The 57274-nt window shown below is 43.4% G+C and carries 62 protein-coding genes, 2 pseudogenes and 2 riboswitches (1 of these 66 cut by a window edge); of the genes and pseudogenes, 41 read left to right on the top strand and 23 right to left on the bottom strand.

Features of this window, described 5'->3' with window-relative positions:
* Together KP77_RS12975 and KP77_RS12970 are read left to right on the top strand one after the other, a co-directional pair.
* Positions 1-13, top strand: partial view of a hemolysin family protein gene (locus tag KP77_RS12975; protein WP_041123155.1) — the end only. 1382 nt of this gene lie to the left of the window's left edge; 13 of the gene's 1395 nt are visible here — the last part of the coding sequence; its start codon lies beyond the left edge, outside the window; the stop codon is at positions 11-13.
* The gene (locus KP77_RS12970) at positions 6-1022 is read left to right on the top strand and encodes a CNNM domain-containing protein (RefSeq protein WP_041123154.1); all 1017 of its coding nucleotides are present in this window, start codon (positions 6-8) and stop codon (positions 1020-1022) included. The genes KP77_RS12975 and KP77_RS12970 overlap by 8 nt, the downstream gene beginning before the upstream one ends.
* Before the next feature lie 119 nt (positions 1023-1141).
* Here KP77_RS12970 and KP77_RS12965 read toward each other — a convergent pair whose 3' ends face one another.
* Complete coding sequence (locus tag KP77_RS12965) at positions 1142-1633, bottom strand: undecaprenyl-diphosphate phosphatase (protein ID WP_268747473.1); 492 nt, start codon at positions 1631-1633, stop codon at positions 1142-1144.
* A gap of 220 nt (positions 1634-1853) precedes the next feature.
* Here KP77_RS12965 and KP77_RS12960 point away from each other — a divergent pair, with 220 nt between their 5' ends.
* Together KP77_RS12960 and KP77_RS12955 are read left to right on the top strand one after the other, a co-directional pair.
* Complete coding sequence (locus tag KP77_RS12960; protein ID WP_041123153.1) at positions 1854-3149, top strand: diguanylate cyclase domain-containing protein; 1296 nt, start codon at positions 1854-1856, stop codon at positions 3147-3149.
* 240 nt (positions 3150-3389) lie between these two features.
* Positions 3390-3752, top strand: coding sequence for a PilZ domain-containing protein (locus KP77_RS12955; RefSeq protein ID WP_041123152.1), 363 nt, complete (start codon positions 3390-3392; stop codon positions 3750-3752).
* Positions 3753-3779: 27 nt separating this feature from the next.
* Here the strand turns inward: KP77_RS12955 and KP77_RS12950 are convergent, their stop codons facing one another.
* Positions 3780-4673, bottom strand: a complete 894-nt coding sequence (locus KP77_RS12950; protein ID WP_041123151.1) for a DMT family transporter — start codon at positions 4671-4673, stop codon at positions 3780-3782.
* A 9-nt stretch (positions 4674-4682) separates the two neighbouring features.
* Entirely contained in the window at positions 4683-5084 is a 402-nt protein-coding gene (locus KP77_RS12945; RefSeq protein WP_041123150.1) for a secondary thiamine-phosphate synthase enzyme YjbQ, read from the bottom strand.
* A 230-nt stretch (positions 5085-5314) separates the two neighbouring features.
* Between KP77_RS12945 and ilvD the strand changes: the two genes are divergently transcribed.
* The gene (gene ilvD / locus KP77_RS12940; RefSeq protein WP_041123149.1) at positions 5315-7012 is read left to right on the top strand and encodes a dihydroxy-acid dehydratase; all 1698 of its coding nucleotides are present in this window, start codon (positions 5315-5317) and stop codon (positions 7010-7012) included.
* A 227-nt stretch (positions 7013-7239) separates the two neighbouring features.
* Complete coding sequence (locus KP77_RS12935) at positions 7240-7941, top strand: DsbA family oxidoreductase (protein WP_041123148.1); 702 nt, start codon at positions 7240-7242, stop codon at positions 7939-7941.
* A gap of 31 nt (positions 7942-7972) precedes the next feature.
* Here the strand turns inward: KP77_RS12935 and KP77_RS12930 are convergent, their stop codons facing one another.
* The 4 genes from KP77_RS12930 to KP77_RS12915 form a co-directional block, all read right to left on the bottom strand.
* On the bottom strand, positions 7973-9013 hold the full coding sequence (locus KP77_RS12930) for an SDR family NAD(P)-dependent oxidoreductase (protein WP_041123147.1): 1041 nt from the start codon (positions 9011-9013) through the stop codon (positions 7973-7975).
* 115 nt (positions 9014-9128) lie between these two features.
* Positions 9129-12203, bottom strand: coding sequence for an efflux RND transporter permease subunit (locus KP77_RS12925; protein WP_041123146.1), 3075 nt, complete (start codon positions 12201-12203; stop codon positions 9129-9131).
* A gap of 234 nt (positions 12204-12437) precedes the next feature.
* Positions 12438-13190: an HAD family hydrolase gene (locus KP77_RS12920; protein ID WP_052474207.1), complete on the bottom strand. Its 753-nt coding sequence runs from the start codon at positions 13188-13190 to the stop codon at positions 12438-12440.
* Between the two features lie 19 nt (positions 13191-13209).
* Entirely contained in the window at positions 13210-13527 is a 318-nt protein-coding gene (locus KP77_RS12915) for a thioredoxin family protein (protein WP_041123145.1), read from the bottom strand.
* Between the two features lie 167 nt (positions 13528-13694).
* Here KP77_RS12915 and KP77_RS12910 point away from each other — a divergent pair, with 167 nt between their 5' ends.
* Together KP77_RS12910 and KP77_RS12905 are read left to right on the top strand one after the other, a co-directional pair.
* Positions 13695-14516, top strand: a complete 822-nt coding sequence (locus KP77_RS12910; protein ID WP_041123144.1) for an ABC transporter ATP-binding protein — start codon at positions 13695-13697, stop codon at positions 14514-14516.
* A 99-nt stretch (positions 14517-14615) separates the two neighbouring features.
* The gene (locus KP77_RS12905; protein ID WP_041123143.1) at positions 14616-14870 is read left to right on the top strand and encodes a DUF2573 family protein; all 255 of its coding nucleotides are present in this window, start codon (positions 14616-14618) and stop codon (positions 14868-14870) included.
* Positions 14871-14916: 46 nt separating this feature from the next.
* On the opposite strand, the gene KP77_RS12900 is transcribed toward KP77_RS12905, so the two are convergent.
* Both KP77_RS12900 and KP77_RS12895 read right to left on the bottom strand, forming a co-directional pair.
* Complete coding sequence (locus tag KP77_RS12900; RefSeq protein ID WP_041123142.1) at positions 14917-15207, bottom strand: spore coat protein; 291 nt, start codon at positions 15205-15207, stop codon at positions 14917-14919.
* Positions 15208-15226: 19 nt separating this feature from the next.
* Positions 15227-15436, bottom strand: coding sequence for a hypothetical protein (locus tag KP77_RS12895; protein WP_235420717.1), 210 nt, complete (start codon positions 15434-15436; stop codon positions 15227-15229).
* A 177-nt stretch (positions 15437-15613) separates the two neighbouring features.
* Here KP77_RS12895 and KP77_RS12890 point away from each other — a divergent pair, with 177 nt between their 5' ends.
* The 19 genes from KP77_RS12890 to sufB all read left to right on the top strand — a co-directional run bounded on the left by KP77_RS12890 (position 15614) and on the right by sufB (position 34625).
* Positions 15614-16531, top strand: a complete 918-nt coding sequence (locus KP77_RS12890; protein WP_041123140.1) for a proline dehydrogenase family protein — start codon at positions 15614-15616, stop codon at positions 16529-16531.
* A 233-nt stretch (positions 16532-16764) separates the two neighbouring features.
* The gene (locus KP77_RS12885) at positions 16765-19143 is read left to right on the top strand and encodes a 3-hydroxyacyl-CoA dehydrogenase/enoyl-CoA hydratase family protein (RefSeq protein WP_041123139.1); all 2379 of its coding nucleotides are present in this window, start codon (positions 16765-16767) and stop codon (positions 19141-19143) included.
* A 202-nt stretch (positions 19144-19345) separates the two neighbouring features.
* Positions 19346-20524, top strand: a complete 1179-nt coding sequence (locus KP77_RS12880) for an acetyl-CoA C-acetyltransferase (RefSeq protein WP_041123138.1) — start codon at positions 19346-19348, stop codon at positions 20522-20524.
* A gap of 182 nt (positions 20525-20706) precedes the next feature.
* Positions 20707-22491: an acyl-CoA dehydrogenase family protein gene (locus tag KP77_RS12875; RefSeq protein ID WP_041123137.1), complete on the top strand. Its 1785-nt coding sequence runs from the start codon at positions 20707-20709 to the stop codon at positions 22489-22491.
* 250 nt (positions 22492-22741) lie between these two features.
* Positions 22742-23512 (top strand): SDR family NAD(P)-dependent oxidoreductase, encoded by a 771-nt coding sequence (locus KP77_RS12870; RefSeq protein ID WP_041123136.1) that lies wholly within the window; start codon positions 22742-22744, stop codon positions 23510-23512.
* Between the two features lie 25 nt (positions 23513-23537).
* Entirely contained in the window at positions 23538-23840 is a 303-nt protein-coding gene (locus KP77_RS12865) for an ArsR/SmtB family transcription factor (RefSeq protein ID WP_041123135.1), read from the top strand.
* A gap of 15 nt (positions 23841-23855) precedes the next feature.
* Positions 23856-24215, top strand: coding sequence for an arsenate reductase family protein (locus KP77_RS12860; protein ID WP_041123134.1), 360 nt, complete (start codon positions 23856-23858; stop codon positions 24213-24215).
* Positions 24216-24299: 84 nt separating this feature from the next.
* Positions 24300-24683, top strand: a complete 384-nt coding sequence (gene gcvH / locus KP77_RS12855) for a glycine cleavage system protein GcvH (protein WP_041123133.1) — start codon at positions 24300-24302, stop codon at positions 24681-24683.
* A gap of 331 nt (positions 24684-25014) precedes the next feature.
* Positions 25015-25371, top strand: a complete 357-nt coding sequence (locus tag KP77_RS12850) for a toprim domain-containing protein (protein ID WP_041123132.1) — start codon at positions 25015-25017, stop codon at positions 25369-25371.
* Positions 25371-25700 (top strand): thioredoxin family protein, encoded by a 330-nt coding sequence (locus tag KP77_RS12845; RefSeq protein ID WP_327063125.1) that lies wholly within the window; start codon positions 25371-25373, stop codon positions 25698-25700. The genes KP77_RS12850 and KP77_RS12845 overlap by 1 nt, the downstream gene beginning before the upstream one ends.
* Positions 25701-25795: 95 nt before the next feature.
* Positions 25796-25899: riboswitch (SAM riboswitch) on the top strand.
* 194 nt (positions 25900-26093) lie between these two features.
* The gene (locus KP77_RS12840) at positions 26094-27119 is read left to right on the top strand and encodes a methionine ABC transporter ATP-binding protein (RefSeq protein WP_041123131.1); all 1026 of its coding nucleotides are present in this window, start codon (positions 26094-26096) and stop codon (positions 27117-27119) included.
* On the top strand, positions 27112-27780 hold the full coding sequence (locus KP77_RS12835) for a methionine ABC transporter permease (RefSeq protein WP_041123130.1): 669 nt from the start codon (positions 27112-27114) through the stop codon (positions 27778-27780). Before KP77_RS12840 ends, KP77_RS12835 begins: the two co-directional genes overlap by 8 nt.
* Before the next feature lie 44 nt (positions 27781-27824).
* Complete coding sequence (locus tag KP77_RS12830; RefSeq protein ID WP_041123129.1) at positions 27825-28676, top strand: MetQ/NlpA family ABC transporter substrate-binding protein; 852 nt, start codon at positions 27825-27827, stop codon at positions 28674-28676.
* Positions 28677-29124: 448 nt separating this feature from the next.
* Positions 29125-29271: a hypothetical protein gene (locus tag KP77_RS18280; protein ID WP_162483903.1), complete on the top strand. Its 147-nt coding sequence runs from the start codon at positions 29125-29127 to the stop codon at positions 29269-29271.
* 169 nt (positions 29272-29440) lie between these two features.
* A complete protein-coding gene (gene sufC, locus KP77_RS12825) occupies positions 29441-30223 on the top strand; it encodes a Fe-S cluster assembly ATPase SufC (RefSeq protein WP_039810768.1) in 783 nt (260 codons plus the stop codon).
* A gap of 17 nt (positions 30224-30240) precedes the next feature.
* Positions 30241-31551 (top strand): Fe-S cluster assembly protein SufD, encoded by a 1311-nt coding sequence (gene sufD, locus KP77_RS12820; RefSeq protein ID WP_041123128.1) that lies wholly within the window; start codon positions 30241-30243, stop codon positions 31549-31551.
* The gene (locus KP77_RS12815; RefSeq protein WP_041123127.1) at positions 31548-32777 is read left to right on the top strand and encodes a cysteine desulfurase; all 1230 of its coding nucleotides are present in this window, start codon (positions 31548-31550) and stop codon (positions 32775-32777) included. Before sufD ends, KP77_RS12815 begins: the two co-directional genes overlap by 4 nt.
* Positions 32767-33201 carry a Fe-S cluster assembly sulfur transfer protein SufU gene (sufU, locus tag KP77_RS12810; RefSeq protein ID WP_039810760.1) on the top strand — a complete coding sequence of 145 codons (435 nt, stop codon included), beginning with the start codon at positions 32767-32769 and terminating at the stop codon, positions 33199-33201. The genes KP77_RS12815 and sufU overlap by 11 nt, the downstream gene beginning before the upstream one ends.
* A 26-nt stretch (positions 33202-33227) precedes the next feature.
* Entirely contained in the window at positions 33228-34625 is a 1398-nt protein-coding gene (gene sufB, locus KP77_RS12805; RefSeq protein WP_041123126.1) for a Fe-S cluster assembly protein SufB, read from the top strand.
* 144 nt (positions 34626-34769) lie between these two features.
* Here sufB and brnQ read toward each other — a convergent pair whose 3' ends face one another.
* Positions 34770-36134, bottom strand: a complete 1365-nt coding sequence (gene brnQ / locus KP77_RS12800; protein ID WP_041123125.1) for a branched-chain amino acid transport system II carrier protein — start codon at positions 36132-36134, stop codon at positions 34770-34772.
* A 243-nt stretch (positions 36135-36377) separates the two neighbouring features.
* On the opposite strand from brnQ, the gene KP77_RS12795 reads away from it, so the two are divergent.
* From KP77_RS12795 to KP77_RS17995, 8 genes are all read left to right on the top strand, one after another.
* The gene (locus tag KP77_RS12795) at positions 36378-37226 is read left to right on the top strand and encodes a DUF72 domain-containing protein (protein ID WP_041123124.1); all 849 of its coding nucleotides are present in this window, start codon (positions 36378-36380) and stop codon (positions 37224-37226) included.
* Between the two features lie 16 nt (positions 37227-37242).
* Positions 37243-38067 carry a sulfite exporter TauE/SafE family protein gene (locus KP77_RS12790; protein WP_041123123.1) on the top strand — a complete coding sequence of 275 codons (825 nt, stop codon included), beginning with the start codon at positions 37243-37245 and terminating at the stop codon, positions 38065-38067.
* A gap of 14 nt (positions 38068-38081) precedes the next feature.
* Positions 38082-39440 (top strand): bifunctional metallophosphatase/5'-nucleotidase, encoded by a 1359-nt coding sequence (locus KP77_RS12785; protein ID WP_235420716.1) that lies wholly within the window; start codon positions 38082-38084, stop codon positions 39438-39440.
* 33 nt (positions 39441-39473) lie between these two features.
* Positions 39474-40571 (top strand): HD-GYP domain-containing protein, encoded by a 1098-nt coding sequence (locus tag KP77_RS12780; protein ID WP_052474205.1) that lies wholly within the window; start codon positions 39474-39476, stop codon positions 40569-40571.
* A 57-nt stretch (positions 40572-40628) separates the two neighbouring features.
* Positions 40629-41384 (top strand): sporulation protein YunB, encoded by a 756-nt coding sequence (gene yunB, locus KP77_RS12775; protein ID WP_041123122.1) that lies wholly within the window; start codon positions 40629-40631, stop codon positions 41382-41384.
* A gap of 66 nt (positions 41385-41450) precedes the next feature.
* A riboswitch (Lysine riboswitch) is annotated at positions 41451-41637 on the top strand.
* A gap of 123 nt (positions 41638-41760) precedes the next feature.
* Positions 41761-43380: a Na+/H+ antiporter NhaC family protein gene (locus tag KP77_RS12770; RefSeq protein WP_041123121.1), complete on the top strand. Its 1620-nt coding sequence runs from the start codon at positions 41761-41763 to the stop codon at positions 43378-43380.
* A gap of 298 nt (positions 43381-43678) precedes the next feature.
* Positions 43679-45202: a sodium-dependent transporter gene (locus tag KP77_RS12765; protein ID WP_041123120.1), complete on the top strand. Its 1524-nt coding sequence runs from the start codon at positions 43679-43681 to the stop codon at positions 45200-45202.
* Between the two features lie 14 nt (positions 45203-45216).
* The gene (locus KP77_RS17995) at positions 45217-45327 is read left to right on the top strand and encodes a methionine/alanine import family NSS transporter small subunit (protein ID WP_152614733.1); all 111 of its coding nucleotides are present in this window, start codon (positions 45217-45219) and stop codon (positions 45325-45327) included.
* A gap of 17 nt (positions 45328-45344) precedes the next feature.
* Here KP77_RS17995 and KP77_RS18195 read toward each other — a convergent pair whose 3' ends face one another.
* Positions 45345-45506, bottom strand: coding sequence for a hypothetical protein (locus tag KP77_RS18195; RefSeq protein WP_160289530.1), 162 nt, complete (start codon positions 45504-45506; stop codon positions 45345-45347).
* Between the two features lie 111 nt (positions 45507-45617).
* Here KP77_RS18195 and KP77_RS12760 point away from each other — a divergent pair, with 111 nt between their 5' ends.
* Positions 45618-45902 carry a YutD family protein gene (locus KP77_RS12760; protein WP_041123119.1) on the top strand — a complete coding sequence of 95 codons (285 nt, stop codon included), beginning with the start codon at positions 45618-45620 and terminating at the stop codon, positions 45900-45902.
* Positions 45903-46119: 217 nt separating this feature from the next.
* Here KP77_RS12760 and KP77_RS12755 read toward each other — a convergent pair whose 3' ends face one another.
* A complete protein-coding gene (locus tag KP77_RS12755) occupies positions 46120-46347 on the bottom strand; it encodes a hypothetical protein (protein WP_052474203.1) in 228 nt (75 codons plus the stop codon).
* 47 nt (positions 46348-46394) lie between these two features.
* Positions 46395-46664, bottom strand: coding sequence for a DUF3055 domain-containing protein (locus tag KP77_RS12750; protein WP_041123118.1), 270 nt, complete (start codon positions 46662-46664; stop codon positions 46395-46397).
* 119 nt (positions 46665-46783) lie between these two features.
* On the opposite strand from KP77_RS12750, the gene KP77_RS12745 reads away from it, so the two are divergent.
* From KP77_RS12745 to KP77_RS12735, 3 genes are all read left to right on the top strand, one after another.
* Positions 46784-47221, top strand: coding sequence for a DUF86 domain-containing protein (locus KP77_RS12745; RefSeq protein WP_041123117.1), 438 nt, complete (start codon positions 46784-46786; stop codon positions 47219-47221).
* Between the two features lie 21 nt (positions 47222-47242).
* Positions 47243-48007 (top strand): TIGR01457 family HAD-type hydrolase, encoded by a 765-nt coding sequence (locus tag KP77_RS12740; protein WP_041123116.1) that lies wholly within the window; start codon positions 47243-47245, stop codon positions 48005-48007.
* Positions 48008-48095: 88 nt separating this feature from the next.
* On the top strand, positions 48096-49058 hold the full coding sequence (locus tag KP77_RS12735; RefSeq protein WP_041123115.1) for a 2-hydroxyacid dehydrogenase: 963 nt from the start codon (positions 48096-48098) through the stop codon (positions 49056-49058).
* Positions 49059-49130: 72 nt separating this feature from the next.
* Here the strand turns inward: KP77_RS12735 and KP77_RS12730 are convergent.
* Positions 49131-49423, bottom strand: a pseudogene (locus KP77_RS12730) (NifU family protein).
* A gap of 330 nt (positions 49424-49753) precedes the next feature.
* On the opposite strand from KP77_RS12730, the gene KP77_RS12725 reads away from it, so the two are divergent.
* Positions 49754-50083, top strand: coding sequence for a YuzD family protein (locus KP77_RS12725; protein ID WP_041123114.1), 330 nt, complete (start codon positions 49754-49756; stop codon positions 50081-50083).
* A gap of 45 nt (positions 50084-50128) precedes the next feature.
* On the opposite strand, the gene KP77_RS18190 is transcribed toward KP77_RS12725, so the two are convergent.
* Positions 50129-50296, bottom strand: coding sequence for a hypothetical protein (locus tag KP77_RS18190; RefSeq protein ID WP_160289529.1), 168 nt, complete (start codon positions 50294-50296; stop codon positions 50129-50131).
* A 191-nt stretch (positions 50297-50487) separates the two neighbouring features.
* On the opposite strand from KP77_RS18190, the gene KP77_RS12720 reads away from it, so the two are divergent.
* Positions 50488-51765 (top strand): Y-family DNA polymerase, encoded by a 1278-nt coding sequence (locus tag KP77_RS12720; RefSeq protein ID WP_041123113.1) that lies wholly within the window; start codon positions 50488-50490, stop codon positions 51763-51765.
* A gap of 188 nt (positions 51766-51953) precedes the next feature.
* On the opposite strand, the gene KP77_RS12715 is transcribed toward KP77_RS12720, so the two are convergent.
* The 8 genes and pseudogenes from KP77_RS12715 to KP77_RS17615 form a co-directional block, all read right to left on the bottom strand.
* Positions 51954-53138, bottom strand: coding sequence for a tyrosine-type recombinase/integrase (locus tag KP77_RS12715; protein WP_041123112.1), 1185 nt, complete (start codon positions 53136-53138; stop codon positions 51954-51956).
* A 130-nt stretch (positions 53139-53268) separates the two neighbouring features.
* Positions 53269-53466 (bottom strand): hypothetical protein, encoded by a 198-nt coding sequence (locus tag KP77_RS12710; protein WP_041123111.1) that lies wholly within the window; start codon positions 53464-53466, stop codon positions 53269-53271.
* 9 nt (positions 53467-53475) lie between these two features.
* Positions 53476-54003, bottom strand: a complete 528-nt coding sequence (locus tag KP77_RS12705; RefSeq protein WP_052474201.1) for an ImmA/IrrE family metallo-endopeptidase — start codon at positions 54001-54003, stop codon at positions 53476-53478.
* A 74-nt stretch (positions 54004-54077) separates the two neighbouring features.
* Complete coding sequence (locus KP77_RS12700; protein ID WP_041123110.1) at positions 54078-54644, bottom strand: hypothetical protein; 567 nt, start codon at positions 54642-54644, stop codon at positions 54078-54080.
* Positions 54632-55174, bottom strand: a complete 543-nt coding sequence (locus KP77_RS12695; protein WP_041123109.1) for a hypothetical protein — start codon at positions 55172-55174, stop codon at positions 54632-54634. The genes KP77_RS12700 and KP77_RS12695 overlap by 13 nt, the downstream gene beginning before the upstream one ends.
* Positions 55134-56312, bottom strand: coding sequence for a hypothetical protein (locus KP77_RS12690; protein ID WP_041123108.1), 1179 nt, complete (start codon positions 56310-56312; stop codon positions 55134-55136). The genes KP77_RS12695 and KP77_RS12690 overlap by 41 nt, the downstream gene beginning before the upstream one ends.
* Positions 56313-56335: 23 nt before the next feature.
* Positions 56336-56395, bottom strand: a pseudogene (locus tag KP77_RS18425) (excalibur calcium-binding domain-containing protein); the annotation flags it as partial.
* A 63-nt stretch (positions 56396-56458) separates the two neighbouring features.
* Positions 56459-57145 (bottom strand): coiled-coil domain-containing protein, encoded by a 687-nt coding sequence (locus KP77_RS17615; protein ID WP_052474199.1) that lies wholly within the window; start codon positions 57143-57145, stop codon positions 56459-56461.
* Between the last annotated feature and the right edge of the window lie 129 nt (positions 57146-57274).

Raw genomic sequence — 57274 nt, 5'->3', positions numbered from 1 at the left:
TGATGATGAGTAATCCCTTCGTTGTGATAGCCGTAACGATTGCCATTATTGCACTAAGTGCATTTTTCGTGATTATTGAATTTGCACTGCTTGGTGCGAGACGCCATCGACTTGAAGAAGCAGCACGTTCAAGCCGTGGGGCACGGGCTGCTTTAAAATCGGTGAATGAGCTTACAGTTATGCTCGCAGGTGCCCAGCTGGGTATTACAGTATGTACGTTTGCTCTCGGTGCAATTACTAAACCCGCTGTAGATGACTGGTTTTCACCGTTATTTACTGCGACCGGTCTGCCCTATTGGCTAGCAGATGGAGCTGCTTTTTTTCTATCACTAATGATTGTCACATTCCTCCACCTGGTCATTGGGGAGATGGCGCCGAAATCATGGGCAATTGCACACCCTGAAGCTTCTGCAATTATGATTGGTATGCCAGCCCGGATCTTCATCGGGGTTTTCCGTCCCTTATTGGTATGGGTCAATCACATAGCAAACCGGATCGTGAAAGCTTCGGGCGTGGAGCCGGTTGATACCGCAGCAGTAGGTGGACAGGATGCTGATACCATCAGACAGCTGGTGGAATATTCAGCAAATGTCGGAGCTCTTGACGCTTCGATCCGCAGGCCGATTTCAGGTGCACTGGACTTGGAAGCCTTACAAGTTGGAGAAGTGCTGTCGAATGATGCACCTCTGACAACAGTTGATTCCAATGCGACAGCATATGATGTTCAACAGGCGACACAGCGCACAGGTCACAAACGGATTTTAGTTATGGCAGAGGATGGAAAACCTCCACGAGTTCTGCATGTCCGTGAGACATTGCTAGAATCGGAAGACCGTTCTGCCTGGGAGCTTGCACGTCCATCATATGTATTACGCCCGGACACCTTGCTGCATGAAGCACTAACGAATATGCGTCAATCAAGTGAACAGTTAGCAGTCGTGATGACTGGATCTGAGTTTCTCGGCATCATTACGATGAATGATATTTTCCATTACGTGCTGCCTCGTATGAATGAACAATAAAATAAAAAATGTTTATGACGGAGCTGTTTTGAAAAGATAGTAAGAAAATCTTTTTGAACAGCTTCTTTCTATTTATATCAAAGCACTGTTAAGGTTGACTGATGATTCAATAAAGATACTTAAAAAAATATAAGAAGTATTAACCCCATAACAAAACAATAATAAGAAAAGTAATAAAGCTTCCCACTCTTCATCATGCTAATAAACCATTTCATCGCCACATAAGTCATAAGAAGTGTCGAAACAAAGGCCAGCAGATAAGGAATCATCAGCTCTGATTTATCAGGCTCGTTTATAAAATCAGATAAACTAAGCACAACACCGCCAAGGCTGACAGGTATATAGAGCAAAAATGAAAACCTGAGCGCTGTATCGCGGTTCATTCCAACTGCCACAGAAGAAATGATGGTAGCACCTGAACGGCTAATACCAGGCATTAAAGCAAGAGACTGTCCAACACCTACTAAGAATGAATCCTTCGTTGTGATGTCACCTTCATCTTTTGACCCTCTGATATTTTTAATCAGCCATAACGCAATTCCAGTTACAAATAACATAATGGCAATCGTCGTCATACTCGTCTGTTCAGCAATAAAGTCATTAAATAGCAGATCTGATTATATCAACACTTACACTAAAATGCACAAGTACCTTAACATCGCAAAAATTGTTGCGCGTAGCAAAGATTTATCAGTTATAATACTTTATAACTATTAATGATAGAATTTATAAGAAAAAATAGTCTTTTTACTTACTAAATAAATGCTGTTCCTATTAATTTGTCGATGTAAGATATTTTTCATTAAGGAATGATCTAAGGGAGAGGACGTCATGTTTGAATATTCTCACCGTAACGCTGAAAATCTGTTCGAGTTTGTCAGGTTATTTGATTACGTTGAAGATCTTGTTTTTCTGATGGGAGTGCGCGGGGACAAGGTGATTTATGATTATATTAATCAGGCAGCGAAAAATTTGACAGCGCTTTCTGACGATGTGATAGGCAAATCTGTTAGTGAAGTGGTGAAAGATAAAGCGGAGGCCGCAGCTTTAAATGGTCAATACCTGGATGTTGCTTTTACGAAAAAAAGCATACATTTCACCCATACGATTAGCAACGGTACGGATCAGTATACGGGTGATACAACGTTATACCCGCTGATGGATACGGATGGTGAATGCCGGTTTATTCTTGGGATCGTCAGAGATGTGACGGAGAAATATATGCTTGAACAAAAGCTGCGGGAAACGGAAGAGCTGTTTCGTATTATCACTGAAAATACAATGGATGTGATCCGTATCATTGATACTAATGGCATCATTCAGTACTCTTCACCGTCTAGTGAAACGGTATCCGGATATGATGCAGATTACTATAGGGGCAAGCACTTTACTGAAGTGATACACGAAGATGATTGTGACAGAGTGAAAGAACAATTTGAGCTGCTCATTGCTGAGAAGAAAGCTGCAGTCGTTGAGATCAGACATTTACACCGGGACGGCCATTGTATCTGGAAGGAAGTAGTGGCAACCCCAATCATTGAAGACGGCCAGGTGAAAAGTGTGGTTACATCTTCACGGGACATTACTGAGAGGATAGAATACAAAGAAAAACTTTCGAAAATGGCATTTTACGATTATTTATCCGGTCTGCCTAACAGACGGTTGTTGGATGATCGGCTCGAGATGGCGATTCACCTTGCAGAGAGAACAGAAAAAAAGGTCGGCTTGTTATTTCTCGACGGGCGTGATTTTAAATCAATAAATGATCAATTCGGTCATGAGATGGGCGATGGAGTGATCAAAACTGTAGCAAGGGTTCTCGAAGGATGTGTCAGGAAGGTCGATACGGTAGGCCGGCTTGGTGGCGACGAATTTGTTGTGATCTTACCTGATATCAAACACGAAGAAAACGTTTTTGAAGTATCAACCCGGATTGCAAACGCCTTTAATGAACCGATTTCTGTAAAGGGAAATGAGTTGTCATTCACCCTTGATATCGGAGTAGCGATCTATCCGACTCATGCAGATCAGAAAAAACTGTTAATCAACTGTGCAGACCAGGCATTGTATGAAGCCAAGAAGTACAAAGATGCTGTATTCAAAGTTTATGATTTAGAACTGAGTTAGCAATTGAAATATATAAATACGTTATTGAAAATTATAATCAGGCACGCTATGCAAAAAGCATTTCTATTTGTAGCGGTAATCAACTGCCCCCTCAAACAAAGCCATGTTTTGAAATAGGCTGCTGAGATTGCTGGCTGTTTTATTTACAAAAGACACATCCCGGCATATATAATTTTAAAAACGATCCGATATATACAGTACGAAAGTTTTAATCATGACTCTCTGCGTGAGGTGAGGACTTTGCGGTACAATCGGAAAGAAGGTTTCAGGTTTTCATTCAAGAAGCCGATCGAAGCTGTGTTTAAAATTTATGAGTTAAATGGGCGTGAGGTGGAATCCCATCCGGGGAAAGCATTGATGCACGACTTAAGCCCAAGCGGTACAAAAATCAGTTCAATGCTGAATCTGCCGGTCAGTGACACAGACCCGGTGAAAATTCATCTGCAGTTTATGCTGAATGAAGTGGTATATGAGATGAAAGCAGAATTGATCTGGAAGCGGGCCAGTGGGGGAGAATTCCACTACGGCGTACATTTTTACGCTTCTGAAGATGTAAAAGAAGATATTGTAAAACAATTGAAGCAATATGTGAGACGGGTATAAAAAGCGGCTGAGATCAGCCGCTTTTTCCTATGCAGTAGCACGTCTTTCGCTTTTGATAGCGCGTGTTTTCCGGTTTGCATAATAAATCCCTGCAAAAATAATCACCATTCCTGCTATCAGTGAAGTCGTAACCGGTTCATCAAGCAGCACGCTGCCCCATACCATGGCTGAGACCGGTGCAAGATACGTAACTGTTGTCGCAAATTCAGGCGATTTCTGCCTGATCATATAATAAAACAGCAGATAAGCAATTCCAGAACCGAAGCATCCGAGTCCGATCGCAGACAGCCAGAAGGACGTATTATATGTAAAACTCATGACGCTATATCCGTTCACGGTCATCATAACCAGTCCGACAGCAGCTCCTGTCATCAGTGACGTAGCTGACAGCAAAACGACACCTGTGGCCGGCGTGAAGCGTCTGACATAATGGGAGCCGAATCCATAACACATTGCCCCGAGCATCATCGTGCCCACCCCGATAAACTCAGATCCAAAAATCCCGCCAATCTGAAATTCGATTAACACAAGTACACCAATAAACCCAATTAAAATCCCGATCCACTGCTGCAGCTTTAACCGCTGTCTGAACAGAAAGAATCCAATTAGACCAGCAAATACGGGTGTTGTCGCATTCAGAACAGAAGCGGTATTGGAAGCGATTCTCGTTTCACTGAGTGCGATAAGTGCCCATGGCAGCGCCGCATTCATGACGCCAATGATTATCAGGTGTTTCCACGGAATCGGCCGCTCAATTTTCCGCCACTGCGCAATCAGAATCGGCAGCAGGATCAGTGCGCCTGCTGAGCATCTGATAAAAACGGTTCCCCAGACACCGGCTGAATCTGCAAGAATTTTGATAAAAACGAATGACAGGCCCCAGATCAGACTGAGGCCGATAAGTGCTGCATATGCTCTCATGTTGTTCTCCTAACTGGAAATAAGCGTCACAGTATACTGGCGCGAGCGTGGTCCGTCGAATTCACAGAAATAAATGCCCTGCCATGTACCAAGGACAAGCTCACCGTTTTGAACGGGAATCGTTTGTGCGTGACCCACTGTACTGGTTTTCATATGTGAAGCTGTATTGCCTTCCATATGCCGGTCTTTCGGATGTTCCCACGGAAAGACTTCATCCAGCCTTCTGAGAAAATCAGTTTTTACATCCGGATCTGCATTCTCATTCACTGTAATCCCGGCAGTCGTATGCTTTGAAGATACAATGGCGATCCCGTTTTTAAATGACTGACTGCTGATCCAGCGCTGGACTTCACTTGTCACTTCAACCATCTCATCACGACGGTTTGTCTTAACTGAAAATGTTTCAAACATCACGATCACTCCTTCTTTCAAAGTGTAACGCACGAAAGATGAGTTTTCCAGATGTCCACACATTATTTGACAAAATGCTGACTTTTTTAAAATGAAAGCGTTTTAATTGATCGAAATATTGATAAATTCAGAATACTTATTGCAGAACCTCACATCTGTATGTATGATGGTCTTTATATAAAAGTTTCGCTGTAACGGTGTAAAGCGGAACAACATCAGGAGGGTACATGATGGATACGACAAAAAAAGACCTTAGAATCAGAAGTAAAGTGATCAGTGAAGGAGTGAACAGAGTTCCAAACCGTTCAATGCTTCGCGCAGTCGGTTTTACAGATGAAGATTTTAAAAAACCGATGATCGGTGTAGCTAGTACATGGAGTGAAGTCACACCTTGTAACGTACATATTGATAAACTTGCCCAGCGTGCAAAGAGCGGTGCAAAAGCAGGCGGCGGGGCACCAATGATTTTCAATACAATTACTGTATCTGACGGGATCGCAATGGGACACGAGGGCATGTTCTACTCACTGCCAAGCCGTGAAGTCATTGCAGACTCAATCGAAACGGTCACGAACGCAGAGCGCCTTGACGGCGTTGTTGCAATTGGCGGCTGTGATAAAACAACGCCTGCATGTGTAATGGCGATCGCCCGAATGAATATTCCTTCTGTCTATATCTACGGTGGTACGATTCAGCCGGGTAAACTTGACGGTAAAGACATCGATATCGTGTCCTCATTTGAAGCAGTCGGTCAGTACCAGGAAGGGCTGATTAATGATGAACAGCTTTATAAAGTGGAATGCAGTGCCTGTCCGGGCGCCGGCGCTTGCGGCGGTATGTACACAGCGAACACGATGGCTTCAGCAGTTGAAGCACTAGGTATGAGTATTCCCGGATCTTCTTCAACACCTGCCATCAATGATTATAAAGAGCAGGAGTGTGAACAGGCAGGGGAGCTTGTTGTGAAGCTGCTTGAGCAGGATATCTATCCCCGTGACATCATGACAAAGGAAGCATTTGAAAATGCAATCACAGTCGTGATGGCACTTGGCGGCTCAACGAACGCATTCCTTCACCTGCTTGCCATGGCGCACGCTGCAGAAGTGGATCTGACAATGGATGATTTCGAGCGTGTCCGTCAGAACGTTCCGCACATTGCTGACCTGAAGCCAAGCGGTAAATATGTGATGCAGGATCTGTATGAAGCAGGCGGTGTACCTGCAGTGATGAAGCTTCTATTAGAAGAAGGGCTGCTGCACGGCGACTGTATCACAGTCACTGGTAAAACAATCGCAGAAAACCTTGCAGAAGTACCTTCACTGAAAGAAGGACAGCAGGTCATCACACCGATCAGCGAACCACTTAAAAAGACAGGACCTCTTGTTGTATTAAAAGGGAACCTTGCTCCTGAAGGCGCAGTGGCAAAAATGAGCGGACAGAAAATCAGCCGCTTTGAAGGACCTGCCAAAGTATATGACAGCGAGGCTGAATGTACAAAAGCAATTGAAGATAACCAGATCAAAGAAGGCGATGTGGTTGTCATCCGTAACGTTGGACCAAAAGGCGGACCGGGGATGCCAGAAATGCTCTCTATTACCGCGATGATCGTCGGACGTGGACTGAACGGCAAAGTAGCCCTGCTTACAGACGGGCGCTTCTCAGGCGGCTCACACGGTTTTGTGATCGGTCATATCGCACCTGAAGCAGCAGTCGGCGGACCAATCGGCCTTCTGCAAAATGGAGACATCGTCGCAATCGACAGCGACACGCAGGAAATTAACCTGCAGATCTCAGAAGAAGAATTCGAAAAGCGCGCCCGCGAATGGGTGAAGCCTGAGCCTAAGTTCAAGCGCGGCATCCTTGCTAAGTATGCAAATGCTGTGTCCTCATCATCTAAAGGTGCAGTAACAGATTTATTTGAAGAGTAAAACGAAGCCGTCCGGGCGATGTCCGGGCGGTTTTTTTTGGGTGTGTGGATAGGTCTTTTGATACTATTCTACGAACGTTAGCGTTTTTTCTGTGAATTGTGATGGTTTTTCTAAGAACAGCAGCCTTCATTTTCCGAACCACCACACCTCTCCACAAGCAAATCCTTCGATAAACCAAAACAAACATTGTAAGATAACACTATGAACACATCAGGAGGGATTCACCTATGAAAATTGAAGTATGGTCAGATTACGTTTGCCCATTTTGCTATATCGGCAAGAGAAAGCTTGAAAACGCACTGAACAAATTCGAACACAAAGACCAGGTAGAAGTCATCTACCGCAGCTTCCAGCTTGATCCGGACGCGCCAAAAAACGCAAGTGAAGATACCGTTTCAGCACTTGCGAAAAAGTACGGTATGTCTTACGATCAGGCAGTTGAAATGACAAACAATGTAGTCGCACAGGCAAAAGAAGTCGGCTTAGATTACGACTTTTCAAAAATGAAGCGCACGAATACGCAGGATGCGCACAGATTGACGCATTTTGCTGCTGATCACGGAAAAGACGGCGTGCTTACTGAAAAGCTGTTAAGTGCTTATTTCCTTGAATCAAAGCATATTGGCGATCATGATCAGCTTGTTGCTATTGCAGAGGAAGCAGGTCTTAATGGAGAGAAGGCACGTGAAGTACTGGCATCAGATCAGTACGAAGGTGAGATGAACGCGGATATTCAAAAAGCTGCGCAAATTGGCGTATCAGGGGTACCGTTTTTCGTACTTGAAAACAAATACGCAATTTCAGGCGCACAGCCTGATGAGGTATTCACCCAGGCGCTTGAAAAAGTATGGGAAGAAACGAACCAGTCACCGCTTGTTAACGTAGGCGGGCAGGGGAATGCCTGCACAGATGATTCATGTGACATTTAATCAAAAAGCACGCTATCGCGGCGTGCTTTTTTTATGCATGTGTAAAATACGTCTTAATTAAAAACTGATACTGATCATCAGTCAGCTCAAATGCTGGATAGCCGGCATCCCGTAATAATGATTGCGTATTTGCATCTTTAAAAAGAACTGTGCGGGAAAGATACGAGTGGAATACGCTCATTGGCGCATTAATGACAGCATCCTCATCAGATAAATCCATCGCATCTGCTGTAACAGACAGGTTATCTACACCACTCTGTTCCTTAATCCACTTCATCACATCCGCGTTATCCGGAGCCGCATTATTTGAAATGTGATAAATATGATCTCTCTTGGCATGAGTGGCAGCGGCTGTCAGGACGTCCACGACATAATTGACCGGGACAACATTATTTGAAGCTTCCGGATCACATAACAGCTTAATCATTCTGTCTCCGTCAACACGACCGCGTCTGATCAGCTTTTTCAGTAATGCAACAGCCTTCAGCAGACCATAAAGCGCAAATGTTGTGTCAGCTTCGCCGGTATTTGTATCACCGACAATAATCGCAGGCCTGAAAATACTGACGTTCAGCTCATGGCGTTTGTTCCATACGAGGTGTTCAGCGTGATTTTTACTTTCCTCATAGTCATTTACAAATACGCTGTCCTTAGAATGAAGTTCTTCTTCAGCAACGTCTACAATGCCGACAGTATATGCTGTACTGACATGATAAAAGGAAGGAATCTGCAGTTTCTCGGCTAGCTCCAGTGCGTGAACAGTGCCATCCACATTCGCCAAAAATGTCTTCTCACGATCAGCAGGATCAAACGACAAAAAGGCAGCAGTATGATAAAGGATATCAATTTTACCGGTAAGTGAATCTGTTTCACTGATTCCGAAATCAGTCTGCGTAATATCACCTGTGACCGGATGGATTCTGTCAGTCTGATCAGCAGGCATCTGTTTAATCAGCTGATTGATTTTCTGCTCACTGCGCACGACCGGGTAAAGCGTGTGACCTTTATCTAAAAGTGAGCGTACAAGCTTTGAACCAACAAAACCTGTAGCGCCGGTTATCATAATATTCATTGCGATCTCCTTTAGAAAAGCATTAGATTCTTATTATATCAAAAAGGGGGAGGGGATTTGAAATATAAGACTAAAGCATAAAAAAGAGCCGCCCTTAAAGGACGACTCAGCAACATTAAAATTGACCGCTCTTTTTCAATTCTTTCCCTTTACGTCTGAAACGCAGGAATACAAGGTAGAGCATTGGAACAATAATCAATGTCAGCAGTGTGGAGAATGCGATACCTGCAATGATTGTAACCGCAAGTGGTGTGAATAGTGCATCTCCGCTTACTGCAACAGGAATCAGGGCAACAATGGATGTGAGAGCCGTCAGTACAATCGGACGGATTCTGACGCGTCCGGATTCAATCACGGCATCCATCACCTTCATGCCGTTCGCAACACCCTGTTCGATAAAGTCAATGAGCACAACAGAGTTTCTTACTACGATACCTGTCAGTGAGACCATACCCATGACAGCCAGGAAGCTGATTGGTGTCTGCGTCACAAACAGTCCAAGAATCGCACCTGCAATTGCCAGGTACACTGCTGTCAGTACAAGGAATGGCAGTGACAGTGAGTTGAACTGGAATGCAATCAGCAGGTAGACAAGGAAAATAACAATTGTGAATAATAGAATGATTTCTGAGAAGAAGTCATTCTGTGCTTCATTTTCCCCGCCGATCGTCAGTGAATAATCGTCGCCCAGTGAGGAGCGGACGTCTTCAACAATATCAGTTGTCTTTGCTTCAAGATCTTCTACTTCTCCAGGGAATGCGCGGATTGTAATCGCGCGTTCTCCATCTTCATGCTGAATCCGCTGCAGTTGAGACGTTTCTTCAGCTGTGACAAGGTCAGAAAGAGGGATCAGCTGAGGTGGGCCCTGCTGCGACTGGGCAGCGACTTCTATCTCATCAAGCGGAATTTCCTGTCCTTCTTCAACCGGATCGACAAGTACCTTCATATCACGCTGTACAACCCCATCGTCAAAAGAAGCCATTGGAATACCTTCAGTGACAAGGCGGATCTGCTGGCTGATAGCCTGAATACTAATATCATTTTCTTCAAGCGCAGTTCTGTCAGGCACATAAGAGATCACAGGTTCTTCCTCGCCAATATTATCAAGCACAAGGTCAACGCCAAGATCTTCAATTTGTGTCATGACATCATCACGAATGGATGTAAGCTCTTCAAGGTCAGGACCTTTTACAGTCACTGTAACTGGAGCACCTGAAGGAGGCCCCTGTTCAATTGTATTCATAAATATGATTGCATCCGGGTACTGCTCTCTCAGTTCATCTGTCCAGTCTTCGATCAACCCCTGGGCTGTCTGATTTTCGCGGTCAACCCTTGCAACGATCTGTCCTGTATATTCACCCGTCGTATCGAGTGAGCTGTTAAAAAGATTCGGCAATCCTGTTCCAGCAAAGACGCTCGTTTCATATACGCCTTCATCCTGCGCAAGTACATCTGCCATTTCAAGCAGTGTGCTTTCAGTCTCTTCAAGCGGCGTACCGATTGGAAGCGTCACATCAACAGTTACTTCTTCACGGTCAGCTGCCGGGAAAAACTCAAACGGAGTCAGTACGACAAGTCCGAATAGCAGCGTTGTAACGATCAAACCGATTGCACCTGTTAATAAAGGCTTTTTAGCCGTTTTTCTCAAAATACGGTCTGCATAGAAATCAGCAATTGCATTCAGCGGTTTGCCAAGCAGTCCCGGTGAATCTGACATTTTTTTAGAGGTGTTGCGGTAAAAACTGTAGCGAAGCATTGGTACCAGTAATAAAGCAACGATTGTTGAAGCAATAATCGTTGTGATCAATACAGTAGGCAACGCTCTGATAAAGTCACCATTTCCTCCAGAAAGGAAAACAAGTGGTAGGAAGGTAAACACAATTGCAAGTGAAGATGTCACAATTGATATCCATACTTCTTTAACACCAGTGACAACACCCGGCAATGCTTTATCGCCAAGCTTGAATCTGCGCTGGATATTATCATTGACTACAATGGAGTCATCAACAAGAATACCGAGTGCAATGATGACACCGATCACAGAGATCTGGTTCAGGTCAACACCAGCGCCAGGCAGCGGGATAATCCCCATCAGAACGGACATCGGCACGGCAATCGCAACGACGATCGCACCACCGGCAGTAAGACCGAGTGAACTTGTCACAATAACCGCAAGTACGGCAATGGCAAGGGAGAAAAACAGTCCCTGGAATATGTCATTCACCAGATTTGCCTGTGAATAATAAGGTTCGAGTGTAATATTGTCAGGCAGCAATTCTTCAAGTTCAGCAACTTTTTCCTCAGCTGCTTCACTGACTGAAGGAATATCTTCGCCTGATTCTAAGTATGTTGTAACAGAAACTGCAGGCTGACCGTTGAAAGTGATCAGGTCTTCAGTTTCTTTCGGTTGTATGTCAATCGTTCCCACATCACCAAGCAGCACAGCTTCACCTGCAGAGTTCTGTCCGATTACAACCTGCTCCATTTCATCCACAGATGAATAGGATTCAATAGATAGTTGATAAATGGTATCTTCCTGTTCCTGTTTGCCAAGCGGGACAGGGTTGAATTCTTCTTCAATCGCTGTCAGTACCTGAGAGAAGGCAAGCCCGTTTCCCCAGAGATCCTCACTGTTTAATGTAAGGATAATTTCTTCTTCCTGAACACCTTTAACTGTCACACCTGAAATGCCGGGTACAGCCGTCAGCTCTTCTTCCCATGTATTCATCACTGATCGTAAGCCTTCGAAATCCCCGCGGCTGTCAGCAGTCAGCATGTAAGAGGAGACAGGGAAGTTAGCAGCGGCTTCACTGACAGTAGACTCAAGTACTTCTTCAGGGAATCCGGAAGATGCATCAGACACTTCCTGTCTGATTGCTGAAAGTGTTTCCTGCTTATCAACGCTATCCGTCAGCTCCACGATAATCTGTGAGAATCCTGCGGCTGATGAAGACGATACGCTCTCGACACCATCTAAGCCATCAAGATTCCGTTCAATCGGGTTCGTGACGGTTCGTTCCACCGTTTCAGGTGTTGCCCCGGGGTACGGAGTGGAAATCGTCGAAATGTTAATCGACGTTTCAGGAATTTCTCGCTGTGGCAGCTGCAGAAACGTAAGCACCCCTACAATAAGGAATAATACAAATAAAATCATAAATATTTTTGATCGTTTCAGCACCCATTCAAACATGGTTGCACCTCCAATTGTTCTGTTGATAGACTTACTTTTTCACAAAACCGACAGTTGTGTCAAGAATGAAGGTGCCGGGGTGTGTTTTTTGTTTTGCAGCAGAGAAGAGAGGCAGCGTAGACCCGTGTCAGAGCGTATACCCGTGTCAGACCCGCTTATACGCTAACCCCGCGCCAGCCCAAAACAAAAACCCGGAAAGGTTCAATTTGAACGCTTTCCGGGTCTGCATATACATTATGATTCCCAACTGACACATATGTCATTCACGCTATTCAGCGTAAAGTCCGATATCTCATCAAGCTCCTGTCTGATATCGTCATTTTCATTTACGCCAATACTCTTACATCCCGCAGCTTTAGCCATCATGCAATCAACTGTACTGTCTCCGATCATTAACACTTCGTCATGCGGAACGGTAAAGTCGCGGCATATTTTTTCGAGCATATCAGGTGACGGCTTGCCATGCTTAACGTCTTCGGGTGTAACGATAAAGTCTGCGTCGTGAAACCCGAGTAGATTGAGACAGGCAAGTGTCCGTTTCCGGTTATCTGAAGTGGCGATACCAATAATATATCCTGCGTGTTTCAGATCATTTAACAGCCCCGCTGCGCCACGGACAGGTGTGAAAGCTTCTTCGATATTTAAAGAATCATTGCTGTCTGTAAGTAATTTCTCAGCGAGTGCGAGCGATTCAATCCAGGGCTTTTGTGTATGCCTGTACAGGAGTGCGGCAATGACTGTTTTTTCTTCCGTTTCACTTGCGACAGCTAAAAGACCAGCCGGGTCGACTCCTGTTTCATTGACGCCCATGATCCTGTCCCATTCCTCGCCGTGGTGAAGGCCTGTCAATGAGACGAAACGCTTTTTCCGCTCTTTATTCAAAGCTTTCCAAAAGGGCTCTGCCTGAAACAGCGTACCGTCTTTATCAAATGCAACGATTGAAGCTGAGACAGGAACTTCATTGACGTGAATCATTCTGGCTGTCATGGCGGACCTCTCCTCTGACTTATTTTTGAGCGTCTAAGAACTCTTTTACCTGTTCAGGGCTTTTGGCATTTGCTGAATGAAGGTGAGCTTTCTTTTCACCGTTTTGGAAAATAAGAAGACTCGGAATCCCCATTACTTCCTGCTCATCAGCAATTTCTGGCAGCTCGTCACGGTTAAGTTCGTACCAGCCGTATTCATTGTAAGTATCCATGATGTCGTCAATAAACATATCCATTCTGCGGCAATCAGGACACCAGTCTGCAGTAAACTTTACAATTACCGGCTCATCTTTATTTACTGTTTCTTTGAATTGATCATTATTTTTAATTCCTTGCATGTTCATCCCTCCATAAAGAGATGATAAGAGTTTTTATCACAAAACGCAAAATATAAAATTTGATGATAATGATTCTCAAACTCATTGACTCATAGGGAAAAAGAAGCTAGACTGAAGATAACTCAATTACTCAAGTCTGCGAAGGAAGCTAAAGGAGATCGGATTAGATGTTAAAAACTCAATCATTAACGCTTGGATATGGAGATTCCATTATAATAGAAGAGCTTGATCTGACAATTCCAAAAGGTGAAATTTCTGTTCTGATCGGCGGGAACGGCTGCGGAAAGTCAACACTGCTGCGCTCGATGGCCCGTCTGCTGAAACCGCATGACGGAGATGTACTGCTGAACGGAAAAGAAATTAATAAATATTCTTCGCGGAAAGTAGCACAGGAAATGGCGATTTTACCACAGTCACCTGTAGCGCCTGAAGGCCTTACAGTTCTTCAGCTTGTTAAACAGGGAAGATATCCTTATCAGGGTTTCTTAAAACAGTGGTCTAAAAAAGATGAGGAAGCCGTTGAAAAAGCACTCGCATCAACTGGTATGACAGAGCTTCAGGACAGATTCGTTGATGAACTCTCCGGCGGACAGCGCCAGCGCGCATGGATCGCTATGACACTTGCACAGGATACAGACCTGATCCTGCTTGATGAACCGACAACTTACCTTGATATGACACACCAGATTGAAATTCTGGATCTGTTATTTGAATTAAACGAACGTGAAAACCGCACAATTGTGATGGTCCTTCACGATTTAAATCTTGCGTGCAGATATGCACATAATCTAATTGCTGTAAAAGACCGCAAAGTATTTAAGCAGGGGAAGCCTGAAGAAGTGATCAGCTGTGATATGGTCAGACACGTATTTGATATGAACTGCCAGGTCACAACGGATCCTCTATTCGGTACACCGCTGTGTATCCCGCATGGCAGAGGCCGCTGCATTGTACAGCAAACGAAAAAAACTGCAGATGCAGTCTCATAACTACAAAACCGTCTGTTGAAGGCGGTTTTTATATTGAATGATCGATATTTGTGAATAATACGATTATCTACATAAAAACAGGGAAGGGGTATAATTACAATGATAAATGAAAAGATGGACGCAATGGTTGAAAAGTATGCAGAACTCCTTACAGGAGATACATCTGAACAATCAATTGAAGAAATTAAAATGTATGTGCTATATAATCACATCGCTAAAACAATGCCGGCACTTGCCCGTCACTGGAACAGTCTCTATCCTGAAGGCAAAGAAGAAATGAAGCGCATTGTACGGGATATCCAGCAGAAAAATAAAGCAGTAAGAGAAGAAAATAAAGAAGACGATAACATCTGAATAACAAAAGCCGAAAAGTCACTGGACTTTTCGGCTTTTATCTCCATTAATGGACCGGAAGCTGGCTTTTATCTGTCTGAGCCTGGCTGGCAGCTTGCTGTATGTTGGCAGGTGTTTCCTGCGCGGGTGAGTACCAGTTCTGCTGCTCCATGAATGAATAGAGGCTGTGCTGCTGTCTGCCTGTCTCATCATGGAGCGATTGCAGGAATTGAAACAGCTGGTTTGTACTCGCTTCGTTAGCTGCAACGCTGTAGCTGAGCGTCATATGTTTTTCCAGTATAAGAAGATCAGTTGCCCAATCTTTGTCTGACATCGTGGTTTGCTGAATGTTCTGCATGTGAATGCCTCCTTACTGATTATTGGACCTGCTGCTGCCCTGATAGAAATGCTGATGTTTTTTCATAATGATTCTTGTGTGTCGTACAGCATGTTTCAAGAATTGATTTCAGCTGAGGGTTGGTGCACTGGGAAGCCGCAAAATGAGCTTTCTTTGAAGCAATCAGATTCCATTCAAGCACATCCTTCAGATAAAGAAGATCTTTTGTCGACAGTTGTTGCTGCATCATAACTTTCGCCTCCTTTTTCATCCTGATTACTATGTGCAGGAACTGGAAAGATTATGCGTCGATTTTTGTATTCAAATGAAACTTGTCATGATAAGATTATGCTAGTCCGCTAAAGGATTTCTTATTTTAGAAAAATAGAAAGCGGTTACAAATTTTTGATTCAGGGGGTTTGTCATCATGGAAAAAGTGATGCGTGATTTCTTTTTATTTTTATCTTCTAACAAGCCAATGACGAAAGCAGCCAAACAGTATGGTCTGAAGTTTGGTGCAAACAGGTTTGTAGCAGGTGAAACAGTTGAACAGGCAGTGGAGACGATCAAAGAACTGAATGACGAAGGACTTTGTGTCACACTTGATTGCCTTGGTGAGTTTGTGGATAACGAGCAGGAGGCAGGAGAAATCACTGACCTATGCATTGATGCAGTCCGCGCGATCGGACTCAATAACCTTGATTCAGAGCTTTCATTAAAGTTAACCTCACTCGGACTCGATCTATCTGAAGAGATCGTTCTTGAGAATATGAGAAGAATCCTGGATGCGGCGACTGAACATAACGTATTTGTCACAATTGATATGGAAGATTACGAGCGCTGCGGCAAGACACTTGCAGTCTTTACACAGCTCAAATCTGAATATAATAATATCGGAACAGTTATTCAGGCTTACCTTTACCGGACTGAAGAGGATATCAAGATGCTCAATGAGTATTCTCCAAACCTCCGTCTTGTAAAAGGTGCTTATAAAGAATCACCGGAAGTTGCATTCCCTGAAAAAAGAGATGTGGATGAAAACTTCAAGAAAATCATTAAGATGCACCTGCTGAACGGGAACTATACGGCAGTTGCCACACACGATGACGCAATCATCGACTATACATTAAATCTGGTTGAAGAACACGGAATCTCAAAGGATCAATTTGAATTCCAGATGCTTTATGGAATCCGTGAAGAACGCCAAAGAGAGCTTCACAAGCAGGGCTATAAAATGCGTGTATATACACCGTTTGGTACTGACTGGTACGGCTATTTCATGCGCCGCCTGGCAGAACGCCCTCAGAATGTGGCTTTTGTAGCGAAAGGGATTATCAGTAAATAACGTGATAAAGGCTGGGACAAATTTGTCTCAGTCTTTACTTATGAAGCAGGTTCTTTGAGATGCGATCAGACTTTCAAAAATTCATATGAAAGCGCTTATAATTTTCTGTTGCTTTATTCTGAAAACTTTATTAAGATAGAAATGTAGAGAATTTTCTTATATTTTTTTGCCGTAAAATGAATGAGGATTCATTCAAAAAAACGGATTCAGTTTAAAAGGGGGATCTTTAACAGATGAGACATATTCAAAAAGCAGCAGTGATCGGCTCTGGTGTTATGGGCTCGGGAATTGCAGCCCACCTTGCAAATATCGGTATCCCATCGCTTCTACTTGACATCGTGCCAAGTGAATTGACAGAAGCAGAGCAGGCGAAAGGGCTGACACTTGAAAGCCCACAGGTGAGAAATCGCCTGAGCCAGGGAGCTGTACAGAAATTATTCAAACAAAAACCTGCACCACTTTCCTCAAAATCGAATGCAGCACTCATTACAGCCGGTAACCTTGACGACCATATGGAACAGCTGGCAGAAGCTGACTGGATTATTGAAGTGGTAGTTGAGAACCTTGAAGTGAAAAAGAAGGTATTTGAAAAAGTAGATCAATATAGAAAGCCTGGCAGTATTGTCAGCTCAAATACATCTGGTATCTCAATAGAAGCAATGACTGAAGGAAGATCTGAGGATTTTCAAAAGCACTTCCTTGGCACACACTTCTTCAACCCGCCGCGTTACCTGAAGTTACTTGAAGTGATTCCGGCACAGTCAACGGATCCGGAAGTTGTTCAGTTCATGAAAACATTCGGAGAAGATACGCTTGGTAAAGGGGTAGTATTCGCGAAGGATACACCGAACTTTATCGCCAACAGAATCGGGACTTACGGTCTGTTAGTCACAGTGAAAGAAATGCTGAAGGGCGGTTACAGCGTAGGTGAGGTTGATTCTGTTACAGGTCCGCTGATCGGACGCCCGAAAAGTGCAACGTTCAGAACACTGGATGTTGTTGGACTTGATACATTTATCCACGTGGCGAAAAACGTATATGACCAGGTTGACGGTCAGGAAAAAGAAGTATTCGAAGTACCTGACTTCATGCTGAAAATGCGTGATAAAGGCTGGCTAGGAAGTAAGTCAGGCCAGGGCTTCTTCAAAAAAGAAGGAAAAGCAATTCTCCAGTTAAATCCTGAAACACTTGAATATGAAGAGCGCGGCAAATTAAAAGCAGCATCTGTTGAAATGGCGAAGCAGGAAAAAGGCTTCTCAGGAAAAATGAAGACGCTTGTATATGGAAAAGATCGTGCTTCTGAGCTGCTTTGGTCAATTCTTGCACCGGTACTTGTTTATTCAGCTGAGCTGACAGGTGAAATCGCAGACAATATTACAGATATTGATCAGGCGATGAAATGGGGCTTCGGCTGGGATAAAGGACCATTTGAAACATGGGATGCAATCGGCGTAGCAAAATCAGTTGAACGCCTGAAGGCTGAAGGATATACCGTACCTGAATGGGTTGAAAAAATGATTGCAGACGGTCATGACTCATTTTATAAAGAGGAAAACGGTGATCTGTTCTTCTATCACAATGGCGAATATCAGCCTGTTGAAGTGAATGAGAAAGTGATCGATCTGAAGCGTTTGAAGAAAAAGAAAGGCGTGATTAAGAAGAACGCTGGTGCAAGCCTGATCGATCTGGGTGACGGTGTCGCACTTCTTGAATTTACTTCACCGAACAATGCGATCGGTATGGATATTACTCAGATGATCAATTTTGCAGTAGATGAAGTTTCTAAAAACTATAAAGGGCTTGTGATCGGTAACCAGGGTAAAAACTTCTGTGTCGGTGCAAACCTTGCGATGATTTTAATGGAAGCGCAGGATGACAATATTTTTGAAATTGATATGGTCGTCAAACATTTCCAGCAGGCGATGATGAAGCTGAAATACAGCTCATTCCCGGTTGTTGCAGCACCGTTTGGCATGACGCTTGGCGGCGGAACAGAAGTTTGTCTGCCGGCTGATCATATCCAGGCTTCAGCTGAAACATATATGGGTCTTGTTGAAGTTGGTGTCGGGCTGATTCCTGGCGGCGGCGGAAACAAGGAGCTTTATCTGAATTACTATAACAGCCTGCCAAAAGGTGTAGATTTCGACCTTCAGAAGGTAGCGAACAAAGTGTTTGAAACAATCGCGATGGCAAAAGTGTCAACGTCAGCTGCTGAAGCAAGAGATAACAACTTCCTTAGCGCGTCAGACGGTATCAGCGTCAACGGTGATCACCTGATCTATGACGCGAAACAGGCAGTTCTTCATCTGGCTGAAAACTATACAGCTCCTGTAAAAAGAAAAGTACCTGTTACAGGTGAACCGGGCTATGCAACACTGCTGCTCGGAGCACAATCGATGTATCAGTCAGGCTTTATTTCTGAACATGACTTGAAAATTGCGAAGAAACTCGCTTATGTCATTGCAGGCGGAAAAGTTCCATACGGCACAGAAGTAGACGAAGAATACCTGCTTCAGCTGGAAAGAGAAGCATTCCTCAGCCTGATCGAACAGCCAAAATCACAACAGCGCATGCAGCACATGCTCGTAAAGGGTAAGCCGCTGCGTAATTAATATTAAAACAGCAAACGTTTAATTAAAATATCATCTAGTCGGACGGAGTGTAGGGCGGTGACTCCACCGGGAGCAGCCGGACAGGTAAGACCCCGCAGGCGCACAGCGGCGAGGAGGCTTACCGCCGGCCCCGGGGAAAGCATCCGCCCGGAGCGCAGTTCGACGGTCTGCTAAGAAGAATTAGCATTAAAGGGGGAGCACAATGCGTGAAGCAGTAATTGTTGCCGGAGCAAGAACTCCGGTCGGTAAAGCAAAAAAAGGATCACTAGCTCATGTACGCCCGGATGACCTCGGCGCACTGGCAGTTAGAGAAACATTAAAGCGTGCAGGAAATTATGACGGTGAAATTGATGACCTGATCTTCGGATGTGCAATGCCTGAAGCAGAGCAGGGCATGAACATGGCCCGTAATATCGGTGCACTTGCAGGACTGAATTACACGGTACCGGCTATCACAATCAACCGCTACTGTTCATCAGGACTGCAGTCAATCGCTTACGGTGCGGAGCGTATTATGCTCGGTCATGCTGACACAATCATTGCAGGTGGAGCGGAATCAATGAGTCTTGTCCCGATGATGGGTCACACAGTCCGTCCAAATTCAACTATTGCTGAAGACATGCCTGAATACTATATGAGCATGGGTCACACAGCAGAAGAAGTAGCGAAGAAATACGGCATCTCACGTGAAGATCAGGATGCATTCGCAGTCAGAAGTCACCAGAAGGCTGCAAAAGCAGTAAATGGCGGTGTCTTTGATGAAGAAATCGTTCCGGTTGAAGTAACGCGTCGTACAATTGGAAAAGATCACAAGATGAAAGAAGAAACATTCACATTCTCAAGAGACGAAGGAGTACGCCCTGATTCGTCAGTAGAGTCTCTTGCTAAGCTTCGTCCAGCATTCTCAACTACTGGTTCAGTAACAGCAGGTAACGCTTCACAGACAAGTGACGGTGCTGCAGCAGTGATGGTGATGGAGCGCGAAAAAGCAGAAGCTCTAGGACTGAAGCCAATCGCAAAATTCCGTTCATTCGCTGTTGGCGGTGTCCCACCAGAGATTATGGGTGTCGGACCTGTAGAAGCGATTCCAAAAGCACTGAAGCTTGCAGGACTTTCACTTTCTGATATTGATCTGTTTGAGCTGAATGAAGCCTTTGCTTCACAGTCAATTCAGGTTATCAGACAGCTTGGACTGAATGAAGAGATCGTAAATGTAAATGGCGGTGCGATTGCACTTGGCCACCCGCTTGGCTGTACTGGTGCAAAGCTGACGCTGTCACTACTGCATGAACTTAAGCGCAGACAGCAGCAATTCGGCGTTGTCACAATGTGTATCGGCGGCGGAATGGGCGCAGCCGGCGTCTTCGAAATGATTAACTAAGTAGCTTTCCATAGACCGGCTGCTCATTCCGCTTCAGGCGGATGCTTTCCGGACGGTGGTTGCTGAGCCTCCTCGCGCTTCGCGCTGCGGGGTCTCAGCTTCCCACTTATCGTCCAGGAGTCACCGCCTGGAGCGAAAGGAACAGCGTTCATAAAGCACAACAAACAAAGGAGGAATTTTTCATGTCAAACGAAACAAAAGCATTGGTAAAAGGCGGCAGCTTTCTAATTGAGGATGTTGAAGCAGCAAACGTATTCACACCGGAGGATTACACAGACGAACAGAAAATGATCGCCAAAACAACTGAGGACTACGTGATCAATGAAGTTGTTCCTGAAGTAGAGCACATTGAAAATCATGAATTCGACCGTTCAGTTAAGCTTCTTAAAAAAGCAGGGGATCTTGGTCTTCTTGGAGCAGACGTACCTGAAGAGTACGGCGGCCTTGGACTTGATAAGGTCAGCTCAGCGCTGATCGCTGAAAAAATGTCACGCGCGGGCGGTTTCTCAATCACTCACGGTGCACACGTTGGAATCGGGTCTCTGCCAATCGTTCTTTTCGGTAACGAAGATCAGAAGCAGAAGTATCTGCCACTACTTGCAACAGGTGAGAAAATTGCTGCATACGCTCTGACTGAGCCAGGTTCGGGTTCTGATGCACTTGGTGCGAAAACGACTGCTAAGTTAAATGAAGCAGGCACTCACTATGTACTAAACGGTGAAAAACAGTGGATCACAAATGCCGGATTTGCTGATGTATTTGTTGTCTATGCAAAAATCGACGGCGAGCATTTCTCTACATTTATCGTAGAGCGCGATTTCAATGGCGTTTCTGTCGGTGCTGAAGAGAAGAAGATGGGGATTAAGAGTTCTTCAACTCGTACGCTGATCCTTGAAGATGCTGAAGTTCCGGTTGAAAACCTTCTTGGTGAAGCTGGCAAAGGCCACGTGATTGCATTTAACATCCTGAACATTGGCCGTTACAAGCTTGGAGTAGGTACAGTAGGAGCTTCTAAGCGTGCGCTTGAGCTTGCTGTAAAATATACGAACGAGCGTAAGCAATTCAACACGCCGATCTCAAGCTTTAACCTAACTAAAGAAAAGCTTGCTACAATGGGTGCAAAGCTATATGCAACAGAAAGTTCAGTATACCGTACAGTTGGTCTGTTCGAAGACCGTATGAGCCAGCTGTCTGATGAAGAAATCAAAGACGGTAAAGAAGTGGCGAAATCAATTGCTGAATACGCAATCGAGTGTTCACTGAACAAAGTATTCGGTACAGAGTCACTTGATTATATTGCTGATGAGGCAGTACAGCTTCACGGCGGTTACGGATTCATGCAGGAATATGAAGTAGAGCGTATCTACCGCGATTCACGTATCAACCGTATCTTTGAAGGAACAAATGAAATTAACCGTCTGTTAGTGCCTGGCACTTACCTGCGTAAAGCAATGAAAGGTGAACTGCCACTTCTTCAGAAAGCACAGGCGCTTCAGGAAGAATTAATGTCAATGATGCCTGAAGAGATCAGTGATGAGCCATTGAAGCAGGAAGAATATCTTGTGAAAAACGCAAAGAAAATCGGTTTGCTTGCTGCCGGTCTTGCTGCACAGAAATACGGTAAAGCACTTGAAGCAGAACAGGAAGTGCTAGTGAATATTGCTGATATCGTTTCACTTGCCTATGCGATGGAATCTTCACTGCTTCGTACACAAAAGGCAGTTGAAAAGTCAGGCCTTGAGAAGAACCAGCAGAAGGTTCTTTATACACAGATCTTCTGTCAGGAAGCTTTCAATGAGATTGAACAGCATGCAAAAGAAACACTGATTGCTGCTGAAAGCGGAGATTCACTTCGCATGATGCTTTCTGCACTGCGCAAGTTCACACGTTTCACACCGGTTAACCTGATTCCGGTTAAGCGTGAAGCAGCTGCCAAGCTGATCGACGCTGAAAAATTTGTCGTTTAATTTTACCTTTAAAAGCCGTTAATGGTTTCCGTGGGGGACTGCGCTTTCCTGCCCCCGGGGCGGGAGTCTCCGTCCCCCACTACAACCATTAGCTGTTTTAGTTAAAAGTTTTCCAATATGTAAAACAGAAACCGTCTGTGAACCAGGCGGTTTCTTAGTATGCAGAAAGCATCATTAATTGACTTTAGCGGAACAAGCCTTTACTATATGTTTAAATGTTTAAACATATAAACAGAAAGGGTGTTTTATCATGAGTGTATTGATTACAGGTGCATCCGGCGGGATTGGGAAAGAGTTTGCAAAGCTTTATGCTGAAAATGGTTATAACCTGATCCTTGCAGCAAGAAGTGAGGATAAGCTGAAGGATTTAGCAGCAGAGCTGGCTGATAAATACACGATTCAGGTGCATGTTTTTAAAAGCGATCTATCTGAATCAGGTTCTGCTCAAAAACTTTATGACGAGATAACAGCGCAGGATCTGTCTGTAGACATCCTGATCAACAATGCAGGGGTTGGCCTGTTCGGCGAATTTCACAAGACTGATCTGCAAAAAGAGCAGGAAATGATTCAACTGAACATCACATCTCTGACTGAACTGACGAAGTTATTTGGCATCAAAATGGTTGATGCAGGTCAGGGGAAAATCTTGAATGTCGCTTCAACAGCAGCTTTTTTCCCTGGGCCACTGATGGCTGTATATTATGCTTCAAAGGCATATGTAAAATCACTGACAGAAGCGCTTGATAATGAATGGGCAGACTTTGGCGTGCAGGTGTCAGGCCTCTATCCCGGACCTACCAGCACAGGATTTAAAGATCAGGCTGAGCTGAATGAGTCAAAACTGTTTAAAGGTGGAACAATGAAACCGCAGGCAGTTGCTAAAATTGCGTATATCGAATTCATGAATGGTAAAAAACAGATTATCCCAGGTGGCATGAACAAGCTTCAGTCACGCGCGAGCCGTCTGATTCCAAGGTCTGCTGCAGCAGGGATTGTGAGAAAAACGCAGGAGCGGGTATAATAGTTGCAGAATCGAGGTGACACCAATGGGGGAGCAGGCAGAAAAGGCGTTCCGGGATTGCATTCCATTATTCCAGGCATTAAGTGATCCGTATCGGCAGGATATTGTGCTGATGCTTTCAGATACAGACTCCATGACAGTGAATGAACTGACGGAAAAACTTCCATTATCACGCCCGGCTGTGTCACACCATTTGAAAATCCTGAGAGAACAGGGTATTTTGAAAATGGAGCAGTTTGGCACGCAGCGGAACTACTCGCTTGCGCTTGAAGGAGCGCTGGCGCAATTAAAGCATTTAATTATCACAGTTGAAGATCGCTGTTATTAAAAGGAGGAAATCAACATGGCAATTACTTTTTACTCATACCCAAAATGCGGCACATGCCGTAAAGCGAAAAAGTGGCTTGATCAGCAGGAGGTTTCTTACGAGGAAATTCACCTGATTGACTCACCACCTTCAAAAGAAGAGCTGGAGACGCTACATAAAAAAAGCGGTCTTGAGCTGAAAAAGTTCTTTAATACAAGCGGCGTCAAGTACCGCGAGCTTGGACTGAAAGACAAACTGCCGGAAATGTCAGATGATGAAAAGCTTGAACTACTGGCTTCAGATGGTAAGCTGATCAAGCGTCCGCTGACGACTGACGGTGAAAATGTAACAGTTGGATTTAAGGAACCTGAATTTGAAGAAAAATGGCTGGGCTAATTCGTAAACAATTCTTGTTTTCGGGCACCTGTTATGCCAATATGAAGTAGTATAGTAATCAATTCGTATGCGGAGGGAAAGTACATGAGTTCACCAAAAGAATTGCGTTATTCAGAAGAGCACGAATGGGTAAAAGTTGAAGATGGTAAAGCACGAATCGGAATCACTGAGTTCGCACAATCTGAACTTGGCGATATCGTATTCGTTGAGCTTCCGGAAGTTGGAGACGAGCTTACATCAGACGAGCCATTTGGCAGCGTTGAGTCTGTAAAAACGGTATCAGAGCTTTATGCACCAGTCAGCGGTAAAGTTGTAGAGGTGAATGAAGACCTTGAAGACAGCCCTGAGTACGTAAACGAATCACCATATGAAAAAGCATGGATGGTAGTCGTTGAACTTTCTGATGAGTCAGAGGTTGATGAACTGATGGATGCTGAAGCATATGACAAAATGACTGACGAAGACTGATTCTTGAGCCGTTCACCTTTTTGGTGGGCGGCTTTTTGTTAGGGAATTGTGATGAGCCAGTTGCAGTGTTTTTCGTTTTGGTTGTTGTGTGTTCTGTTCTGGTTGTAGTATTTTGCCTGCTGACTGTAGGATACACCTGGGTTGACTGCAGTAAAACCTGCGCTTACTGCAGTGAGAGCCGAACCGACTGCAGTCATCACCCAACCGGCCGCATCCAGAGCAGCAATTTAGAATCTCATTTACTTGCATTTCTCAGGAGTACAGGCGACAATTAAATCAGCAGCATACCATGTTAGAAAGCCGTGAGATCCTTAGGTGAGGGTGTGATGGAATGGAGTGCAAAAAAGTAATTATTGTTGAAGGGAAATCTGATAAACGGAAAGTACAGCCGATCATCAGAGAACCCGTAGATATCATTTGTACAAACGGCACAATCAGTCTGACTAAGATGGATGAACTGATTGATGAACTGTACGAAAAAGATGTATATGTCCTTGTAGATGCTGATGATGCAGGAGAAAAACTCCGCAAGCAGTTCAAAAGAGAAATGCCTGAAGCGGATCATCTTTATATTGACAGAGCATACAGGGAAGTAGCAACAGCGCCTGAGCAGCATCTTGCTGTTATACTTGCAGGTGCAAATATAGATATTTACACAGAGTTTCTTGAAAAAAGGATGAATCTTTAATGATAAATGAATGGACGATCAAAGACCTTGATCAAAGACTTGAATCAGGTAAACAATCAGCGATGTATCTGTACACGCCAATGTGCGGTACATGTAAGCTGGCCGGTAAAATGCTTGAAGTCACAGCAGCGGCTGTAACGGATACGGATATCGGGAAGGCGGATCTGAATTATGTTGAGCCGCTGGCAGAGAAATATAAAATTGAAAGCGTACCATGTCTGCTTCTCTTCAAGGATGGGCAAATGGTAGAAAAAATCTATAAATTCGAATCAGTGCCAACGATCTTTGAAGCATTCGGCCAACTGTCACAGGAGCCTGCACGAAAGTAAATGTGCAATTTTGAAAAAAATTCGTTGACAGTAAATTTAAGATCATGATACGATTTGTCTCGTACTCTTAATGACTACTAACTTAATACGCAAAACTCTTATCAAGAGCGGCGGAGGGAAGTGCCCTATGAAGCCCGGCAACCGACAGTTTACTGGAAAGGTGCCAAGTCACCCAGGTTAATTATCTGGAAGATGAGAGAAAGCCGTTTAATTTTGGACGCCTTTCTGCTCATCACGCAGAAAGGCGTTTTTGTTTTTTATAAGCTAAGCTGGAGGGGAAATCACCAGTCAGATTCTCCAGAGATAAAAGGTATCCCTCTTCAAAACAGCTGTACTTTTCTATTCTGCTGCTTTAACGGGATAATAAGTTAATAAACGAAAGTAGGTGATGGCATGATAACCATCTCAGATGTAAAAAAAGTATTTAAAACAAAAACCGGCTCGCTGACAGCAGTCGATAAAGTTAATTTGAAAATAAAAGAAGGCGAGATCTTCGGTGTGATCGGATACAGCGGCGCCGGTAAAAGTACGCTGATCCGGATGCTGAACGGTCTTGAACAGCCATCAGAAGGAAAAGTAGATATTAACGGTAAGCTGATCTCGTCTATCAAAGGCGGAGACTTAAGAAAAGCAAGACAGAAAATCAGCATGATTTTCCAGCATTTTAATCTGCTCTGGTCACGGACTGTGAGCGAAAATATTTCCTTCCCTCTAGAAATTGCCGGTGTGCCAAAACAGGAGAGGCAAAAGAGAGTGAATGAATTGATTGAGCTGGTTGGTCTTGAAGGACGCGGCGATGCTTATCCGGCTCAGCTCAGCGGTGGGCAGAAGCAGAGAGTAGGGATTGCAAGAGCACTGGCAAATGACCCTGAAGTGCTGCTTTGTGACGAGGCAACGTCAGCGCTTGACCCTCAGACAACAGACTCGATCCTTGAACTGCTTGTAGATATTAACAAGCGCCTGGGACTGACAATCGTCCTGATCACGCATGAAATGCACGTCATCAGAAAGATCTGTCACCGCGTTGCAGTAATGGAAGGCGGTAAAGTCGTCGAACTTGGCGATGTACTTGAAGTGTTCAAGCAGCCGAAAGAGCAAATCACGAAACGGTTTGTTCAGCAGGTAACTGAACCGGAGGAAACGAGAGAAACGATCGAACAGCTGATTAATGAATACCAGGATGGCAGAGTGATCAAGCTTTCCTTTGTCGGGGAGTCAGCTGAGCAGCCTGTCATTACAAATCTGATTCGCTCATTCGACCTTCAGGTGAATATTTTACAGGGGAAGATTTCACAGACTCAAAACGGTGCGTACGGTTCACTTTTTATTCATTTACATGGTAAGCAGGATGAACTGGATCGGGCGATTGACTTTCTGGAAGCAGCAAGTGTTGGAGTGGAGGTGATCACACATGATTGAGCAGATTTTTCCGAATGTTGAATGGCCGGTGATGTGGGAAGCCACATACGAAACCATTTATATGACACTCATTTCAGTTGTGATCACATTTATTTTAGGTATCGCTCTTGGCCTTCTATTATTTCTTACTTCTAAAGGAAACCTTTGGGAAAATAAAATTGTCTATGCGGTGACCACAGCAGTCGTGAATATCTTCAGGTCGATTCCATTTATCATCCTGATCGTCCTGCTGATCCCATTTACAAGAGCTCTCCTTGGTACAATCCGGGGAGCAGATGCCGCGTTACCTGCATTGATCATTGGAGCAGCACCGTTTTATGCAAGAATGGTTGAGATTGCACTGCGTGAAATTGATAAAGGTGTCATTGAAGCCGCACGTTCAATGGGTGCAAAAGTAAGTACGATCGTATTTAAGGTATTGATACCTGAATCAATGCCGGCCCTTATTTCAGGTATTACAGTGACAGCGATCGCGCTGGTGGGTTACACAGCAATGGCCGGGGTAATCGGAGCAGGCGGACTCGGCAACCTGGCATTCCTTGACGGCTTCCAGCGGAGCAGAGATGACGTGACGCTCGCAGCAACAATTATTATCCTGATTATTGTATTCATCATTCAATTTATCGGAGATTTCTTTACGAACAGACTGGATAAACGCTAATTTTAGCTCACTATATCAAACACATTTAAAGGAGAGAATGACACATGAAAAAATTCGTAGCAGGAACATTCGCAGTAACAAGTATTTTCGCATTAGCCGCTTGCGGTTCAGATAGTGCAGATGAAGGAATCGGATCAGGAGAAGACGGCGAACCGGTTGAACTGACTGTTGGTGCTTCTAACGTACCTCACGCTGAAATTCTTGAACAGGCGCAGCCGCTTCTTGAAGAAGAAGGTGTGGATCTTCAGATTGAGACGTACCAAGATTATATTCTTCCAAATATGGACCTCGATGCAGGTGAAATTGATGCGAACTATTTCCAGCACATTCCTTACCTTGAGTCTCAAATTGCAGATCCTGAAACTGACTTTGACTTTGTCAATGCAGGCGGTATCCACATCGAACCGATCGGTGTATACTCTCAGGAGCATGAATCACTTGAGGATCTGCCGGACGGCGCTGAGATCCTGATGAGTAATTCAGTTGCTGACCACGGCCGTATCCTGACAATGCTAGAAGCACAGGGCCTGATCACACTTGATCCTGACGTTGAAAAAACAGCTGCAGAAGTATCAGATATCGTAGAAAATCCGAAGAACCTTCAGTTTGAAGCAGATTATGAAGCAGCACTGCTTGTTCAGCTTTATGAGAACGGAGAAGGCGATGCTGTTCTGATCAACTCTAACTATGCAATTGATGCAGGAATCAACCCGCTTGAAGATTCAATTGCACTTGAGGATTCAGATTCACCATATGTGAATGTCATTGCGGTGAACAGCGGTGACGAAGAGAATGAAGCTGTTCAGAAGCTAGTTGAAGTATTAACGTCTGAAGAAATCCAGGACTTCATCCTTGAAGAATGGGGCGGCGCAGTCGTACCTGTAGATGCTGAATAATATGATAGGAAGCTGCTCAGTCTATGACTGGGCAGTTTTTTAGTGTGCGGGCCTGGTTGCAGTATGTTGGCTTGCAGCTGTTGTGTTTTCGCGCGCAGCTGTAAGATACGCCCGGGTTGGTCGCAGTAAGAAGGCCGGCAGCTGCAGTGAAACACCACTTAGATGTAATGAATGCTCCACCAAAATGTAGTAGCCTCATAAAAATTATTTTAAAAATTTTCATCCCTTGATACTAAAACAATGTAAACCCTTACACACCTCAGATGAATATTTGTAATAGTGAAAAAATTATGATAGGGTGTTTATTAAGTTTTCTAGCGGGTAATACACCAACTAGCAAACAGTTTTAGAAAAAATATGGAAACTAAGTCACGGACAAAAAAACGAAAAGGAATGATTCATTATCCATCCGATTAAAGTTGATTTTACAACTGACATGGAGAAGCAGATGCTTAGTTCGCACGGAGTTGGTTACGAAACGTATATGAGAGATCATGATGTGCGTATGAATGTGGAAATGAAACGTGAAGAAGATTATAAAAAGTCACAGGACTTAGTCCAGGAACTTGAAGGTAAAGTCATCAATCATTTATAATAGTAGAGAAGTGAAAAAGTCAGTGTATCTTACACTGACTTTTTTGATTGTAAAGGCAAGGGTCAACGTCATTTGATTCTAGTTTTAATTTGTTATAAGATTAGAATGAGAATAAATTGAGAATGGTTCTTCCATTTCAAATTCATATACAAACGGAGGTAATTAGACAATGGCTTCAACTTTAGTGATTAAAGATCTGCACGTTGAGATCGAAGGCAAAGAAATTTTAAAAGGTGTAAACCTTGAATTAGATAGCGGTAAGATTCACGTTATTATGGGACCTAACGGAACAGGTAAATCAACGCTTGCTTCTGCAATTATGGGACACCCTAAGTTTGAAGTAACAAAAGGTGAAGTATTACTGAACGGTGAGAACGTGCTTGAGATGGAAGTTGACGAGCGCGCACTTGCAGGACTATTCCTTGCAATGCAGTACCCAAGTGAGATCACTGGTGTGACAAACGCAGACTTCCTTCGTTCTGCAATCAATGCACGCCGTGAAGAAGGCCAGGAGATTTCTCTGATGAAATTCATCAAAGAACTTGATAAAAACATGGACTTCCTTGAGATGGATCAGAATATGGCACAGCGTTACCTGAACGAAGGTTTCTCAGGCGGGGAGAAGAAGCGTAATGAAATTCTTCAGCTGATGATGATCAAGCCTGAATTCGGTATTCTTGATGAGATTGACTCTGGTCTTGATATTGATGCACTTAAAGTTGTATCAAAAGGGATCAATCAGATGCGCAGCGAAGATTTCGGCTGCCTGATTATTACTCACTATCAGCGTCTTCTTAACTACATCGAGCCTGATTTCGTACACGTTATGATGCAGGGCCGCGTTGTTAAGTCTGGCGGACCTGAGCTTGCACAGCGCCTTGAAAGTGAAGGGTATGACTGGATCAAGCAGGAGCTTGGTATTGAAGACGAAACTGTAGGACAAGAAGCGTAACTGATAGGAGGATGAATATGACGACACAAATGAAATTGCCGGTTGATCAGCAAGCGGTGCAGGCTTTCTCAGAAAAGAACGGCGAGCCTGGCTGGCTGTCGTCCCTTCGATTGGACGCACTTGCGAAAGCAGAAGAGCTGCCATTGCCGAAGCCGGATAAAACGAAAATTGATAAATGGAATTTCACACAGTTTGCAAGCCATACTGTAGATAGCGAAGTGTATGCTTCATTAGAAGAGCTTCCTGAATCAGTGAAGTCTCTTGTAGATACTGAAAAGCAGGAAAACCTTTATATCCAACGCAATAACACACCAGCTTATCTGAAGCTGTCTGACAGCCTGAAGAGTAAAGGTGTTATTTTCACAGATATTTTAACTGCAGCAAAGGAACACCCTGAGCTTGTAGAAAAGTATTTCATGAAAGATGCAGTTCAGATGGACGAGCATAAGCTGACTTCACTTCATGCAGCACTTGTGAACGGCGGGGCATTCCTTTATATTCCAAAGAATGTAGAACTTGAAGAGCCGATTCAGGCAGTTTACGTTCACGACAATGCTGATGCAGCACTTTTCAACCACGTACTTGTTGTGGCTGAAGAAAATTCTGCAGTGACTTATGTAGAATCTTACCTGGCTACTGAAGGTGCCGGTGAGTCACTTGCTAATATCATTACAGAAGTTGTGGCAAAAGATAACGCGCGCGTTGTATACGGTGCGGTTGATAACCTGTCAGAAGGTACAACTACTTACGTAAACCGCCGCGGTACAGCTGCTCGCGATGCTAAAATCGAGTGGGCGCTTGGTATGATGAATGATGGAGATACAATCTCTGAAAACATCACACACCTGATCGGTGACAATTCTCACGGTGATACAAAGATGGTTGTTGTAGGCCGCGGGAAGCAAAAACAGAACTTTACAACGAATATCAGACACTGGGGTAAAAACTCAGAAGGTTATATTTTAAAGCATGGTGTAATGAAAGACGCTGCATCATCAATCTTTAACGGAATCGGTAAGATTGAACACGGTGCAACTAAAGCAAACGCTGAGCAGGAATCACGCGTACTCATGCTAAGTGAGAAAGCACGTGGAGATGCTAACCCGATTCTTCTGATTGATGAAGATGATGTAACAGCAGGTCACGCTGCTTCAGTTGGACGTGTAGACCCGATGCAGCTGTTCTATCTGATGAGCCGCGGTATCTCCCAGCAGGAAGCAGAGCGTCTTGTGATCCACGGATTCCTTGCACCTGTTGTAACCAAACTTCCAATTGAAGGGGTTAAGCAGCAGCTTACAGAGGTTATCGAAAGGAAAGTGAATGTATGAATATTCAAGAGATCCGCAGACAGTTTCCAATATTGGACCAGGAAGTAAATGGTCAGCCGCTCGTCTATCTGGACAGCGCAGCTACTTCTCAAAAACCGCTGTCTGTGATCCGGGCGCTTGACGAGTACTATAAAGGGTACAACTCAAACGTGCACCGCGGTGTACACACGCTTGGAACCCGTGCGACAGACGGGTATGAAGGAGCTCGAGAAAAAGTTCGTAAATTCATTAACGCCGCGTCAAATGAAGAAGTGATCTTCATGCGCGGTACGACAACAGCCATTAATACAGTGGCACAAAGCTATGGTGCAGACAATGTGAAAGAAGGCGATGAAATCGTCATCACACATATGGAGCACCACAGCAACATTATCCCATGGCAGCAGCTGGCGAAAATAACCGGTGCAACACTTAAGTATGTACCGCTTCAGGAAGACGGCACACTGTCACTTGATGATGTGCGCGAGACGATTACAGATAATACAAAAATCGTCTCAATCATGATGGTGTCAAATGTTCTTGGTACAATGAACCCGATTAAAGAAATCACTCAGATCGCCCATGAACATGGTGCCGTGATGATGGTGGATGGTGCACAGGCTGCGCCGCATATGAAGGTTGACGTACAGGACCTTGACTGTGACTTCTTTGCATTCTCAGGTCACAAAATGGCCGGACCGACCGGTATTGGTGTGCTTTATGGTAAGAAAAAGCATCTGAATGCAATGGAGCCGGTTGAATTCGGCGGTGAGATGATTGACTTTGTCGGTCTTCAGGACTCCACGTGGAAAGAGCTTCCGTGGAAATTTGAAGGCGGGACACCGATTATTGCAGGCGCGATCGGTCTTGGTGCCGCAATTGATTTTCTGAATGAAATCGGACTCGATGAAATTGAAAAGTATGAGCATCACCTTGCTGCGTATGCGATGGAGAAAATGTCTGAGATCGACGGTTTAACGATTTACGGACCTAAAGATCCGGGCCAGCGCGCAGGACTTGTGACATTCAATCTTGACGATGTTCACCCACATGATCTCGCTACAGTGCTTGATGCGGACGGTATTGCGATCCGTGCAGGTCATCACTGTGCACAGCCTCTGATGAAATGGCTGGACGTATCTTCAACTGCACGTGCGAGCTTCTACCTGTACAACACAGAAGAAGATATCGACCGTTTAGTGAATGGACTCGTTAAAACAAAGGAGTATTTCAGCGATGTCTTTTAATAACTTAGATCAGCTGTATCGTCAGGTGATTATGGATCACTATAAAAACCCGCGTAACAAAGGTGAGATTGAAGACAGCGTAACTGTCGATATGAACAATCCTACATGCGGTGACAGAATCCATTTAACACTTGACGTGCAGGATGGAATTGTAAAAGAAGCAAAGTTCGATGGTGAAGGGTGCTCAATTTCAATGGCGTCTGCCTCTATGATGACTCAGGTGATCAAAGGTAAACCAATTGATGAAGCACTGAAATATTCTCAAATCTTTTCAGATATGATGCTTGGCAAAGAATACGATGATTCAGTTGACCTTGGTGATATTGAAGCACTGCAGGGAGTGGCAAAATTCCCTGCCCGTATTAAATGTGCAACACTTTCCTGGAAAGCAATGGAGAAGGGGATTGACCAGCAGTCTGAGTAACTGCAAACAAAGAAGGAGGAATCATCATGGCTAAGAAAATGCCCGAAGTTGGCGATTATAAGTATGGCTTCCATGATAAAGACGTATCAATTTTCCGTTCAAAGCGTGGTCTGACGCGTGAAATCGTGGAAGAAATCTCACGTATGAAAGAAGAGCCTGAATGGATGCTGAACTACCGTCTGAAGGCGCTTGAGCAATTCTACAACATGCCAATGCCTCAATGGGGCGGTGACTTAAGCGGATTGAACTTTGATGAAATTACGTACTACGTAAAGCCATCAGAGAAAAGCGAGCGCAGCTGGGACGAGGTTCCAGAGGAAATCAAGCGTACATTCGATAAGCTTGGTATTCCTGAAGCTGAGCAGAAGTACCTTGCAGGTGTATCTGCACAGTACGAATCAGAGGTTGTATACCACAACATGAAAGAAGATCTTGAAGAAATGGGTATCGTCTTCAAGGACACTGATTCAGCACTTAAAGAAAACGAAGAACTATTCAAAAAGCACTGGGGAACGGTTATTCCTTCAGGAGATAACAAGTTCTCAGCACTTAACTCAGCAGTATGGTCAGGTGGATCATTCATCTACGTTCCTAAGGGCGTAAAAGTTGATACTCCACTACAGGCGTACTTCCGAATCAACTCTGAAAACATGGGTCAGTTCGAGCGTACACTGATCATTGCTGATGAAGGCTCAAGCGTACACTACGTTGAGGGTTGTACAGCACCAGTTTACACAACGAACTCTCTTCACAGTGCCGTTGTTGAAATCATTATCAAAAAAGACGCGTACTGCCGTTACACAACAATTCAGAACTGGGCGAATAACGTATTCAACCTGGTAACGAAGCGTGCAGTCTGTGATGCAAATGCAACAATGGAATGGGTGGATGGAAACATCGGCTCTAAGCTGACAATGAAGTACCCTGCAGTCATCCTTCGCGGTGAAGGTGCACGTGGTATGACACTGTCAATCGCACTTGCAGGTAAAGGTCAGCACCAGGATGCAGGCGCTAAAATGCATCACTTAGCACCAAACACGTCATCAACAATCGTATCGAAATCAATCTCAAAACAGGGCGGTAAAGTAACATACCGCGGAATCGTACACTTTGGACGTAAAGCCCACGGTGCACGCTCTAACATTGAGTGCGATACGCTGATTATGGATAACGAATCAACATCTGATACAATTCCATACAACGAAATTCTGAACGATAACATTTCACTTGAGCACGAAGCGAAAGTGTCGAAGGTTTCTGAAGAGCAGTTATTCTATCTGATGAGCCGCGGAATTTCTGAAGAGGAAGCAACTGAAATGATCGTAATGGGCTTCATTGAGCCATTCACGAAAGAGCTTCCGATGGAATATGCAGTAGAGATGAACCGCCTGATTAAGTTTGAAATGGAAGGTTCTATCGGTTAATATGACAAAAACCCGTACTTTGAAAGTGCGGGTTTTTTTATGCTTTTATTTTTCACCGAACCGCTGGACCTTTCCGTGCAGGACTGCGCCTTCCTGCACCCGGGCGGGAGTCTTCGTCCAGCACTCCAAGGTCCAGCTAATATATTAATAAGACAAATCCTCCGTAACCTTCTCAGCAGGTGTAGATCTCCATATAAAACCAATTGCTGCACCAACTAAAGCAGGCAACATCCACCCAAGTCCAATTTCATATAGAGGAAGGTAACTGACATAAAACTCAGTCACAGCGTCAAGCGCACCATTTGATACTGCAGGAAGTGTACCTGTTAAAGCGTTATAACCGTCGATCAGGCTGACGAAGAATGTCAGGAACATGGCGCCAGCATAGATGCTTCTTTTATGACCGAACAGATTTGACGTCAGGCCAAGCAGAATCAGTACAATCGCGAGCGGGTATAGGAACATGAGTACAGGTACTGCGTACTGAATAATATTTGTTAAGCCGAAGTTTGCGATAATTAATGACATCAGCGATAGCATCAATACAAATGTTTTATAGCTGACTTTTGGGTAAAGCTGATGGAAGAATTCACTGCAGGCAATGATTAGTCCAATACTTGTTTTCACGCAGGCAAGGACAATGATCAGTGCGAGCAGAATCGCGCCAAATGGGCCGAAATAATGCTGTGCAACCGCAGCGAATGTCAGTCCGCCATTTTCAAATGTACCGACCGCGTCAGTGCTCGTTGCACCCATATAAGTGATCAGTCCATAGATTAGCATCATCAATCCTGTTGCAATCAGCCCGGACTTTAACGTCGTGCTTGCGATGACTTTTTTATCAGTGATGCCAAGGTTTTTGATTGCGTGGATCACAATAATTCCAAACGCCAGTGCCCCGAGCGCGTCCATTGTATTATAGCCTTCACGAAAGCCGCTCATAAACGGCAGTGACTGATAATCAGCAGCAGGGGCCCCGAAACTGCCCATCGGCTGAATAATAGCTGTGATAATTAAAATAGACAGGAAAAATAAGAAGACCGGCGTCAGGTATTTACCGACAATATCCATGACTTTTTCAGCCTTCAATGAACATACATAAACAATTGCAAAGAAGATGAAGCTGAACACTGCAAGCCATAACCCGCTGTTCTCAGCACTGACAAAAGGTTCAAATCCCACAGTATAAGGAACTGTAGCTGTTCGCGGGATCGCAAAGAACGGTCCGATTGTTAAATAAAGAATGAGTGCAAATACTGTCCCGAATAAAGGATGTACACGGCTCGCTAAGTCATGAAGCCCTTTACTGCCTGATAGCCCGATTGCGAGAATACCAAGCAGCGGAAGTCCGATTGCTGTGACAAGAAAACCTGCCAGAGCGGGCCAGAAGGAGGTACCTGCAAGCTGTCCAAGCTGAATCGGGAAGATCAGATTACCTGCCCCGAAGAACAAGCCAAATAACATCGTGCCAATGATTAAATAAGTGGAAAAAGGTATTTTCTGTTGCATAAGGTAGTCCTTTCTTTGCATAAACGCTTCGCTGTAATAAAGGTAATCCTAACAAGAATGTCACACGCACACAATAGTATTTTTACGATTTTCAGAAGCGAAATTCATGTCAGCGCTTTCTTCTTACATTTAATGTGTGACAGCAGTTAAGCTTTGAAGAAAAAGACCAATCCCCCTCACTACGACTGCCGTTCAACTGTGATACAATAACCATATTAAATTGGTCAAAAAGCAGGTGGTCATGTGATTTATATCGGACTCACCGGATGGGGAGACCATCCGGATGTATATGATGAAAATTCATCAAAGCAGGATAAGCTGAAAGACTACTCCGCACACTTTCCGATTGTTGAACTCGATGCATCGTTTTATGCAGTTCAGCCTGAACGGAATATGAAGAAATGGGTGGCAGAAACGCCTTCTTCATTTAAGTTCATCGTGAAAGCCTATCAGGGAATGACTGGTCATCAGCGCGGTGATAACCCGTTTGAATCAAGGGAGGATATGTTCCGGGCATTCCGGTTGTCACTTACTTCACTCATTGAAGCAGATAAGCTCGGTGTTGTACTGCTGCAGTTTCCACCGTGGTTTGACTGCCAGAAACAGAACGTGGATTACATAAGGTATTGTAAGCAGCAGCTGGAAGGCCTGCCGCTTGCGATTGAATTCAGAAATCAGACGTGGTACGCAGATGAATTCCGTGAGCGCACGCTGCAGTTTTTAAAGGATGAAGAATTGATTCACAGTGTCTGTGATGAACCGCAGGCAGGAGAGGGATCTATTCCGCTGGTGGCAGAAACGACACATAAAGGGGCTACTGTATTCAGGCTTCATGGCAGAAACACTGCCGGCTGGACAAAGAAAGGAAATGAAAACAGCTGGCGTGAAGTGCGCTATTTATATGATTATACAGAAGCAGAACTGAAAGATCTGGTGCCTGTCCTTCAAAAACTGGACCGGACATCCGATCACATATATGTACTGTTTAATAATAATTCAGGTGGTCATGCTGCTTCTAATGCGAAGACCATGATTGATCTGCTGGGACTTGATTATGGAGGGCTCGCACCGCGGCAGCTTGACTTATTTTAGATTGGGATGAATGGGAATGGAATGGATTTTACTGCCCTTAATTGGGCTATTAGCAGGGGCTGTCGGTTCGCTGATTGGTCTTGGCGGCGGTGTCATTGTCGTGCCTGCCCTGTTGTTTTTTGGTCCGGCACTGATGTGGATAGAAGGGATTACACCTCAGACAGCAGTCGGTATTTCACTGGTTGTGATGATTTTCACAGGACTTTCATCAACACTCGCTTATTTGAAAACGAAAACAGTGGATATGAAAAGCGGCCTGCTGTTCTTTGCAGGGAGCGGTCCGGGAGCTGTCATCGGTTCATATACTAATCAATATCTGGCGCTTGATTCTTTTCATTTATATTTTGGCATATTTATGATTTTTCTATCCTTAATTCTGCTTATCAGAAATAAGATAAAACCGATTGAAAAGTTCAAACAGGCTTCTTATCAGCGGCATTTTACTGATCCTCAGGGCGTAAAATGGTCTTATGGGTTTCCCCCTGTTGCAGGCGTACTTGCAGCATTTGCAGTCGGTTTTGCTTCAGGGCTGTTCGGAATTGGCGGAGGTTCTGTCATGGTGCCGGTTATGATCATTGCTTTTTTATTCCCGCCGCACGTTGCAGTCGGCACTTCGATGCTGATGGTCTTTCTCTCAGCACTGCTTGGATCCGGCTCGCATATTCTGCTTGGAAATGTAGACTGGCTATACGCCGCATTGCTGGCACCTGGTGCCTGGTTCGGCGCAAAGCTTGGTGCGTGGATGAATCAGCGTCTCCAGTCAGACAAGCTTGTGATTGTCCTCAGACTGATTCTGGTCCTGATCGGTATCAGGTCGATTATTGAAGGATTATACGGTTAGCCTGGAGGTGAAAGATGATGAAAGAAAGAATTACGATTTTTCATACTAATGATCTGCACAGCCACTTTGAGAACTGGTCACAGATCCATCAGTTTCTTACTCAAGAGAGACAGCAGCTCGAACAGGCCGGTGAAGAAGTGCTGCTGTTTGATATTGGAGACCACGCTGACCGTTCGCATCCTTTAACAGAAGGATCTGCCGGAAAAAGAAACGTGGATCTACTGAATAATGCAGGCTATGATGCGGTCACGATCGGTAATAATGAAGGAATTACTTTTTCTTATGAAGAATTAAATGACTTGTATCGCGATGCAAACTTCGAAGTTATACTTGCAAATCTGTTTACTGCAGAAGGCCAGAGACCTGACTGGGCACGTCCTTATCTGATCAAAACGACGAAAAGCGGCGTGAAGGTCGGTATTACTGCAGTGACAGCGGAATATCCTGTCTTTTATGAGAAGCTCGGCTGGCGTATATCATCAGCAAAGGACGAGCTGAAAGCACAGGTCAGGGCAATGAAGGAAAAAGTGGATATTATTATTCTGCTATCACATCTGGGCATTAGAGAAGATGAGTGGGTGGCTGAGGAGTGTCCTGAAATTGATGTCATTATGGGTGGGCATACCCACCACGTGCTTGAAAATGGCAGACTGCATCATAACGTCCTGCTGGCTGCAGCAGGAAAGTTTGGCATGTATACAGGAAAAGTTGAGATCGAGTATGATCATGTCAGCGGAACGGTTTCAGGTAAAACAGCGACACTGTATGAAACAGGTGAATTACCTGAAGCTGAAGATCACACAGAGCGCTGGTTTGAAGAAGGGAAGCAGCTGCTTTCCAATGAAATCACTGTACTTAATCAGCCGATCCATCACAATCCGTTAGAAGCATCTTCACCTTTGTCACATCTGCTTGCTGAAGCAGTGCTTGACTGGTGTGATGCCGACCTGTCGATTGTTACAGGCGGCCTGCTGCTGCATCCGCTTGAAGCTGGTCCCGTTACTGAATATGATCTGCACAGGATTTTACCGCACCCGATCAATCCCTGTCTTGTAGAGCTTTCAGGGAGTGAGTTAAAAGAAGTAATCAGACAGTCACGTCATCAGAACTGGCCGACAACGGTGATCAGAGGGCTTGGCTTCAGAGGAACGATTTTGGGTGAGTTTGTCTTTAAGGAACTGGTTGAAAAAGATCATCAGTTTTACGTCGGGAATGAACCTGTACTTGCAGAAAAAACGTACCGGGTAGCGACAGTTGATATGTTTACATTCGGCTTTTTCTTTCCTGAGATGCACAGGGCAAGGAAGCAATATTTCATGCCGGAGTTCCTGCGTGACATTTTAAAAGAAAAATTAAAAGGATATGCCCGTTAATCATTAAAATAGATAGAGAAGGGTGATCGAGGGATGAGGTTAATTTCTGTAAAAGTATTGAGAGCGGGCATGGTCCTGGGACATACAATTTATAACGTGAATGATAAGCCTTTGCTGCAGGCGGGCGTGACATTAACACAGGCGATGGTGGACCGTCTGCGTCTGCTGAGAGTCCAGTATGTGTATATTGCTGATGGGAAATCTGAAGGGATCGATGTAAAAGAAAGCGTACCTGTCCACGTCAGACAGGAGACGATCCGTGAAATTAAAGACTCATTTTCTTCGATACAGACAAGCAGTAAAAAGGATATGACAGCCATGCTTGCTGATAAAGCAGGCAAAATCCAGAACGTATTGAAAAATATTATGAGTGAAATGGATGCCAATCAGGATCTGATGATGATTCTGTCTGATGCTTATTTATATGATTCATACATTTTCCATCATTCCTATAATGTGACGCTATATACGCTTGCAATCGGAAAGCAGTTAAAGCTGCCTGTGAAACAGCTTGAACAGCTGGGTCTAGGTGCAATGCTTCATGATATCGGTAAGACGATGATTAATGAAGAGATTCTGATGAAAGAGGGACCGCTGACAGATGAAGAGTTTGAGGAGATCAAAAAGCATACAGTTCATGGCTTTGAGCTGCTCAAAAACCTTCATAATGTATCTCTGCTGACAGCACATTGTGCCTTTCAGCATCACGAAAGACTTGACGGGTCTGGATATCCAAGAGGATTAAAGGCTGCAGACATTCATCCTTATGCAAAAATACTGGCTGTCGCAGATGTCTTTGATGCCTGTACGTCAAACCGCGTATACAGGGGAAAAATGCTGCCCGCAGACGCGCTTGAGATTTTACTTGCCGGATCAGGTACTCTTTTTGATCCTGTTGTCATCAAAGCTTTTCAAATGGGCATCGCAATCTATCCAAACGGATTGACTGTACAGTTAAGTGACGGCAGAAAGGGAATTGTGGCACAGCAGAATAAGGGGATGTCCACACGCCCGGTCATCAGGATTGTAGAAGAAAATGAAAAAATCGTGGATGCAACCTATGAATTGGATTTATCCAAACACCTCGACTGTACAATTTGCAAGACCGGTATCATGTTCACAACAGAATAATAAACAGTGAAGTCACCCTCCTTTCCGGCATAGACTACTTTGTAGGAGGGCTTTTTTATGCGCAAAAGAAGGTTTGTGATAAAACCGCTGACTGCACGTTCCGTGTGGCTGATATCAATCTTGTTATTTTGTCTGATGACTGTTACTGGCCTTGTTGTGATTAATACAGGGATCAAACCTACACTGATGATTTATGCTGAATCGCAGACAAAGAAAATCGGTGCACTAGTGATCAGTAAGGCAGTCAATAAAGAAATCGCCAATGTGATGGACATTAATGAGATTATTGAAAATGTCCCGACAGATTCAGCTGAAATGGTGACGACAAAGTTTAATACTGAAATTATTAACCGTGTGATGTCTGAAACGACTGAGCTTGTGCAGGAACATTTGAGAGCGATTGAAAAAGGAGATACAACTATTTTGAAATCTCTTACAGAATTAGATCTTGAAGTTGAAGATGCAGGTGATTTAGAAGGCATTGTCTATACAGTACCACTTGGGCAGGCTACCGGAAATGCACTTCTGGGAAATCTTGGTCCGAAGGTGCCGATCCGCTTTCATGCAGTAGGGAATGTAACCTCTAATATCAAATCCAATATTAAGGAATTCGGCATTAATAATGCTTTAGTGGAAGTCAATATTCATCTGGTAGTCAAAGTGCAGATCATTGTTCCTTTTGCGACAGAAGAAACGACCATTGAACAGGACATTCCCGTTGCAATGGGAATGATCCAGGGGCAGGTGCCTGAGATCTATAATATGGGAGAAGGAATGTCGCCTTCACTCGAAGTACCGATTCCTACAGATTAGTCTTGAATTGAAGAGAACAGCTTGTTATAATAGTTCAGTAAAATGAATAATCACCACATCATAATCCGATGGGGTAGAGGAGCAGGATTTAAGAGTAATCTGTGTGAGGATGACAACTGCGATCACAGGTGAAAGGGGATCACTGCCGAAATGGTAACAATCAGTCAGGGTTTTATCATTGGGGTTATCTTTAACAGGGATAACACTCTCTTGCTGCAGAATTTTTTCTGCGGGATGAGGAGCTACAGATCGTGATGGAGCATAACATTACTGACGACAAGGGTAATGGTAGAGTCCTCTATCATTGCCCTTTTTTGCGTTTTTTTGCGATTATGCCTCATACCTTGCCCTATCAAAAAATAAAGGAGGGAATATCATGGAAGGAACATGGTTATCACTTTTACCACCAGTTATTGCAATTGTAATGGTTTTACTTACCAGACGTGTCCTGCTGTCACTAGGAGCAGGAATTGTCGCAGCGGCACTATTAATCACGAGCTTTGGTCTGCTTGAAACACTTGAAACTCTCTGGCTGTCATTCAGCGGGGTATTTTGGGAGCATGGGTCAGATGGAGAGCCCGGCGCACTGAATTTATGGAATATATTCATTATGCTATTCCTGATTATTCTTGGAGTGATTACTGCATTTATTAATGTATCAGGCGGCGCAAGAGCATTTGGGGAGTGGGCAATGAAGCGTGTTAAAACACGTGCAGGCGCTCAGCTCGTTACTGCCTGCCTCGGTGTCATTATCTTTATCGATGACTACTTTAACAGCCTTGCAGTTGGACAGGTGGCACGTCCGCTGACAGACCGTCACCGCGTATCGCGTGCAAAGCTTGCGTATCTGATTGATTCAACGGCTGCACCTGTTTGTGTCGTATCACCAGTATCGAGCTGGGGTGCATATATTATTGCGGTGATTGGGGGGATTCTTGCCACTCACTCGATTACTGAATACACGGCATTCTCTGCTTTCATTCAGATGGTACCAATGAACCTGTACGTGTGGTCAGCACTTGGAATCGTCTTTATTGTTGCACTTCGCGGTGTGGACTTTGGTCAGATGAAAGTACATGAAAACCGTGCGATTGAAACAGGAGAAGTCTATGATCCGAACAAAGATATCCCGGGAGAACTGAAAAATGATCTTCCGACTTCAAAACACGGAACAGTAGGAGATTTAATCTGGCCAATTATTGCCCTTGTAGTAGGAACAGTTGCAGCAATGATGTGGACAGGATCTCAGGCTTATACAGCTGATACTGGAGAATCTGCATCCATTCTTCAGATGTTTGAATATACCGATGTGGCAAAATCACTTGTATATGGTGCACTTGTGGGTCTTGCAGTGGCCATTGCCTTCTTTATCAGACAGATCGGCCGCTCTGAAAAAATCGGAGGGGCTGAATTCTTCCTGGCACTGAAAGAAGGCGTTAAGTCTATGCTTCCTGCCATTTATATTCTTGTATTCGCATGGATGATCGTCGGATTAATCGGTGACCTTGGTACAGGAGAATTCCTTGCCGGTGTTGTTGAAGCTTCCAACCTGCCAATCGGCTGGCTGCCTGTACTGTTATTCCTTGTAGCAGGTATTATGGCATTTTCTACAGGGACATCATGGGGCTCATTCGGTATTCTGCTGCCGATCGCAGGAGAGATTGCAGCGAGTACTGATATTTCACTGCTTCTGCCGTCACTTGCAGCAGTTCTTGCAGGAGCGGTATTCGGGGATCACTGTTCGCCGATCTCTGATACAACGATTCTTTCTTCTACCGGAGCGGGAAGTAATCATATTGATCACGTATCAACACAGATCCCTTATGCAGTAACTGGAGCTGCAATTGCTTCAGCAGGTTACATTCTGCTTGGCTTCTCAGGCAGCACACTCCTTTCTCTTGGGCTTGTCATTATCCTGCTGGTTCTATTCGCAGTGATTATGGGACGCAACCCCGAAAAAGCGAGAACCGTTTCTGCTGAAGAAGGTCTGGAATAAATAATCCAACGCCTGAATGGGACATGCCATTCAGGCGTTTTTTAAAAAGGACTATCGTATGATTGGAAAAATGTATGAATTATATAAAGTGTGAAAAATCTTGCACAGTACTTCTGTAAACCTTGATATAACAAGGTTTTTTTATTTTTATAGATTATATCAATATAATTTCAGAATTTTTCAAAATAGTACTTTTACATTTAGGAAGCAAGTGCTATACTGTTTTTAGATTATGAGAAATAATCTGAATATATAAAAACTTCCAAATTCATCGGAAGTATTTCAGGGGGGAAATAAGATGAATCGTCAACAGTGGGGATCGCGTGCCGGATTTATTCTAGCAGCAGTCGGTTCAGCGGTCGGTCTAGGAAACATTTGGCGTTTTCCGTACGTCGCTTATGAGAACGGTGGAGGAGCATTTTTTATTCCATATTTATTTGCACTCTTAACTGCCGGTATTCCAATTCTTATCATGGAGTTCACCATCGGACATAAGTACAGAGGATCTGCGCCGCTATCATTTTTCCGCATGAGCGGTAAAAAAGCTGAATGGCTTGGCTGGTGGGCTGTATTTGTCGCCTTTGTCATTTCGACCTACTATGCCGTCATTATCGCCTGGGCCATGAGATATACAATATTCTCGTTTGGTCAGGCATGGGGAGAAGATACAGAAGGATTTTTATTCACAGAATTCTTACAGCTTGATGTAGCACCTGGTGAAACGGGTGGCATCGTATGGGGAGTATTCATTCCTCTCGTACTCGTGTGGGTCATTACACTTGGTATCCTGCTTGCAGGTGTCAAGAAAGGGATTGAATATGCAAACCGTGTTTTCATCCCGACGCTTGTTATTCTGTTTTTGATCATTGTCATCAGAGCAGTAACACTTGAAGGAGCAGCTCAGGGTCTGAATGCATTCTTCGAGCCAAACTTTGAGAACATTATGGATCCGTCAGTCTGGGTAGCAGCTTACGGTCATATTTTCTTCAGTTTATCTATTGCGTTTGCAATCATGATTACTTATTCAAGTTATCTTCCGAAGAAATCGGATATTACAAATAACGCGTTTATCACGGGATTTGCGAACTCAGGGTTCGAGCTTTTAGCTGGTATCGGGGTATTCGCAGCACTTGGTTATATGGCTTCACAGCTTGATGTACCGGTTTCTGAAGTGGCGACAGCTGGTGTCGGGCTTGCCTTTGTGGTATTCCCGCAGATCATTAATCAGCTTCCTGGCCTGAACGATATTTTCGGGGCGTTATTCTTCCTGTCACTTACGCTTGCAGGACTGACTTCATTGATGTCAATCACTGAAACGTATGTAGCAGGTCTAACTGAAAAGCTTGGTATCTCACGTAACAAAGCCGTTCTTTTCGGAGGCGGAATCGCAGCATTAATTTCAATCCTATTTGCAACGCAGGGCGGACTATTCTTCCTTGACGCAGCAGATTACTACATTAACCAGTTTGGTGTAGCAGCAGTTGGTCTTGTTGAAGTTGTTATGATCGCCTGGATTCTTCGTAAAACAGGTGTGCTTCAAAACCACGCGAACCTTACATCAGATATTCATCTTGGCGGATGGTGGAAAGTATGCCTTGGCGTAGTCACACCAATCGTTCTTGGTTATATGATGTTCGGTCTGATTACACAGAACGTTCTTCAGCAGTTTGATTTTGATTCAGGTAACTATGAAGGATATTCAAATGAATTTGCACTGACCATGTTCCTTGCTTCAGCTGGTGCAGCTTTCGTTATCGGTATTATCATATCACTGATCAAATGGAGCCGTTCAACACCGGTTGAACTTCCGGATAAAGAGTAAAGGAGGGATTCACAATGACAGTTGGTGCAATCGTAATGATGGTGATTGGGATCGTTCTTTTATGGGGCGGACTTGCTGCGAGTATCACAAATGCAGTAAGGAAATCTAAAAACAAAACAGTATAAGTATAAGGCTGCCTGTGCTATAGTACAGGCAGCTTTTTTGATTCGTGATCCGGTGCCAGGTGATATTGATGCATAGCGGCCGGCATTAAGCCTGAATCAGGCGACACTTCCGGAGGATCAGGTTCTTTTGAACATCCGGCAAGAAATAGAATGCTCAAAAACGCACAAATCAGCTTCAACAGGGTCACACTCCTTTTGCTGATTTTGTCCTGAATGCGGGGAATTCATACATAGAAAAAATTGTGTGGTCATGTATAATAGGAAGTAGTTCACAGGCAGGAGTGAGAATAATGATTACTATGCATAATCAACAATACGAAATCATTGAAGAATATAGAGAAGGTTATGATGAAGAAGCTTTTGAAGCGCGTTACAGTGAGATTCTGCACAAGTATGATTATATTGTGGGGGACTGGGGTTACGGCCAGCTGAGACTGAAAGGTTTTTTTGAGGATACGAATCAGAAGTCGTCTTTTGATACGAAGATTTCGACTGTGAAGGATTATTTGTATGAGCACTGTAATTTCGGCTGTCCTTATTTTATTGTGAAGAAGGTTGGGGGAGGTAAGAAATAACCGGTTCATTTCCGCTCCAGGCGGGAGGCTTTCCGGACGGCGGTCGCCAAGCCTCCTCAGCTTCGCTTGCGGGGTCTCAGCTATCCCGCTAATCGTCCCGGAGTCCCCGCCTTCCGCTGCAATGAACCTATACTTTAATAACTGTTTTAAAACGAAAAGAAGTATGTCTCCATTTCAAATGAGACATACTTCTTTTCGTTTATCATCATCTGGTAACTTAAGGTATATGAGCACCCGGATCTTGTCTTGGGACGTCTTCGTGGGCGCCTTTATTCTCGTAGTTGAATGCGCTGTAGTAGCGCTGGCCGCTTTTCCAGGGGCCGGATTTGTTTCTTACGAGTGAATATTTGCCCCTCGGGGATCCATATGGCCCTTCAGGAAATGATTCAGGGATCAGGTATTCCTTTTGTACTTCCACGTTTGAAAAGTCACTGTACCGCTCCATTACACTGCTCCTTTTTTGGTTAGTATGAGCAGTTCATGATGATTAATTCACAAAACAACCTCGTTCAGAAATTCGCGCAGTTCTGCTGCATCCTGTTCGGAGAGTTTGAATGCATGTTCAATATAGCCTTCTTCATCAAGGTCGTCCTGGCCGATAATCGCAAAGCGGCTGCCCTGAATGTCCATGACCATCGCTTTTCCGTAGTAGCGGTCTGAGTACAGGATTGCCAGATCAAAGCGCTGATGCTCACCCATAAAGCTGACAAACCTCGTTTTTGTTTCTTCAGTATCATCATATAAAAAGAATCGTTCAGTCATCGGTAAAAATCCTCCTTCATGTGTACTCACAATTATAACGATTAACGCACGTGATGCCAAAAAATCTGAAGGCTTGTGGTACACTTGAAACAGACATTTTGATGGAGAGTGAAGAGAATATGTACTTCGTTGACAGAGAAACGATTGAGCAGACGCTTGTGTTTATGGAAGAGCAGCTGGCGTTTTTACAACAGCATACAACTTGGGATACAAAAATCGGACAGCTTGCGCTTGAACGCAGCCTGCATACCGTTATAGAATCAATTATTGATGTCGGGAATTCAATGATCGACGGTTTTATTATGCGCGATCCAGGCAGCTATGAAGATATTGTTGATATTCTTGAGGATGAAAAGGTCATTGGTAAAGATATGCACGGTGATCTTGTCAATGCGGTCAAACTCAGAAAGCATCTGGTTCAGGAGTTCACACAGGTGGATCACCAGATGTGTATCGACACGTTTAGCTCTTCTGAAAAAGCGCTGCTGGCATTTGCGCCTGCAGTGAGAAATTATCTTGAAAATGAACTTGGACCAGTCTCTGCATTCAGACGGTAAGGAATAGAAAGGAAGTAAGTAATGAAAGCTTATAAAGGTTATTTAATTGATTTAGACGGAACGATGTACAGAGGAACTGAACCGATCCCGGAGGCAGTGGACTTTGTAAAAAAGCTTAAAGATAATGGGATTCCTTATCTTTTTGTGACAAATAATTCGTCAAAAACACAGGAACAGGTGGCAGCACACCTTCAGAATTTTGATGTGCCGGCTGAACCTGAGCAGGTATTTACGACATCTCTTGCAACAGCATCAGTCATTTCCCGGGAAATGCCGGGTGGATCTGCCTATGTGATTGGCGGAGACGGCATACGACAGGCGCTGACTGAAAAAGGGATCACGATCAGAGAAGAAAACCCTGACTACGTTGTGGTAGGTCTTGACCGGGAAATTACGTATGAAAAATTGGCACTCGGCTGTCTTGCTGTCAGAAACGGTGCGAAATTTATCTCAACGAACGGTGACATTGCGATTCCTACAGAACGTGGCCTATTGCCTGGAAACGGCTCACTGACATCAGTGATTACAGTTTCTACACAGACAGAGCCTCTGTTTATCGGGAAGCCTGAAGCAGTCATAATGGAACAGGCACTTGAAGTGCTGGGTCTGGCAAAAGAAGAAGTTGTCATGGTAGGGGATAACTATGACACAGACATTAAAGCTGGTTTTAATACCGGCATGGACACACTGATGGTTCATACAGGCGTCTCACCAAAAAGTCTGCTTGCTGAAAAGGAAGAGCAGCCGACTTATTCAATTAACTCCCTGTCAGAGTGGGAAATTTAATAATTATTTAAAACAGCTGTCCCTCTTAGGAAGGACAGCTGAGTCATACATAAAATGAAATTCACTTTTATAAAAGGGGATGCAGCTGATGGCTAAGGTTTTCATTACACGTAAAATTGATGAAACAGTAATTCGGGAGCTTAAAAAGAATTTTGACGTTGAGGTGTGGGATTCTGAGGATGAGGCTGTGCCCAGAGATGTATTGTTAAAACAGGCTGGTGAGTGCCATGCGCTGCTTACCATGCTTTCTGATCAGGTGGATGAAGAGCTTTTAACAGCTGCTCCCCATTTAAAAGTAGTAGCAAATATGGCAGTCGGGTATGACAATATTGATGTGGAAGCAGCAGAAAAAGCGGGTGTGATTGTGACGAATACGCCGGACGTCTTAACCGATACCACAGCTGACCTTGCATTTGCACTCATGCTTGCCGCTGCAAGACGGATTTCTGAAGCGGCGTACTATATCAAAAATGGAGACTGGACGTCGTGGTCACCTTATCTGCTCGCAGGGCGTGATGTTCACCATAAAACGCTCGGGATTATTGGAATGGGGAAGATCGGACAGGCTGTGGCAAAACGGGCAGCAGGGTTTGATATGAATATCCTTTACCATACAAGAAGCCGGAAGCTTGAAGCAGAAGAAGCGTACGGAGCGCAATATAAAAGCCTGTCAGACTTACTTGAAAAAGCAGATTTCGTTCTCGTACTCGCGCCGCTAACTGAAGAAACACGCGGTATGATCGGAGCGGAACAGTTCAGACAGATGAAGAACTCTGCGATCTTTTTAAATGTAGGGAGAGGACCTGTGACAGATGAAGCTGCGCTGATTGAAGCACTGCAATCAGGTGAGATTGCCGGAGCAGGACTTGATGTATTTGAACAGGAACCGATTTCCGCTGATCACCCGCTGCTTTCAATGAAGAACGTGGTGGCTGTGCCTCATATTGGCAGTGCTTCAACTGAGACGCGATTTGCGATGATGAAGCTTGCTGCTGATAATATTAAAGCTGTGCTGACTGATGAAAGACCATTAACCAGGGTTTCGCTTTAACGCACATTCTCATTTGTTTTTAACATTTCTCAATAAAAAAATCCTCCTGTCTCTACAGGAGGATGGTATTCATTAAAATACCTGTTCAACTTCCACAACGCCAGGTACTTCTTCAAGCAGTGCACGCTCGATACCTGCTTTAAGGGTAATAGTTGAACTTGGGCATGTACCGCATGCGCCAAGAAGTCTTAATTTAACGATTCCATCTTCAACGTCAACCAATTCACAGTCTCCGCCGTCACGAAGAAGGAATGGACGAAGTTTATCAAGTACTTCCTGAACTGAATCTTTCATTTCTACTTCTGTCATTCGAATCGACTCCCTTCCTGTGTTCTATTATAATGAGTATAACGAAAAAAATCCATCCATGTTATTTGAAATTATTATTGTTTAGTTATCCTTTTGACCTGGACTGTAAAACCGCTGTCACTTTCCGTAGAAGACTGCGCTTTCCTGCCCCCGGGCGGTGAGCCTCCTCGAGCTTCGCTCTGTGGGGTCTCACCTGTCCCTTCCTGGGGCGGGAGTCTCCGTCTTCCACTCCAAGTGACAGCTGAATGTTTCTTTTTATACTTTTAAGCCAGTTGATACTTCATAAGCAATGCAGTGAAAATCAACAGAAATGTAAGTAAATCTAATGACTATAGTATGAATCAACATGTATGATCATGAGCGATTAAAAAAGGGAGTTGTTTGATATGGCGAATGAGGCTGTGACGATTACGGTGTATGGGGCAGAGACGATTTGTGCGAGTTGTGTGGGGGCGCCTTCTTCTAAAGAGACTTATGAGTGGCTGGAGGCGGCGATTGGCCGGAAGTTTCCTGACCGCAAGTTTGTGATGGACTACGTGGACATTAACACTGAGCAGGAAGATCCCAAAAAGGCTGCTTTTGTGGAACGGGTGTGGGAAGAGGATTTATTTTATCCGGTTGTTTTGGTTGAGGATGAAATCGTCGGTGAAGGGAATCCAAGATTGAAGGCCGTGTATAAAGAGCTTGAAAAGTACGGGTTCCAGACGGCTGAATAATATTGAAAAGCGTCCAAGAGTGTTGATCACTTTTGGACGCTTTTTTCATACTTCTGTAAAGTTCAGACCCCTCAATACCTCAGCGTCTGATTTGTCACAGAGGTAGCATTTATCATGTTCATCTCTCATCACAACAAAATCAGGATTTTCATTTTGATAATCTTCCGGTACTTCCACGAGGTTGTAACGTTCATGAAATGGAAGGAGTGACATTTACATTCACCACCTTATCAGCAATTTTCTTTATTATACCGCTCTTGTAAAAAAATCATATTTTGAAACGGTTTTAGATATGTTCCTTAATTGGAAAAATGATTTTGTTTACAAACAGAACGCTTGTTCGTATAATTTTAAGAAAACAGGGTATAGATATAGAAAATGATAAAACCGGGAGTGTGAGAGCGATGGAGGTTGACTATTCGCTTGAGAAAAAAAGAGAAATCCTGTGTGTGGATATGAGAAGCTTTTATGCAAGCTGTACAGCAGTCGAACTCGGGCAGGATCCATTGAAATGTAAAATTGCGATTATTGGAAATCAGGAGCAGAAGGGAAGTGTGGTTCTTGCGGCTTCCCCGCGCGCTAAAAAAGAGCATGGGATCAGAACGGGTACGCGCCGTCACGAAATTCCTGATATTACAGACCTTCAATTAATTGAACCGGACATGGGACAGTACCTCAGACTGTCAACTGAAATCACCAAGATCTTCACACGGTTCGTTCCAAAAGAAAATATTCACGTTTACAGTGTAGATGAAAGTTTTATTCAGATCGACGGGACTTCTGCTTTGTGGGGAGGACCGCATGCAGTTGCACAGATGATCTCTGATGATATGATGCGCGAGTTCGGGCTTCCGTGTGCGATCGGGATTGGACCGAATATGCTGATCGCCAAACTCTGTCTTGATCTTGAAGCAAAGAAAAAGGGGATATGTGAATGGACTTTTGAGGATATCCCAAAGAAATTGTGGCCGCTCAAGCCATTGTCAGCGATGTGGGGGATCGGCCGCCAGCTTGAAAAACGTCTGAATCGTATGGGAATGTATTCAATCGGTGATTTAGCTGCCTATGACCTGAAAAGACTAGAGGCAGTTTTCGGTGTCATGGGAAACCAGCTTTATTACCACGCACATGGCATCGACCGCTCCGAAATTGGCGCACCGATTATTCAGGGACAGGTCAGCTACGGAAAGAGTCAGATCCTTTTGAGGGATTACCATAAGCTGGAGGAAATTGAAGCGGTATTACTGGAAATGTGTGAGGAAGTCGCAAGAAGAGCCAGAAATAAGCATCTGGGGGGCCGTACGATTCATCTTGGCATCGGCTACAGTAAGCGCACGCCGATCAAATCATTTCACCGCTCAAAGTCTCTCCATAAGCCAACCTCTATTACGATGGAGATCTATGACATATGTCTGCAGATTCTGCATGAAAACCTGCAGCCGTTTCCGGTGCGGAAAATCTCTATCTCACTGACCAATTTAGCAGATGATTCAGCACTGCAGCTCGACCTGTTTAACCCACGAAGAGAGAAAGTGCATCACCTTGGTTATGTGATGGATGATGTAAGACGCAGATTTGGGTCCACGTCACTTCTGAGAGCTGTTTCCTATACAGAAGGTGGCACGACAAGAAGGAGGGCAAGGCTGGTGGGCGGTCATATATCGAAGCAGCCTGCTGAATAAAGGAATAAAAAACACGCTCAGGTAACTGAGCGTGAAGTCATGAAGAAAAGATAAATAGATCCTTATCCATTATGATATTTATACATCTATATAAGTTTTATGAATACCTTTATATCAAAGTTCAGGGGAGGTCAATAAAGTAATTTGATGATTTTCCCTGACAAAACCCTGACATAATCTCAGATTTTTTAAAAATCCAGCATGTTTTTGTATTTCTCTTCAACAGTAAGAGGTGCATTTTCTTTTGCGGATTTTGTAACGTGCAAATAGATTTTTTTCGTAGTGGCCGAATCTGCATGTCCCATACGGCTCATTATGACATGAAGCTGCACGCCAGCCTCAGCAAGCAGAGAAGTATGTGTATGTCTGAATTTATGCGGGTGGACTTTACCCTTATAACTCAATTTAGCTTTTAGTCTTGATACACGATAGTGAATGAAGCGGGGAGTCCTTGGATTCCCTTTTTCATTGACGGATAAAAATCGTTGTTGATTAAAGTCAGGACCATTAGCGAGAATTTCTTCTTTCATTTGATTGATTTGTTTTTTTAATACAAAACTTAACTTGGGACCGAACGATACATACCTTGCGGAAGTGGTCGTTTTTGGTACTGTGATCTCATATTTTGAGGTGTCTCCGCTGATGTTATATAGCGTTTTACTCACTCGAATTTCATTCGTATCAAAGTTAATATCTTGCTCAGTGAGCGCTGATATTTCTCCGATCCGCATACCAGTAAAGGATAAGGTGTAAATGAAAAACGCATCATCTTTGAGTCCAACATCAATACTTGCTTTTAAAAACCTTTCAAGATCAGCAGGGTTAAAATACATTTCTTCAACTTCATTCGTTTCAATTTCTTCTACCGTTTTCAGCTTTTTAGGAACTCTTGCATACTCAGCGGGAGAATCTTTTAGAATGTCCCAGATAACAGCCTGGTGAAATATTTTCTTAGCAGTTGAATGTGCATTAATGATCGTATTCTCGGCATATTCGTCCCGGGACATCTCATTTAAAACGTTTTGATACATCTTTCTAGTAAACGATCTCACATCGATCTTAGAGACATACTTGTTAAACCTTTTGATATGGTAAGCGTAAGAATACTTGGTAGAACTCTTTGAACCTGTAGTAACCTCTTTAAGCCAAAGATTGGCCAACTGTTCAAATGTAATGTTAGCTTTTGATCCAGCTACTAATAAACCATGTTCAGTCAGCTGCTCAATTTTCTTTTCAACTTTTGATTTGCAAACACCTCTGTTTTTATCTCTCGCAGAAACACGTCTTCTTTTACCTGTAACAGGGTGAGGGGGAGCATCATCCATGCACTCCCACACTTCACCTTTTTTCGTTTTTACTTTTCTGCAGTGCATCTTATCACCACCTTATACATCCATTATCAAGCAAAAACATATTAGTCAGTGACGAAATTGAAGTGAGTTCACCGAACGTCGGCAGCTTAGAGTTCGGCAAACAAAAATAACATTTGTGAAACTTTCGTCATCAGTTAATTAACAGTTCATTTTCTGATCCATCATCAGGCATTTTGTTGCCATCAAAATCACGGTACTCTAAAACTTCACAGTGCAACTCTCCGTCAATGTCGTACATTTTACCGATCAATGGTATATATTCTTGCTGACCATCTTTACTGTATTTTGCTGTAGCTTCGCTCATCTTCATGATCTTGTGTTTTGACATAGCGACCTCCTAAAGATATCTGTAAATACGCTTCATTTTGTATTGGAACTGTTCATTAAGTTCGTGATTCTGAACTTTTAACAAGTGTTGCTTAAGTCTTTTAAATGCAGTGTCTTCAGTAATTCCAAATGTTTTTGAGATGAGCGCTACTGCTTCATGCTTATAGTGAGCTTTACTGATGACCGATTCCAACATGAAAGAGGGGACTGCTGCTTGCAGCATAAACCCTTCAGCTTTCCACTCTTGGTACAACATGTAGGGCAGAGGCATATTACGCTGGGTACCCATATGCCACATTGCATGGCAGAGCTCGTGGCAGAATTCTTCAAACTGTTGCTGATCCGACAAGCGTGAATCAATAAAGATAAAGCAATCTTCATACGTGTCCATGCATCTGCTGTTCGTTTCTTCAAGAATGAGGGACACACCCAGTCTTGAAGCGATCGTTTCCATGTCTAACTGTTCGGGTTTGTAAATATCAATTGACTCGTACATCTTCTGTACGTAGTCTTCCAAGTGCGAAGTGGCTAATTTCACGGGAACATCCCCTTTCCTTATAGAACATATGTTCCCTTTTTAGTATAAAAGAAAACTCCCAGAAATGGAAGTCATTAAATTTCTGTATTCTTTTTCTTTAGTATAATAATCATTAATTCTATCTTTGGTAGAAGTTCTTGTACTTTTTGTTTTAAGGAGTCTTCGTTTAAGTTTACCTTATCGACTTGAAGTAAAAATAATTTACTCCAAATATCTAGAAATTCATTTAGTTCATTTTCATTTAAAACATATAAAAAATTCATCTTAAATTCGTTTAGAGAATCAACACCTATAAATGCTTTCGTATTTTCAGGGAAACCAACTTTGCAAAAAGTATTTAATGTATGCTCTAAGGTTTCTAGTTCGGAAATGGAAGCAATTATAGTCGCTCTTTCAATTGTCTTTCTTTTCTGGTCTTCAATCTCTCTCGTTGACTTGATCTGAGAATAGCTGACGGTTAAAGCTATTAATCCTCCGATCAATGCCGACGAAATAGAGGTAGAGATATCAAAAATCTTGTCAATTAAATTAATTTCTGAAAAGTTGATTAAAATTAGTAAAGTCGCAGATGAAATAGAAATTGTAAATATTAATGTATACCAAAAGCTTTTTGGATTGATTAAACCTTTTATCTTCTCCATAAATGATCCACAAACTTAGTTTTATCTTCAGGCATTTCATTTCTAATGCTTTCTAGATCATCTGCACTGAACGAGGGGGAAGCTGGTGTTTTGTCAAAAATAGTGATTTGTTTGCTCTTAGGAATTTCCGGAGAATCTAAAAGTTCAAAAAAGATCACTATTTTATGCGGGCTCTCATATGGATTGAACTCTTCACATGATTCATCATGACATTGAACATATTCATTAGGAATGTCCTGATGATTATAATAGGTTTTATAGTGTTCTCCACAGAACGGACATTCAACTATGTATTTGACTCTTAATAAAGGAGTTGTATCTTCTTTATTAAATATCTCTTCATCTACACATAGGGAAAATAGGTTTAATGTCATTGCGTTGTCTACCTGGGCTGCCGTTGCAAAATCTAATGGATTAATATAGTCATATCTCATTTTACTGAGGGTGCCAAGCCATCTATCGAACTCATTTACAATATACTTAGTGACCTCAGGAGCTTGATATAAAATCTTTAATTTCGGAAAGAACATAGAATAAGTCCTCCTGACTAATGTGCTTAAAAAAATGAATCTCTAAATAATCATCATTCGCTTCAAGTCTGTTTTCAATTGGTTCCCCATCTGTGAACCAATAAACCCAAACTTTGTCATATTTTTTAAGCTGGTCTATCGTATCCTTAGTATCATAGTATATTTCTGATAAGTCAATAGAACGTTCGCGTTCCTGAGAAGAGGCATTAACTACACCGCCAGTGCTATCAGAAAAATTAAATTTGCGTAGGTATCCTTTTTTCTTAGAATGTTGTTGCTTTAAATCATCAAAGTTACTCTGAATTAATGCTCTCTCGAGAAGCTTCTGTAATTTATTTCGTAGGTTAAACTCACTTGGCTTTATGTCTGGTAATTTCGTCAGCATCATATCCGTAAAATCATCTAGTGCTTTGTCGTGAGCATTAACTTTATTGACCCATTTTTGTTCCGCTTTTTGTGTGAAATCGTTAGCAATGTCATATAGAGTATTCTTATAATGAGTAGTTTGAATTGTTGAAAATCCAAAAATTCTTTTCAGAGTTCTTTCAATATTAAAGAAATGAATGCTGTAGGGTACAATTTTATTTCGGCTGTTTATTTGCTTAGATCTTGGATACAGCCTCACACTAAATCTGGAATTTTCAAGATCAATTTCAACAAAGTAAAAATTATTCTCTCTGCTAACAGTTTCAGTTTTTAAAACTTTAACAGTCTCAATGAAGGTTAAATAAATCCTGCTACCAGGCTCAATAATTACTTCTGCCAAAGTTGTGGTATCTGGCAATTCTACAGACAGAATATTATTGTTAGGTATAGCAAAGCCTTTATTAATAATAATACTTTTGATTTCATCTTCGCTCATAGTTTTTAAAGTCGAAATATCTGATTCAGCTATGTCTTTGATGAAAATGGTTCTATGTCGTCCAAACCGTATTTCTTTATCTAAGAAAAGATATAGATCTGAATCAGAGATTTCATCCTCATTAACAGCATCTTCTAATGCCGAGATCATTCCCGGCTTTAAGCCATCGTTATTAACTCCCTGATCTTTTAAGAAAATTTGAAGAGATGCAGAATTGATGTAATCATGTAAGTATCCTCTTAACTTAAAGATTTGATCTGTTTTATTTTCTGGCATATGTTCTACCCCCATAGTCATTATCAGTTTTCACAAGCCCATCCATCTTTATCACGATCCATTTTACCTTGATAAGCAGCATGTCTTTAAGGCACACCGTCTGGATAGACTGTTCCTACCAGTGTGCATGAATCGAAGAACTCCTTTTATTGAACTGGTGTATATATTGCTGGTGTATCTGATTCAATCAAGTAGTCAGCAAGCATATAAGTAACATACTCACTTACTCCAATAGAGCTATCGGCAGAAAGAATGATATTAACGTCAAGATAACCTTCATTATCGTAGGTAGCAAAATTACTTCCTCTACCAATGGGTTCAACTTTATAGCGACCTACAGGGAGATCTTTACCGACAACAAATTTACCTGCAGGTAATTCTATTGGACCGCCTTCAGCTGCTTTGATTCTCTCATTTACTGTGGATAATTCAGCTTTTTTAGTGTCAATAGTTTCATCTAGGCCTGCTACCTGTGACTGCTTTGATTCCAGGTTGTCTGTTAGTTCTTTAACTTCCTTAGATAATGTCTCTCTATCTTCATAAAGAGTCATAGCTGTATCGTATTTTTCTTGATCATCTTCAATATTTTTCAAAACTGAATCATGCTTTGATTCGGCAGACTCAATTTCTTTCTGCTTAGCTTCCAACTCTGCTTCCAGATCTTCAATTGCTTCTTGTTTTGTTAGAACTTCATTTTGTGCTTCATCATAATTAAATTTCACATCATCTAAAGGTACAGTTGCATAGCCGTTGCCTACCCCAGTACCTAATAAGAAAATCCCCAATAAAACAAGTGCAGATAAAAACTTTTTTGACTTGAAAAGATTTTTCAACCTGAACATCCCCTTTGTTGAATGAATTTAGGTTCATCACCACAACCCGTGGGATAGACCATATTTAGCACAATTTAACAGTTATAAATAGAAAGAAAACGAAAACTCCTGTATCGTAATTGTTGACTA

Origin of the sequence: Jeotgalibacillus alimentarius, from assembly GCF_000829445.1 — a bacterium.
GTDB classification, from domain to species: Bacteria; Bacillota; Bacilli; order Bacillales; family Jeotgalibacillaceae; genus Jeotgalibacillus; species Jeotgalibacillus alimentarius.
This window is presented reverse-complemented; position numbering and strand designations above follow the sequence as displayed.

Excerpts from the sequence above, each read along its gene's own strand:
- KP77_RS12770 (WP_041123121.1), top strand. The coding sequence starts at position 41,761 with ATGGAAGGAACATGGTTATCACTTTTACCACCAGTTATTGCAATTGTA.
- sufD (WP_041123128.1), top strand. The coding sequence starts at position 30,241 with ATGACGACACAAATGAAATTGCCGGTTGATCAGCAAGCGGTGCAGGCT.
- KP77_RS12750 (WP_041123118.1), bottom strand. The coding sequence starts at position 46,664 with ATGACTGAACGATTCTTTTTATATGATGATACTGAAGAAACAAAAACG.
- KP77_RS12785 (WP_235420716.1), top strand. The coding sequence starts at position 38,082 with ATGATGAAAGAAAGAATTACGATTTTTCATACTAATGATCTGCACAGC.
- KP77_RS12915 (WP_041123145.1), bottom strand. The coding sequence starts at position 13,527 with ATGCAAGGAATTAAAAATAATGATCAATTCAAAGAAACAGTAAATAAA.
- KP77_RS12720 (WP_041123113.1), top strand. The coding sequence starts at position 50,488 with ATGGAGGTTGACTATTCGCTTGAGAAAAAAAGAGAAATCCTGTGTGTG.
- KP77_RS12935 (WP_041123148.1), top strand. The coding sequence starts at position 7,240 with ATGAAAATTGAAGTATGGTCAGATTACGTTTGCCCATTTTGCTATATC.
- KP77_RS12690 (WP_041123108.1), bottom strand. The coding sequence starts at position 56,312 with ATGCCAGAAAATAAAACAGATCAAATCTTTAAGTTAAGAGGATACTTA.
- KP77_RS12835 (WP_041123130.1), top strand. The coding sequence starts at position 27,112 with ATGATTGAGCAGATTTTTCCGAATGTTGAATGGCCGGTGATGTGGGAA.
- KP77_RS12880 (WP_041123138.1), top strand. The coding sequence starts at position 19,346 with ATGCGTGAAGCAGTAATTGTTGCCGGAGCAAGAACTCCGGTCGGTAAA.
- gcvH (WP_041123133.1), top strand. The coding sequence starts at position 24,300 with ATGAGTTCACCAAAAGAATTGCGTTATTCAGAAGAGCACGAATGGGTA.
- KP77_RS12745 (WP_041123117.1), top strand. The coding sequence starts at position 46,784 with ATGTACTTCGTTGACAGAGAAACGATTGAGCAGACGCTTGTGTTTATG.
- KP77_RS12950 (WP_041123151.1), bottom strand. The coding sequence starts at position 4,673 with ATGAGAGCATATGCAGCACTTATCGGCCTCAGTCTGATCTGGGGCCTG.
- KP77_RS12870 (WP_041123136.1), top strand. The coding sequence starts at position 22,742 with ATGAGTGTATTGATTACAGGTGCATCCGGCGGGATTGGGAAAGAGTTT.
- KP77_RS12910 (WP_041123144.1), top strand. The coding sequence starts at position 13,695 with ATGTTAAAAACTCAATCATTAACGCTTGGATATGGAGATTCCATTATA.
- KP77_RS12900 (WP_041123142.1), bottom strand. The coding sequence starts at position 15,207 with ATGCAGAACATTCAGCAAACCACGATGTCAGACAAAGATTGGGCAACT.
- KP77_RS12845 (WP_327063125.1), top strand. The coding sequence starts at position 25,371 with ATGATAAATGAATGGACGATCAAAGACCTTGATCAAAGACTTGAATCA.
- KP77_RS12735 (WP_041123115.1), top strand. The coding sequence starts at position 48,096 with ATGGCTAAGGTTTTCATTACACGTAAAATTGATGAAACAGTAATTCGG.
- KP77_RS12715 (WP_041123112.1), bottom strand. The coding sequence starts at position 53,138 with ATGCACTGCAGAAAAGTAAAAACGAAAAAAGGTGAAGTGTGGGAGTGC.
- KP77_RS12960 (WP_041123153.1), top strand. The coding sequence starts at position 1,854 with ATGTTTGAATATTCTCACCGTAACGCTGAAAATCTGTTCGAGTTTGTC.
- KP77_RS12710 (WP_041123111.1), bottom strand. The coding sequence starts at position 53,466 with ATGTCAAAACACAAGATCATGAAGATGAGCGAAGCTACAGCAAAATAC.
- KP77_RS12840 (WP_041123131.1), top strand. The coding sequence starts at position 26,094 with ATGATAACCATCTCAGATGTAAAAAAAGTATTTAAAACAAAAACCGGC.
- KP77_RS12765 (WP_041123120.1), top strand. The coding sequence starts at position 43,679 with ATGAATCGTCAACAGTGGGGATCGCGTGCCGGATTTATTCTAGCAGCA.
- KP77_RS12815 (WP_041123127.1), top strand. The coding sequence starts at position 31,548 with ATGAATATTCAAGAGATCCGCAGACAGTTTCCAATATTGGACCAGGAA.
- KP77_RS17995 (WP_152614733.1), top strand. The coding sequence starts at position 45,217 with ATGACAGTTGGTGCAATCGTAATGATGGTGATTGGGATCGTTCTTTTA.
- KP77_RS12760 (WP_041123119.1), top strand. The coding sequence starts at position 45,618 with ATGATTACTATGCATAATCAACAATACGAAATCATTGAAGAATATAGA.
- KP77_RS12860 (WP_041123134.1), top strand. The coding sequence starts at position 23,856 with ATGGCAATTACTTTTTACTCATACCCAAAATGCGGCACATGCCGTAAA.
- ilvD (WP_041123149.1), top strand. The coding sequence starts at position 5,315 with ATGGATACGACAAAAAAAGACCTTAGAATCAGAAGTAAAGTGATCAGT.
- KP77_RS12895 (WP_235420717.1), bottom strand. The coding sequence starts at position 15,436 with ATGATGCAGCAACAACTGTCGACAAAAGATCTTCTTTATCTGAAGGAT.
- KP77_RS12790 (WP_041123123.1), top strand. The coding sequence starts at position 37,243 with ATGGAATGGATTTTACTGCCCTTAATTGGGCTATTAGCAGGGGCTGTC.
- yunB (WP_041123122.1), top strand. The coding sequence starts at position 40,629 with ATGCGCAAAAGAAGGTTTGTGATAAAACCGCTGACTGCACGTTCCGTG.
- KP77_RS12700 (WP_041123110.1), bottom strand. The coding sequence starts at position 54,644 with ATGGAGAAGATAAAAGGTTTAATCAATCCAAAAAGCTTTTGGTATACA.
- KP77_RS18190 (WP_160289529.1), bottom strand. The coding sequence starts at position 50,296 with ATGTCACTCCTTCCATTTCATGAACGTTACAACCTCGTGGAAGTACCG.
- KP77_RS12850 (WP_041123132.1), top strand. The coding sequence starts at position 25,015 with ATGGAGTGCAAAAAAGTAATTATTGTTGAAGGGAAATCTGATAAACGG.
- brnQ (WP_041123125.1), bottom strand. The coding sequence starts at position 36,134 with ATGCAACAGAAAATACCTTTTTCCACTTATTTAATCATTGGCACGATG.
- KP77_RS12920 (WP_052474207.1), bottom strand. The coding sequence starts at position 13,190 with ATGACAGCCAGAATGATTCACGTCAATGAAGTTCCTGTCTCAGCTTCA.
- KP77_RS12885 (WP_041123139.1), top strand. The coding sequence starts at position 16,765 with ATGAGACATATTCAAAAAGCAGCAGTGATCGGCTCTGGTGTTATGGGC.
- KP77_RS12725 (WP_041123114.1), top strand. The coding sequence starts at position 49,754 with ATGGCGAATGAGGCTGTGACGATTACGGTGTATGGGGCAGAGACGATT.
- KP77_RS18280 (WP_162483903.1), top strand. The coding sequence starts at position 29,125 with ATGCTTAGTTCGCACGGAGTTGGTTACGAAACGTATATGAGAGATCAT.
- KP77_RS12875 (WP_041123137.1), top strand. The coding sequence starts at position 20,707 with ATGTCAAACGAAACAAAAGCATTGGTAAAAGGCGGCAGCTTTCTAATT.
- KP77_RS12925 (WP_041123146.1), bottom strand. The coding sequence starts at position 12,203 with ATGTTTGAATGGGTGCTGAAACGATCAAAAATATTTATGATTTTATTT.
- KP77_RS12945 (WP_041123150.1), bottom strand. The coding sequence starts at position 5,084 with ATGTTTGAAACATTTTCAGTTAAGACAAACCGTCGTGATGAGATGGTT.
- KP77_RS12740 (WP_041123116.1), top strand. The coding sequence starts at position 47,243 with ATGAAAGCTTATAAAGGTTATTTAATTGATTTAGACGGAACGATGTAC.
- sufC (WP_039810768.1), top strand. The coding sequence starts at position 29,441 with ATGGCTTCAACTTTAGTGATTAAAGATCTGCACGTTGAGATCGAAGGC.
- KP77_RS12780 (WP_052474205.1), top strand. The coding sequence starts at position 39,474 with ATGAGGTTAATTTCTGTAAAAGTATTGAGAGCGGGCATGGTCCTGGGA.
- KP77_RS12930 (WP_041123147.1), bottom strand. The coding sequence starts at position 9,013 with ATGAATATTATGATAACCGGCGCTACAGGTTTTGTTGGTTCAAAGCTT.
- KP77_RS12755 (WP_052474203.1), bottom strand. The coding sequence starts at position 46,347 with ATGGAGCGGTACAGTGACTTTTCAAACGTGGAAGTACAAAAGGAATAC.
- sufU (WP_039810760.1), top strand. The coding sequence starts at position 32,767 with ATGTCTTTTAATAACTTAGATCAGCTGTATCGTCAGGTGATTATGGAT.
- KP77_RS12830 (WP_041123129.1), top strand. The coding sequence starts at position 27,825 with ATGAAAAAATTCGTAGCAGGAACATTCGCAGTAACAAGTATTTTCGCA.
- KP77_RS12970 (WP_041123154.1), top strand. The coding sequence starts at position 6 with ATGAGTAATCCCTTCGTTGTGATAGCCGTAACGATTGCCATTATTGCA.
- KP77_RS12890 (WP_041123140.1), top strand. The coding sequence starts at position 15,614 with ATGGAAAAAGTGATGCGTGATTTCTTTTTATTTTTATCTTCTAACAAG.
- KP77_RS12905 (WP_041123143.1), top strand. The coding sequence starts at position 14,616 with ATGATAAATGAAAAGATGGACGCAATGGTTGAAAAGTATGCAGAACTC.
- KP77_RS12865 (WP_041123135.1), top strand. The coding sequence starts at position 23,538 with ATGGGGGAGCAGGCAGAAAAGGCGTTCCGGGATTGCATTCCATTATTC.
- KP77_RS12695 (WP_041123109.1), bottom strand. The coding sequence starts at position 55,174 with ATGTTCTTTCCGAAATTAAAGATTTTATATCAAGCTCCTGAGGTCACT.
- sufB (WP_041123126.1), top strand. The coding sequence starts at position 33,228 with ATGGCTAAGAAAATGCCCGAAGTTGGCGATTATAAGTATGGCTTCCAT.